This is a genomic window from Streptomyces sp. NPDC088554 (genome assembly GCF_044752945.1).
GTDB lineage: Bacteria > Actinomycetota > Actinomycetes > Streptomycetales > Streptomycetaceae > Streptomyces.
Genome location: NZ_JBIVMF010000016.1, coordinates 1 through 54,951, shown reverse-complemented (window position 1 = coordinate 54,951; position 54,951 = coordinate 1). Strand labels below are relative to the sequence as shown.

56 protein-coding genes, 2 tRNA genes and 2 pseudogenes (1 of these 60 only partly in view) are annotated in these 54,951 nt (G+C 66.5%); 7 read left to right on the top strand and 53 right to left on the bottom strand.

Annotated features, from left to right (window positions below; translation table 11 throughout):
* The 35 genes from ACIP8W_RS19875 to ACIP8W_RS19705 form a co-directional block, all read right to left on the bottom strand.
* Positions 1-112 carry the beginning of a hypothetical protein gene (locus ACIP8W_RS19875; RefSeq protein WP_402203921.1) on the bottom strand. Its footprint begins 392 nt before the window's first position, so the window shows 112 of its 504 coding nt (coding positions 1-112); its start codon is at positions 110-112; the stop codon falls past the left edge of the window.
* A gap of 199 nt (positions 113-311) precedes the next feature.
* A complete protein-coding gene (locus tag ACIP8W_RS19870) occupies positions 312-545 on the bottom strand; it encodes a hypothetical protein (protein ID WP_402203919.1) in 234 nt (77 codons plus the stop codon).
* A gap of 69 nt (positions 546-614) precedes the next feature.
* Positions 615-962 carry a hypothetical protein gene (locus tag ACIP8W_RS19865; RefSeq protein ID WP_402203918.1) on the bottom strand — a complete coding sequence of 116 codons (348 nt, stop codon included), beginning with the start codon at positions 960-962 and terminating at the stop codon, positions 615-617.
* 156 nt (positions 963-1,118) lie between these two features.
* Positions 1,119-1,790, bottom strand: coding sequence for an RNA ligase family protein (locus ACIP8W_RS19860; protein WP_402204060.1), 672 nt, complete (start codon positions 1,788-1,790; stop codon positions 1,119-1,121).
* Positions 1,790-2,119, bottom strand: coding sequence for a hypothetical protein (locus ACIP8W_RS19855; RefSeq protein WP_402203916.1), 330 nt, complete (start codon positions 2,117-2,119; stop codon positions 1,790-1,792). Before ACIP8W_RS19855 ends, ACIP8W_RS19860 begins: the two co-directional genes overlap by 1 nt.
* A gap of 78 nt (positions 2,120-2,197) precedes the next feature.
* Positions 2,198-2,434, bottom strand: a complete 237-nt coding sequence (locus tag ACIP8W_RS19850; RefSeq protein ID WP_402203914.1) for a hypothetical protein — start codon at positions 2,432-2,434, stop codon at positions 2,198-2,200.
* Positions 2,431-3,234 carry a hypothetical protein gene (locus ACIP8W_RS19845; RefSeq protein WP_402203912.1) on the bottom strand — a complete coding sequence of 268 codons (804 nt, stop codon included), beginning with the start codon at positions 3,232-3,234 and terminating at the stop codon, positions 2,431-2,433. Before ACIP8W_RS19845 ends, ACIP8W_RS19850 begins: the two co-directional genes overlap by 4 nt.
* A 252-nt stretch (positions 3,235-3,486) precedes the next feature.
* Positions 3,487-4,221, bottom strand: coding sequence for a hypothetical protein (locus tag ACIP8W_RS19840; RefSeq protein WP_402203910.1), 735 nt, complete (start codon positions 4,219-4,221; stop codon positions 3,487-3,489).
* An 89-nt stretch (positions 4,222-4,310) separates the two neighbouring features.
* Positions 4,311-4,796, bottom strand: coding sequence for a hypothetical protein (locus ACIP8W_RS19835; protein WP_402203909.1), 486 nt, complete (start codon positions 4,794-4,796; stop codon positions 4,311-4,313).
* A gap of 327 nt (positions 4,797-5,123) precedes the next feature.
* Positions 5,124-5,768, bottom strand: a complete 645-nt coding sequence (locus tag ACIP8W_RS19830; protein ID WP_402203907.1) for an HNH endonuclease — start codon at positions 5,766-5,768, stop codon at positions 5,124-5,126.
* Positions 5,769-5,818: 50 nt separating this feature from the next.
* The gene (locus ACIP8W_RS19825; RefSeq protein WP_402203905.1) at positions 5,819-6,070 is read right to left on the bottom strand and encodes a hypothetical protein; all 252 of its coding nucleotides are present in this window, start codon (positions 6,068-6,070) and stop codon (positions 5,819-5,821) included.
* Between the two features lie 13 nt (positions 6,071-6,083).
* The gene (locus ACIP8W_RS19820; protein WP_402203903.1) at positions 6,084-6,689 is read right to left on the bottom strand and encodes a hypothetical protein; all 606 of its coding nucleotides are present in this window, start codon (positions 6,687-6,689) and stop codon (positions 6,084-6,086) included.
* 71 nt (positions 6,690-6,760) lie between these two features.
* Positions 6,761-7,066, bottom strand: a complete 306-nt coding sequence (locus ACIP8W_RS19815) for a hypothetical protein (RefSeq protein ID WP_402203901.1) — start codon at positions 7,064-7,066, stop codon at positions 6,761-6,763.
* Positions 7,066-7,962: a peptidoglycan-binding protein gene (locus tag ACIP8W_RS19810; RefSeq protein WP_402203899.1), complete on the bottom strand. Its 897-nt coding sequence runs from the start codon at positions 7,960-7,962 to the stop codon at positions 7,066-7,068. Before ACIP8W_RS19810 ends, ACIP8W_RS19815 begins: the two co-directional genes overlap by 1 nt.
* Positions 7,963-8,955: 993 nt before the next feature.
* Positions 8,956-10,002: a DUF5047 domain-containing protein gene (locus tag ACIP8W_RS19805; RefSeq protein ID WP_402203897.1), complete on the bottom strand. Its 1,047-nt coding sequence runs from the start codon at positions 10,000-10,002 to the stop codon at positions 8,956-8,958.
* Between the two features lie 65 nt (positions 10,003-10,067).
* On the bottom strand, positions 10,068-12,308 hold the full coding sequence (locus tag ACIP8W_RS19800) for a hypothetical protein (RefSeq protein WP_402203895.1): 2,241 nt from the start codon (positions 12,306-12,308) through the stop codon (positions 10,068-10,070).
* Positions 12,309-12,466: 158 nt separating this feature from the next.
* Entirely contained in the window at positions 12,467-17,665 is a 5,199-nt protein-coding gene (locus ACIP8W_RS19795; protein WP_402203893.1) for a peptidoglycan DD-metalloendopeptidase family protein, read from the bottom strand.
* Between the two features lie 401 nt (positions 17,666-18,066).
* Positions 18,067-18,387: a hypothetical protein gene (locus tag ACIP8W_RS19790; RefSeq protein WP_402203891.1), complete on the bottom strand. Its 321-nt coding sequence runs from the start codon at positions 18,385-18,387 to the stop codon at positions 18,067-18,069.
* Positions 18,388-18,490: 103 nt separating this feature from the next.
* Entirely contained in the window at positions 18,491-19,081 is a 591-nt protein-coding gene (locus ACIP8W_RS19785; protein ID WP_402203889.1) for a phage tail protein, read from the bottom strand.
* Positions 19,082-19,144: 63 nt separating this feature from the next.
* The gene (locus ACIP8W_RS19780; RefSeq protein ID WP_402203887.1) at positions 19,145-19,510 is read right to left on the bottom strand and encodes a hypothetical protein; all 366 of its coding nucleotides are present in this window, start codon (positions 19,508-19,510) and stop codon (positions 19,145-19,147) included.
* Positions 19,503-19,868: an HK97 gp10 family phage protein gene (locus tag ACIP8W_RS19775; RefSeq protein WP_402203885.1), complete on the bottom strand. Its 366-nt coding sequence runs from the start codon at positions 19,866-19,868 to the stop codon at positions 19,503-19,505. The genes ACIP8W_RS19780 and ACIP8W_RS19775 overlap by 8 nt, the downstream gene beginning before the upstream one ends.
* Positions 19,868-20,206, bottom strand: a complete 339-nt coding sequence (locus tag ACIP8W_RS19770) for a hypothetical protein (protein ID WP_402203883.1) — start codon at positions 20,204-20,206, stop codon at positions 19,868-19,870. The genes ACIP8W_RS19775 and ACIP8W_RS19770 overlap by 1 nt, the downstream gene beginning before the upstream one ends.
* 17 nt (positions 20,207-20,223) lie before the next feature.
* On the bottom strand, positions 20,224-20,610 hold the full coding sequence (locus tag ACIP8W_RS19765) for a hypothetical protein (protein WP_402203881.1): 387 nt from the start codon (positions 20,608-20,610) through the stop codon (positions 20,224-20,226).
* Positions 20,591-20,818 carry a hypothetical protein gene (locus tag ACIP8W_RS19760; RefSeq protein ID WP_402203879.1) on the bottom strand — a complete coding sequence of 76 codons (228 nt, stop codon included), beginning with the start codon at positions 20,816-20,818 and terminating at the stop codon, positions 20,591-20,593. The genes ACIP8W_RS19765 and ACIP8W_RS19760 overlap by 20 nt, the downstream gene beginning before the upstream one ends.
* A gap of 23 nt (positions 20,819-20,841) precedes the next feature.
* Entirely contained in the window at positions 20,842-21,864 is a 1,023-nt protein-coding gene (locus tag ACIP8W_RS19755; protein ID WP_402203877.1) for a major capsid protein, read from the bottom strand.
* Positions 21,865-21,877: 13 nt separating this feature from the next.
* Positions 21,878-22,273, bottom strand: coding sequence for a head decoration protein (locus ACIP8W_RS19750; RefSeq protein ID WP_402203875.1), 396 nt, complete (start codon positions 22,271-22,273; stop codon positions 21,878-21,880).
* A gap of 21 nt (positions 22,274-22,294) precedes the next feature.
* Entirely contained in the window at positions 22,295-22,921 is a 627-nt protein-coding gene (locus ACIP8W_RS19745) for a hypothetical protein (protein WP_402203874.1), read from the bottom strand.
* Between the two features lie 42 nt (positions 22,922-22,963).
* Positions 22,964-23,773 carry a hypothetical protein gene (locus tag ACIP8W_RS19740; RefSeq protein WP_402203872.1) on the bottom strand — a complete coding sequence of 270 codons (810 nt, stop codon included), beginning with the start codon at positions 23,771-23,773 and terminating at the stop codon, positions 22,964-22,966.
* Entirely contained in the window at positions 23,754-25,247 is a 1,494-nt protein-coding gene (locus ACIP8W_RS19735; protein WP_402203870.1) for a phage portal protein, read from the bottom strand. Before ACIP8W_RS19735 ends, ACIP8W_RS19740 begins: the two co-directional genes overlap by 20 nt.
* Before the next feature lie 12 nt (positions 25,248-25,259).
* Positions 25,260-26,972 (bottom strand): terminase, encoded by a 1,713-nt coding sequence (locus tag ACIP8W_RS19730; protein ID WP_402203868.1) that lies wholly within the window; start codon positions 26,970-26,972, stop codon positions 25,260-25,262.
* A 19-nt stretch (positions 26,973-26,991) separates the two neighbouring features.
* Positions 26,992-27,456, bottom strand: coding sequence for a hypothetical protein (locus tag ACIP8W_RS19725; RefSeq protein ID WP_402203866.1), 465 nt, complete (start codon positions 27,454-27,456; stop codon positions 26,992-26,994).
* Complete coding sequence (locus tag ACIP8W_RS19720) at positions 27,456-27,731, bottom strand: hypothetical protein (RefSeq protein ID WP_402203864.1); 276 nt, start codon at positions 27,729-27,731, stop codon at positions 27,456-27,458. The genes ACIP8W_RS19725 and ACIP8W_RS19720 overlap by 1 nt, the downstream gene beginning before the upstream one ends.
* 45 nt (positions 27,732-27,776) lie before the next feature.
* Positions 27,777-28,379, bottom strand: a complete 603-nt coding sequence (locus ACIP8W_RS19715) for a DNA primase (RefSeq protein ID WP_402203863.1) — start codon at positions 28,377-28,379, stop codon at positions 27,777-27,779.
* Between the two features lie 265 nt (positions 28,380-28,644).
* A complete protein-coding gene (locus ACIP8W_RS19710) occupies positions 28,645-28,968 on the bottom strand; it encodes an HNH endonuclease (protein WP_402203861.1) in 324 nt (107 codons plus the stop codon).
* A gap of 531 nt (positions 28,969-29,499) precedes the next feature.
* Positions 29,500-29,721, bottom strand: a complete 222-nt coding sequence (locus ACIP8W_RS19705; RefSeq protein WP_402203859.1) for a hypothetical protein — start codon at positions 29,719-29,721, stop codon at positions 29,500-29,502.
* 408 nt (positions 29,722-30,129) lie between these two features.
* On the opposite strand from ACIP8W_RS19705, the gene ACIP8W_RS19700 reads away from it, so the two are divergent.
* Positions 30,130-30,732 (top strand): DUF4352 domain-containing protein, encoded by a 603-nt coding sequence (locus tag ACIP8W_RS19700; RefSeq protein ID WP_402203857.1) that lies wholly within the window; start codon positions 30,130-30,132, stop codon positions 30,730-30,732.
* Between the two features lie 64 nt (positions 30,733-30,796).
* Here the strand turns inward: ACIP8W_RS19700 and ACIP8W_RS19695 are convergent.
* The 8 genes and pseudogenes from ACIP8W_RS19695 to ACIP8W_RS19660 all read right to left on the bottom strand — a co-directional run bounded on the left by ACIP8W_RS19695 (position 30,797) and on the right by ACIP8W_RS19660 (position 36,983).
* A tRNA-Pro gene (locus ACIP8W_RS19695) sits at positions 30,797-30,874 on the bottom strand.
* A gap of 465 nt (positions 30,875-31,339) precedes the next feature.
* Positions 31,340-31,414: transfer RNA gene (locus ACIP8W_RS19690), tRNA-Arg, on the bottom strand.
* An 814-nt stretch (positions 31,415-32,228) separates the two neighbouring features.
* Positions 32,229-33,983, bottom strand: a complete 1,755-nt coding sequence (locus ACIP8W_RS19685) for a recombinase family protein (RefSeq protein ID WP_402203856.1) — start codon at positions 33,981-33,983, stop codon at positions 32,229-32,231.
* Between the two features lie 15 nt (positions 33,984-33,998).
* Positions 33,999-34,107: pseudogene (locus tag ACIP8W_RS19680) on the bottom strand (LLM class F420-dependent oxidoreductase); the annotation flags it as partial.
* A gap of 33 nt (positions 34,108-34,140) precedes the next feature.
* On the bottom strand, positions 34,141-34,719 hold the full coding sequence (locus ACIP8W_RS19675) for a DUF6099 family protein (protein ID WP_401955982.1): 579 nt from the start codon (positions 34,717-34,719) through the stop codon (positions 34,141-34,143).
* Positions 34,720-34,863: 144 nt separating this feature from the next.
* Positions 34,864-35,190 carry a nucleotide pyrophosphohydrolase gene (locus ACIP8W_RS19670; RefSeq protein WP_401955983.1) on the bottom strand — a complete coding sequence of 109 codons (327 nt, stop codon included), beginning with the start codon at positions 35,188-35,190 and terminating at the stop codon, positions 34,864-34,866.
* 20 nt (positions 35,191-35,210) lie between these two features.
* Positions 35,211-36,377 (bottom strand): ATP-binding protein, encoded by a 1,167-nt coding sequence (locus ACIP8W_RS19665; RefSeq protein ID WP_401955984.1) that lies wholly within the window; start codon positions 36,375-36,377, stop codon positions 35,211-35,213.
* A 216-nt stretch (positions 36,378-36,593) separates the two neighbouring features.
* The gene (locus ACIP8W_RS19660; protein ID WP_402203853.1) at positions 36,594-36,983 is read right to left on the bottom strand and encodes a cell division protein SepF; all 390 of its coding nucleotides are present in this window, start codon (positions 36,981-36,983) and stop codon (positions 36,594-36,596) included.
* A gap of 192 nt (positions 36,984-37,175) precedes the next feature.
* Between ACIP8W_RS19660 and ACIP8W_RS19655 the strand changes: the two genes are divergently transcribed.
* Entirely contained in the window at positions 37,176-38,078 is a 903-nt protein-coding gene (locus ACIP8W_RS19655) for an endo alpha-1,4 polygalactosaminidase (protein WP_402203851.1), read from the top strand.
* Positions 38,079-38,112: 34 nt separating this feature from the next.
* On the opposite strand, the gene ACIP8W_RS19650 is transcribed toward ACIP8W_RS19655, so the two are convergent.
* The 4 genes from ACIP8W_RS19650 to ACIP8W_RS19635 all read right to left on the bottom strand — a co-directional run bounded on the left by ACIP8W_RS19650 (position 38,113) and on the right by ACIP8W_RS19635 (position 41,971).
* The gene (locus tag ACIP8W_RS19650) at positions 38,113-39,243 is read right to left on the bottom strand and encodes a DUF5954 family protein (RefSeq protein ID WP_401955987.1); all 1,131 of its coding nucleotides are present in this window, start codon (positions 39,241-39,243) and stop codon (positions 38,113-38,115) included.
* Positions 39,244-39,390: 147 nt separating this feature from the next.
* Positions 39,391-39,819, bottom strand: coding sequence for a hypothetical protein (locus ACIP8W_RS19645; RefSeq protein ID WP_402203849.1), 429 nt, complete (start codon positions 39,817-39,819; stop codon positions 39,391-39,393).
* Positions 39,820-39,963: 144 nt separating this feature from the next.
* Entirely contained in the window at positions 39,964-40,695 is a 732-nt protein-coding gene (locus ACIP8W_RS19640) for an HAD family hydrolase (RefSeq protein ID WP_401955989.1), read from the bottom strand.
* Positions 40,696-40,867: 172 nt separating this feature from the next.
* Complete coding sequence (locus tag ACIP8W_RS19635) at positions 40,868-41,971, bottom strand: ScbA/BarX family gamma-butyrolactone biosynthesis protein (protein ID WP_401955990.1); 1,104 nt, start codon at positions 41,969-41,971, stop codon at positions 40,868-40,870.
* 104 nt (positions 41,972-42,075) lie between these two features.
* Between ACIP8W_RS19635 and ACIP8W_RS19630 the strand changes: the two genes are divergently transcribed.
* Entirely contained in the window at positions 42,076-42,756 is a 681-nt protein-coding gene (locus ACIP8W_RS19630; RefSeq protein ID WP_401955991.1) for a ScbR family autoregulator-binding transcription factor, read from the top strand.
* 282 nt (positions 42,757-43,038) lie between these two features.
* Here ACIP8W_RS19630 and ACIP8W_RS19625 read toward each other — a convergent pair whose 3' ends face one another.
* The 3 genes from ACIP8W_RS19625 to ACIP8W_RS19615 form a co-directional block, all read right to left on the bottom strand.
* Positions 43,039-44,718 carry a nickel/cobalt transporter gene (locus ACIP8W_RS19625; RefSeq protein WP_402203846.1) on the bottom strand — a complete coding sequence of 560 codons (1,680 nt, stop codon included), beginning with the start codon at positions 44,716-44,718 and terminating at the stop codon, positions 43,039-43,041.
* Positions 44,715-46,091 (bottom strand): tetratricopeptide repeat protein, encoded by a 1,377-nt coding sequence (locus tag ACIP8W_RS19620; protein WP_402203844.1) that lies wholly within the window; start codon positions 46,089-46,091, stop codon positions 44,715-44,717. Before ACIP8W_RS19620 ends, ACIP8W_RS19625 begins: the two co-directional genes overlap by 4 nt.
* 103 nt (positions 46,092-46,194) lie before the next feature.
* Positions 46,195-47,772, bottom strand: a complete 1,578-nt coding sequence (locus tag ACIP8W_RS19615; protein ID WP_401955994.1) for a DUF4331 domain-containing protein — start codon at positions 47,770-47,772, stop codon at positions 46,195-46,197.
* 885 nt (positions 47,773-48,657) lie between these two features.
* Between ACIP8W_RS19615 and ACIP8W_RS19610 the strand changes: the two are divergent.
* Positions 48,658-49,183 (top strand): annotated as a pseudogene (locus ACIP8W_RS19610) (transposase); the annotation flags it as partial.
* A 180-nt stretch (positions 49,184-49,363) separates the two neighbouring features.
* Here the strand turns inward: ACIP8W_RS19610 and ACIP8W_RS19605 are convergent.
* The 3 genes from ACIP8W_RS19605 to ACIP8W_RS19595 all read right to left on the bottom strand — a co-directional run bounded on the left by ACIP8W_RS19605 (position 49,364) and on the right by ACIP8W_RS19595 (position 51,951).
* Complete coding sequence (locus tag ACIP8W_RS19605; RefSeq protein ID WP_402203842.1) at positions 49,364-49,990, bottom strand: enolase C-terminal domain-like protein; 627 nt, start codon at positions 49,988-49,990, stop codon at positions 49,364-49,366.
* A gap of 397 nt (positions 49,991-50,387) precedes the next feature.
* Positions 50,388-50,903: a GNAT family N-acetyltransferase gene (locus ACIP8W_RS19600; protein ID WP_401955996.1), complete on the bottom strand. Its 516-nt coding sequence runs from the start codon at positions 50,901-50,903 to the stop codon at positions 50,388-50,390.
* Between the two features lie 58 nt (positions 50,904-50,961).
* Positions 50,962-51,951: a LacI family DNA-binding transcriptional regulator gene (locus tag ACIP8W_RS19595; protein ID WP_401956006.1), complete on the bottom strand. Its 990-nt coding sequence runs from the start codon at positions 51,949-51,951 to the stop codon at positions 50,962-50,964.
* Between the two features lie 174 nt (positions 51,952-52,125).
* Between ACIP8W_RS19595 and iolC the strand changes: the two genes are divergently transcribed.
* From iolC to iolB, 3 genes are read left to right on the top strand one after another with little or no spacing between them, the layout of a single operon-like run.
* Positions 52,126-53,097, top strand: coding sequence for a 5-dehydro-2-deoxygluconokinase (gene iolC / locus ACIP8W_RS19590; protein WP_401955997.1), 972 nt, complete (start codon positions 52,126-52,128; stop codon positions 53,095-53,097).
* A gap of 1 nt (position 53,098) precedes the next feature.
* Complete coding sequence (locus ACIP8W_RS19585) at positions 53,099-53,959, top strand: aldolase (protein WP_402154467.1); 861 nt, start codon at positions 53,099-53,101, stop codon at positions 53,957-53,959.
* Positions 53,956-54,852, top strand: coding sequence for a 5-deoxy-glucuronate isomerase (gene iolB, locus ACIP8W_RS19580; RefSeq protein ID WP_401955998.1), 897 nt, complete (start codon positions 53,956-53,958; stop codon positions 54,850-54,852). Before ACIP8W_RS19585 ends, iolB begins: the two co-directional genes overlap by 4 nt.
* Positions 54,853-54,951 lie beyond the last annotated feature (99 nt).

Here is a 54,951-nt window from a genome sequence, read left to right as displayed (position 1 = left end):
ACGTCTCGTCGGCGTTGTAGTGCGCGGCGTCGCGAGAGCTGAAGTGACCAGGCTGGGAGTTCTTCAGGGAGTCGACGACTCGGAGTACGCCGTCCCAGAGTGCTTGCTTCACGTCGAGACCTCCGGGTCGATCAGATCGGCGGCGTCGCACGGACAGTTGGTGTCTCCGTGTCCGCGGTCCTCCCACGAGTGGGCCCGGATTCTTCGCGCGGCACGGCAAAGGGTCTCCCGCTGCACCTCCCTCAGCGCGCGGGAGAGAAGCTCCAGTTCCTCATCAGAGGTTGTGCGACTGACGAGTTCGGCCCACGCGCTCACGCAGCCTCCCCATCCTTGTAACCGTCCTGGTATCCCTCGTCGTACGACTCGGTGAAGCCCTCGTCCTCAATGGACGCCAGCAGCTCCCGCACGTCGTCCTCATTCATGACGACGGTCGCGATCGTCTCGCCCCGGGCGTTGCGGGTTTCGAGGTCGTACTCGGTCCCGCGCCGGCGGATGGTGACGGTGGAGCCGTCGGCAGTGTGGATGGTGTGGCCTCCACGGATCATGTGTGCTCTCCTCTGCGGTGTGGTTACACGCACTCAGCCCCCGGCGCCGTGGCAACCGGGGGCTGAAGGTCAGTACTGCGTGCGGGGAAGACAGTGGGCGACGATGCGTCCGTCCGCGTAATGCACGAATGCGTCCGGGGCATCGCCCATCCACTTGATGTAGACGGTGGCGGTCTCTACCGGCTCGCCATAGATGCTCGGGACGTCGTCACCGTCCTCGTCGCTCCACTGCGCCGACCACCGGCTTCCGCAGCACGAGCAGTCATCGTCACCGTCGAAGTAGAGGCCGACATTCTCGGCTCCCTCGTTGGCCTCTTCGGCGCTGGCTGCTTCGACGATCACGTACTCACTGATGCCGCGCGCCTCGTCGAAGTCGAAGCCACCGCCGGAATTGTTCTGATTGAAGGTGAAGAACATGTGTGCCTCCCAATTGGGCTCCTACGCACTCAGCCCCCGGGACCGAAGTCACCGGGGGCTAGGTGTGCAAGTCGACTTGCGCTACTCAGTTCGGCGGACACCACGGGCGGCAGATGCGGCCGTGGATGTAGCAGTAGTCCGGGTCGCGCTCGTCGTTCACGCTGTGGACTCCCACTTCCCCGCGTCCTGGTTGTCGAGGGTGACCTTGAAGACGTTGCGGGTCTGGGAGTGGAAGACGCAGATGCCTTCGGGGTTCGTGAAGCCGGGGGACGCGACGGATCCGTAGTCGCCCAGGTCCGTCAGTGCCTGGCAGATGGCGGCCTCCGCGAAAGTCCCGGAGTACAACACCGGAACGGCGCCGATCTGACCCGCGAGCGCGGAGGTACACGCACGCGTCGACATCGAGTCGAGTCCGTCCTCCCCCGTCGCGAACCACCGCGCGGTGTTGAAGAGGCTGAACCGCTTCTCCTCCATCCCGTACCCGCGCTGGATCCCCTGCCCCCACCACTCTCCGAAGTGCAGCCCCTCCCCCAGGATGCGAACGAGGCCCGCAGCGTTGTCGTAGACCCAGCCGGCGAAGCCGTAGTTGTCGGTCGTCTTGCCGGGAGTAATGATGCGCTTCCGGGACTGCGCGGTGACGGCCCACTGGACGCCGTCGACATCCACCACGTGGAGGCTGCCGTCACCGGGAACGGTGCTGATCGGATCGGCTTCCCAGTCAGCAACCGGCGTCAGATGAACCGCACTGTTCGTGCCGTCCAGCTTCTCCGTCACAACGATGTCCCGGAACAGGCGCTTCGTCTTCGGCCACTCGGTGAACTCGTGCATCACGCAGCCACCGCCTTCTTCTTCAGCGCCCGGACCTTGCGGACGAGCCGCTCCATGTCGTCACGCGCGATGTCCTGCCCGGTAGCCCACGAACGAGCCTCGCGGACGAACTCCGCCACGTTGTCTATGCGCCGCAGCCCGTCGACCGACGAACGGTTCTCCCACGGAGACGGACACGAGCAGCCGGAGTCGGTATCCCAGAGGAGCGCGCCGTCCTCGTCGCGCTGCCACACCACCAGCATGCTGAACTCGTAGCTTAGGGGCGCGTCCAGAGATCCCACGATGGTCAGCCCGAACCTCTCAGGGCTGGAATACACGTCCTCGTACATGCTCTCTCCTCAGCGGTTGGGCGTACGTCGAAGCGGGGGCGCCCGTTGTGGACGCCCCCGTTCAGTGAGTGACTCGTGCTACTTGCGGCCGAAGGCCCGTCGGAGGCGGCCGGTCAGCATGTTCAGGCCGATGACGAACAGAAGCGCCGTGCCGAAACCGACGGCCGGCACAGCGGCTACGACGGAGTGGACGGCCCCCAGCACGAGCATGAGGAGCCACGCCTCCAGAGGAAGGGCGGCCAAGGCGCCCGCGCATCCCGCCACGGCGTCGCGACGGGCCTTCTCCTTGCGCATCTCGTCGAGGGTCTGCATCACGCGGCCCGCCTCTCTGTACCGGTCTGCTGCTCTCCGCCCCGTGCCACGGCTCGGCCCACCACGCCCCGCTTGCCGCCCTTCTCCCAGTCGTAGACGGAGCGAAGGGCAAGGAAGGCGTCGAACACTTGCGCATCGCACTGCACGGGAACGAGTTGCCAGCCGTCTGGACGGACGTGGAGCACGGCTCCGCCGGTCATCTCGGGGACCGGGATCGACTCCCCTGTCTCCTCCAGGATGATCCGGTCAGCGTGCCGGTAGGCCGCAAGCTGGAGTGCCACCGAGTCGTAGACCGATTTCGATGTCTTCCAGTCGAGGACGGCTACCTCACCGTCGATGCGGGCGATGGCGTCGAAGCTGCCAGCGTACTGATGCTCGTCGCTCCAGACCGTCTCCTCCAGGTAGAGGAACTCCGGCTGGACCTCCTGAAGGAACTCGTCGAACCACTTCACGTGCGGCTTGATGTCCGGGCGGATGTGCCGCAGGTTGATGACGTCGCCGCGCGCCTGGCGCTCGAAGATGTCGTGGGCCGACGAACCCAGGTCGCTCGCGGCCTTGCTCTTCCTCCGGTGCGCGTTCTTCAGGTAGTCGATGGCGCCCGCGGGGTCCCTCTTGATGAGCTGACTGACGAGATCCCAGTTGGTGACGGCCGCCTCCGCCGCTTCCTTCGCGGCCCAGAACGTCAGGAAGTCCTTCGGGAGCATCCCCACGATGCTCGTCACACCCGGGACCTTGATCCCGGCGTCGTCCGGATCGATGTAGAGACGGCTCCCGCCGCGTGTCAGAGTCTTGACTCCGCCCATGTGCCCTCCGCCAAGTCGTTGCTGCTGCTGCTGACTTAGTTATGTGGGGGTAGCGGGCTGATGTGACGCGGGAGTTCAAGATCTTCGGGCGTCTTCCCCTCCGACGTGCCTCGTTCAAAATGACAAACTAACCCCCTATTTCACTTCTCTCTAACGCGCGTTAAGGAGAAAGGAAAATAGGGGGTTAGTTTGTCATTTTGAACGAGGTTCGTCGGGGCGGAGGAGGCTGCGGGCTGACGTACGGAGGCACGATCAGCCGTCTGACCTGTGCTTACGCGTGTGCCGACGAAGGGTGGTGATGGTCTTCTGAAGGGCTGCTAGCTCCTCGTCCAGTTTGGCGCGCTGCCCGTCCGTCATGTCGTCATCGATCACGTCTGTACGCAGTTGCCCGATTAGGCTGGCTGCTGCGGACGAGAGTCGGAGGTGGTCTGCGGTGGCCCTCACGATCTCGCCAGCGGTGGGGAGTTCATCGATGCTCTTCGCAGTCGCACCCTTGCGTGGAGGTGATGAGGCTGCGGACGTGGAGACCCTAGTGGCCTGAACGATGGCGGCCGTCGTCTTCCTTGTGTCCTGAAGACGCTCCAGAGGACTGGTGGTGAGCAACCCCAGCGCCTTCAACTCACGTGACGTCAGGTGCCGTCTCAACGTGTTGCCAATGTGCCACCTGACTGCGCCCTTCAGCCGTTCCAGCGTGTCACCCTGTACGCCGCTTTGCCGGTACAGCTCTGCCACAGCCTGACGGTATTCGTGACTTGCCCCGCCCATATCGTTGTGCTGAGCCCGCAGGGCCAGGCAGACCATAGCCAGCGACTTGGCCAGGATCGTCGACTTGTGTTCGATGGCCGCGTATTCGCGGACATAGGCCGCCCCCCGGGCCTGAAGTGCGGTCTCCGACTCCTGCCGCAGCGCTTCTAGTTGCACCGTCGGCAGCTCGTCGACGTCGAGGAGCGGCGCGTCCGCAGTCTTGCGAACGACGTCTTTACCCATCACTAAGCCTCTCATCGACGTGGGGGGTTGCAGGGGTAGAGTAGCGCTAGTCACTGTGGCTTTCTAGCTCTACCCCTGCGATTGCACCACTACACAGGCTCGAACGGTTGCCCACAGACTCCGCAGATAACTGGCCCCTGCGCTGCCACCCTGCCAAACATCATCACGCGTCTGGCCGGCTCGCACTTGCAGGCCAGACTAATGCGCTCGGTCCGTTGATGCTTGGACGAGGTTGGGCTGACGAGATGCGGCAGTGCCAGGGGGATGGCGGTCTCAAGTGCCTTCAGGTCTGCCGTATGGCGCTGCTTGGCATCCTCCGATAACGCAGTGACGTAGAAGCCGCTGCTGGACCCCCTCTTGTCGTCAGGGCCCCAGTGAAGACCCACCTCCTCAGCAGCGACGAGGTACCGCTGATTGTGGTAGCCACCTCGCATCGTCGTGTCAGGCGTCTGTCGCACCCAGCAGAGCACGTGCGCTGCCTCATGCAGCACTGTGGATACCACCGCTTCAGGGCCATTGGCGAGCGTGGCGGCGCTCATGACCAGACCGGTGACCACGCCGTCTTCGTCCAGCAACAGACGGTCCCATCCGTGGTCGGGGGAAGACTTTCCAGGGCTGACGCTGATGCGTGCGTCAGGCAGGTCAGGTAGCTCTGTTCGTAGGTGCTCCCAGACTGCGTGGAGTGCGTGCAGTAGGGGGCCGGGTGAGGTCGGCATGGGGCGGAAAGTACTCCGGCTGTGCAGTACGGTCCAACTCCGACGCTAGTCGACTTGCGCAAGTGAAACGCAAAAAGGCCCCATCCTCCCTGGTCACAGGAAGATGGGGCCTGATGGCGTGCTGTAAAGCTTTACCTAGCGATTGGTTTGATCTAAGTTCCGTGGCATATGCACGAGTGAGTCAGCCTATGGGGCAGATGGCTCACCGAGCAGTAGCGGGGCCAGGTCGGGGAACCGCTCTGCCAGCCACTCCCAGGGGTCGCGCGAGTGCTTGCCTCCGACGCCCCGGTTGCACTCGATGCATGAGGGGACGATGTTGTCTAGCGAGTGCTCGCCTCCGCGGGAGAGGGGCATGACGTGCTCGATCTCCTCGTAGGGTCCGCCGCAGAAGGCGCAGGCGTAGAGGTCGTCCTCAGCCCATGAGGCTAGGAGTTCGTCGTGGGTGAAGGGTGTGATGGTTGCGGAGGCTTTACGGGCACGACGTCGGTGGCGCGCCTGACGTTGGATGGCACGGTACGCGTCAGGGTTCTCCTCATACCAGCGACGGTTGTTCTCAGCCTTCCGTTCCCGGTTCTCCTCTCGCCATCTCCGACCTGCCTCCGCATTGCGCCCGGGGTTCTCTTCCCGCCAGCGACGGTCAACTAGCGAGTTACATTGGCGACAGTAGGTTTGACGTCCATCCAGCGTCTTTCCGTGCTTGCTGAACGCCGCATACTCCTTCACCACGAAGCACTTTCCACACGCCTTCGCCGCCACCCCCTTCTCCCGCATCGACCTGTTGAACCGCATCCGGGTCTTCTTGTCCGCGAGTGGACTCGTCAAGGTCTCCATACGCCGAAAGCCCCCGGCTCCGAGGAGACCGGGGGCTGATGAAGCGGGTCCTACTCGCCGTCGACCGGCGTCACTCGGGACCGGGTGCTCTCGCCGGCGAGTATCGGAAGCACCACGGCTCCGACGGCTCCGATGATCTGCGCGACGTCGGCGTCCGCCAGGGCAGGGATCAGGAGTCCAGCGGCCAGGACTGCCGACACGAGTGCCGCACGCAGCCTGACGGGCTCCTGTGCCGCGAAGATCTGGAGGCGGACGTAGAGGCGGAGAGTGAGGTCGTTGACGTACTTAGTGAGTCGGTTCATGGGTGCCTTTCGGTCAGAGGGATCGGGCATAGTGTTGGCGGGACTCGATGGTGTAGATGCGCTCCACCACGAGTTCCACTTTCCCGAGGAAGGTGTCTACGTCGCTGGCGTTGCGGATGCTGAAGTCCGCGTCATGGCCGGTCAGCGCACCCTCTGACTGGTGGTCAAGATGGGGCACGCTGGGGCGTTCGATGTGAATGAGGTGGAAGCCTGCGCGGCGCAGGCTATCCGCCTCATTGGGGTACCTGACGTCTGTGATGACCGCCGGGAAGCCGTATTCGTTGGCGGCACGAACCTTCGCCATCGCGGCCCGGAGCCAGAAGTCCTCATCGATCGCGCGGATGGAGGCGCCCAGCTCCTGGAGGATGCGGCGGACTTCGGGATAGGTGTCCTTCGCGGCCTCCCATCCGAAGAGCTTGACTGCCTCCGAGATGCGGAGATCGCAGTCGCCCCAGTCCCCGCGCGTCTCCTCCGCCTGGATGATCGGGTCCAGCTTCAGTGCCGCTTCCTTCAGCGGATCCGCGAAGCCCACCCTGCGGTACCCGCGGTTGTCGACGAGCCACTGACCCGCGGTGTCCTTGCCGACCCGCGCGCGGCCGATAATGCCTACGTTGCCCATGTGCTCTCCCCTACCGAGTGCTTCGCGTGACTTGGTTATGTGGGGGTAGAGCAAAGATGTGACGTCATCCGTCAGGATTGTTCGCCAGGACGCGGGTGACCGGTCATCAGGTAGTGCTCCGCGTCGTGTCCTGCCTGCCACTCCCGCACTCGCGCGACACCCTCCCAGACGTCGTTAACGTCGTCACGCACGTCGTCAATACGGCTGTTCAGTACGGCTCCCAGGGCGTCCAGGGCATCGCGGGTGGCTGCCCCCTCCGCCTCCACGGCGCCGCGTGTGCGGCGCAGGACGGAGAGGATCGCGGGAACGGCCGCGACCACCGCAGCGCCCAGTACGGACACTGCGGTGATCAGCGCGATGAGGACGTCAGTGCCCATCAGGTGATGACCTTGAAGCCACGCGCCTTACCTAGACGCTCCAGCGACGCCTTGCCCGGAATGCCGTCTGCACCCGAACTGCTGTAGCCATAGCTGCGCTGAAGGGCAGCGTAGGCGGATACGGTCAAAGTGCCGAACGATCCGTCGACATACTTCGTAGAGAGTAGCCCTTCCGCCTGGAGCGCCTTCTCCACGATGAGGACGTCAGCCTTGTGGGTCGTCCCACCCTGCTTGAGACCTGGGTCATGACGAGCTGCCGCGATAACTCGACTCAGGCTGACGGCAGGAAGCGCTGGCGTGGGCTTCGATGGGGCAGGCGTCGACGTCACCGGAGCAGCCGCGAACATGGCGGACTGGCTGATGTTACCGGGATCCCAGTGGTCATTGCCGGGGGCGTTCGAGTGGCCGTAGTGCCCGCCCTGCGTCTGCCACGTTACGCGCGAGCGACTCGCGTTGTCCGAGTAGGACACAGCCAGCCGGCCCGCGGGCCAGACGTCGGGAACGCCCCATGATCGGATCGCACGCATGAGAGCGCGGTAGTTGGGACCGGGCTTCCACGTCGAGGTGAAGGGCTGAGCCGCGCGCCCGAGCACCTCGATCTGTATGCAGACCTTCCCAGTCCGGTTGGTGCGGAGGCTGCCGTCGTTCTTCAGAGCCCGCGCCGACTGGTTGAGCGGGCCGTACTGCCCCAGCCGGTCGGTGGTCGGGTCGTAGAGGATGTGCGGCTCGCTCGCCACCTTCGTCAGGTATGTGGCCACTGCGTCGAACGACTTGCCTCCTGTCCCGCTCTCCGCGGTGTGCCAGACAGCGCGCCCCGGGGCCGACGGCGTGTCCATGGCGCCTCCGATGGAGCCGCTTCCCAGACGCTCCGCTTCCTTGATCCATATCTCTGTCACTGCGGATCCCCCTTCAGGGCATAAAGAAAGCCCCGACGCTGCGGGGCGGAATGACGTGTGTTCCGGATTCGTCTAGTCGCCGGCGGGGCTAAATTGGATGCCGTCTAGCGAGACCCACGCAGGATCCTGCGTCGTTCCGACGCCTCCCCCGGACTCCACGTTGTATCGGATAGCACCGTTGGTGGATACCTCGATTCGAGCGGTGTACCTCGTCACCCCGCTCGCTGTCGTTCTGTTGGACGCGCATATGAAATACCGGACAGCCGCAGGGGCAACACCTGACGGGATTGCAGCGAACTGCGTTATATCTCCGGTGTCGTCAAGCGATCCGGAGTTCTTCCTCCACCGCCCGCGCAGTTCGATTCCACCGCCCGCCTTTCGACGCCATCCGGGGCTACCACTGTACGCAGAATAACCTGTTGAGAACGTCAGAGGATTCCACGGTCCGTCAGACAGCAGGAGCCAGCCGCCTGACGCTTGATACGCCTCCCACCGATCCTCGGCTAGAAGGTACGTGATCATCCCCGGAACAGGCTTGAGGGATCCGATCAAAGTAGCGGATCGAGAGTTGGCATTGGCGAAACGCATGACGGTCAACGGAACAATGCCGTTGACCAGTGAAGCCATAGATGTTTCGATGTTTGGCGCGTCAGAAAGGACCGGGAACGGTACCGATTGACTGTAGCTGTCATTTTTGGGCACGCTGAAGCCTCCGTAAATAAGGGGAAGGGGGTCAGGGTGATAGGGCGCCTAAGACCAGCCAATTACCAGTAGGGCTGGTCAGGATGGCGACCACGTCGTTAACCGCAGGCGCGGTATAGGACTTCATCCGGCGCACCTTGGCCATGGGCCCCCGAGACGTCGCGACATCTACTGTCCCGTCCGCCCCCACGGCCGTCACAGCGGCCATCATCCAGGCTGGAGCATCCTGCGCCACCGCCCGAGAAGCCGCCGTCCTGACGGCCTCCTGTAGTGCCTGAGCTGCGTGTCTCGTCACGCCTCCTCCTCTTTGCCGCCCCGAAGCGTCAGGGAGGCCGCTCCTTCTGCGGTAAGAGGGATTACCACGGTCTGAGCGATAGACAATTCCTTGCGGTCTCCGTAGACAATACGCAAGCAATCGCCGGCCTCCATCGCCGGATTGGGACTAGCCTCGATAGCGGTCTGAACGTTGGGCGCTATAGCGTCGAATAGCATTCCGTCAGCCGCCACCTGACAGGCTCCGGGAGTCAAGAGAAGTCCAGATGTATAGAATTTAGGCACCTTCCCGTACGGCCCGCCCCACCTCGTTGGGCTGGCTGGCGCATTATCGTAGGCAACAGCGCTGACGGGCGCCATGTAGTGGGCGGTACTTTCGCCAGTGGCCACAACAGCGTTGTAAACGGACGTCCGTGACATCGTTCGAGCGGATGACATTAGTGTTCCGCCGTCCCCGTCAGCTATGTCCCACGCAACAGCTTCTGATGACACTGCTGGGAGGTCACGGATCACGAACCGGTCCAAGGCGTCGACATAGATCTCCGCATTCATTGCGGTGGCGAGACGCGTCACAGCGTCCCAACGGTCTGTCTGTGCATCCCAAATAACAACGGCACATGTTGGGTTACGTGATCCGACCGTTTCATTGGCGATGATCGCGGAAGGCAGCGTGAGGCGGATCAAATAAGTGATTGCTTCAACGCAGGTATTGTATCCGCGGGTTGTCATTGGCACCATGAACCGGTCGTCCTGAAGGGAAGCTTCCGACGACTTCCCGCTCAGAACCACCGGGCCGAAATGCGTGTCACCTGACGGCTCATCAATCCGAAATGTTCCGCAAGGGATCATCTCGGGAGGGCTGTTGCCCGTAACGATTCCACGGGAAACGACGAGGGTTTGACCGTAAACGGCCAGAGGATCTGAGGCGTTCCACGGGAGGTACTTTACGTCGGGCACCGTCAAAGAAATCGACCGGCGAACCTTCGATCCCCGATCCAGGGTCACCGTCCCATCCTGAATCGGAATGTCCTCGGCAACCCGCTGACCGCCGTAATACGCGTCCACCTTGGTGACGACTCGATGCGACGTCGTGAGAGCCCGCCGGAACGCTGCGGATACGGAGTGAGCCATTAGCCGCCCCCGGTGTATACGTCGAGCCACGACTCCGCATCTGCGAACACGGCGAACCAGTCGGTGTGTTCGGACAGCACGGTTGCCCACGTGCGATCGGCACTTCCGGCGATAGCGCCGACTGGCCTGTCCACCTCTGTCAGCGGGACGTCCCATTCGCGGTCGCCATATCCTGCGTACCTGACGGCGCGCTTGGTCGTGACGTCGCCCACCTGGACATAGACATCATCCTCACCCCACTCACGCGGACACTGGAGCAGCAACGTACTACCCGTCTCGAAAAGCCAGTCCAGTTGGCGTCGGTCTTCATCCGTCCCCGTGACGAGGGTCAGCGTGCCAGTCTTCGACGATCGGATGTCGGTGATAACGATGGGGCGTGCCCGGCTCCGCACTGGGTAGACACCCTGACGTGCCATGCGCTGCCAGTCGGGCAGTGTGGCCACTGCCACAGATGCGCTCCGGGCCGGCGAGAGGGGATCCTTCAGCACCATGTGTGTGGGGGGTGGATCGTCCAGGATCAGTATCTCGGCGGTGGTGAACGATACGTAGCTGGTACTGCCGCCTCCCACCCAGGTCTTCAGGTAGTACTGGACAGGAACCCCAAGTGGCGCCTCGTAGTCCTCCACTACCGCCAGATCACCAGTGATGAGATTCTCGCTGGTGTCGCCAGTTGATGTGCGGATAGGCATCATGGATCCGTCCGAAGACAGCATCCGCCACAGGCTCCAATAGGCGTGCCCCAGCATCGTCAGACCCTGCACCGTGAGCCGGTAGGCGTACTGTCCGGCAATGGGGTCAGCCACCACGGCAAAGCCGCCCTCGTGCACACTGACCTCGTCGATACGAAACAGAGTTCCAACCACCGCCTCCAGGAACCGGAACCCGACGCGGAGCGTGGCAGCGTTGGAGGGGGCAACACCGCTAGCCACCATCCCGTTTCTCCAGCCTGCTCCGGAGGTGATCGTCCACAACGCGCCGTTGGCCGTGATCAACGTGCCGTCAGCCGTGTACCACCGGAGGATCACCTCCACCCGACGTTGGCCGGCGCCCGCCGGGTGGTAAACATACGGCCGCATAGCGTAAACTTGACGCGGTGTGACGGGTATGCCAGTCACCACCATCAGTGTGGGATCCGAGGATCCATCCGCAGTAACCGCCAGCGAGGTCCCACCAGCCCACCACGCCGTCGTGTCACGAGCGATCGTGCATCCCTGCTCCACCATCCAGTCATCCGCGGTGGTCTCGAAACCCTGCGCGCTGTAGCTCAGCATGTTGCCTGGAAGAAGCGGCGCCGCCCGCAGGAGAACCTGGTCAACCAGCCACACCTGACCTGCTACTGATGCCTGCGGACGGAGAACAACACGAGCGGAAGCCGAACCCGGTGGCGCCGTTCCGAGGACGGAACAGCGATGCCACGTCGACGCTACTGGAGTCCAGGGTTGAGACGCCTCCGCTCCGCTGATCACCGTTCCCGCATCGGTGTACCACCAGATCTCTGCACGATAGCTGAGCCCGGGGGCAGGGGCCTTCACGTAGGCGAACGAGAAGTACTCGACACCTGGCGTCACCGCGACTGGTGACACAGTTCGAGCCTGCACATCCCCCGGCGCTGTAGCAGTCATCTGTATGGACATCCAACCCTCCACCTTGTCAGCGGAAGAATGTGCCAGTGTGCAATTGGCTTGGCTCTGCCACCCACTGATGTCCACCTCCACTGACTGCGTGGCATATGGCAGAAGGTTGCTGTCGATCAGTGCGGGCGGACCAAATGACACGACGTCAGTGCACACCGTCGCCCCCGCAGTGAGTCCAGTGACAGTCACCGTGACGGACGCGTACGCTGCCCCAGCAGGTGCTGAGGTGATGAACAGCGGAGCAGGAGTCAGCCACAGCGTGCTGTTCGGGAGCGGGCCCAAATTGCTGACTGAGCTGGAGAGGGCCGTACCGCCAGTGACGGCCGCATACCAGTCAACCGTCACCATCGCGGTTCGTCCCGCAGCCGCTACCACATTCACGAAGTAGGCGTACGCCATGTATACCGTGCCTGCGATCACTGGCACACGGGCTACCGTTGTAGCGCGCACGGCGCCCGCAGCCGTGGCGGTCAGGCCAAGGCTGCGGGCGCCTGCGTAGAACCGGGTGGCCCATGAGAGCGTTGTGTTTGCTCCCGCAGTCCACCCGCTGATGTCCGTTTCCATCGAGGCCGTGTTGGCGGGCAGCAAGTTAGAGGCGACGCTCATTCGTTGACACCCCCACTGTCGCCGGTTCCATCGCCGTCACCGACCCCACCGTTGGCACCTTCGGCCGGCCCACCGCCTATCGGGGAGGGCGTATCGGGAGGGTCCACAGGATCCCCCGCGTGATATACGGGACCCTCGTACTCGTCGTCGCTCATTGGTTATCGCCCTCCAGTGGTGAGTCCGCCAGCCAGCGCCATATCGTGGATATCGAGTTCCGTTCGGACGATGTCCGTGATTTCACGGTCACCGACGTACACGCGCACGTCGGCGTGAAGATGCGCACCTCCACCGTTCCGCGACGCGGAGATGTCGCGCACACTGGCGGTCTGTGTGCGCGCCATGGAGGCCGACTCCGTGGAGGAGTAGACCTGAGCGGGATGAAGGAAACGAACCAGTTCGGGGCCGTTCTCGCCCACCCACGCCATCTCCCCCAGTGCGGGGAATCCGCCGGAGGCGTAACCGCCAGGACGGTTGTACGCGGCAGGGAGGGAGCCGTACTGCTTGAGCGCGTACCGCATCGACGAGTAGATGTTCGCCATCGGATTCGTCGACACCCCGTACTGCTTCGGCCCGGTGTTCTTGTACTTGCCGGCGAAGGCTTCGAAGGTGGGCCGGATGACCTGCATGAGGCCCACCGACGGGTGACCGTTCAGCCAGTTGACATCCCACTTGTTGACTGCGTTCGGGTTACCCCCGGACTCCTGCTGCATTCGTCGGAGTGTGGTGTCCGTGTAGCTCTTCGGCTGGCCAACCTGAGAGAGAGCCTGCTGTACGATGCCCCGCCACTGGCCAACACCGGCCGACGGCTTGTACGACGTCGAACCGCCGTTGATGAAGCCCGTCGGGTCCACCGGGTTGCCATTGACCCTCGCCTCCAAGTGGAGGTGCGGGCCAGTGGTGTTGCCTGTTGCACCCACCTGGCCGATGGTCTGCCCCTGCGAGACAGCGGCGCCGACCTTCGTCAGGATCTTGGACATGTGCGCGTAGAGGGATGCGACGCCCCCGCCGTGATTGATCATCACGTGGTTGCCGTACGGTCCACCTCCCTGCGCCATCGACACCTTGCCAGCGGCCACCGCCTTGATTGCCGTGCCAACGGCTGCGGGGAAGTCGAGGCCAGTGTGTTTGCCACTGCTCCACATCGATCCGGACTTGCCGAAAGGAGTTCCAAAGGCAGCGTCGACGGGCTTGATCCATGAGCCACCGCCGGCGCCCCCACCAAATCCGATGAGGGAGAGAGCGTTGTCCTTCATGTCGGAGAGCATCTTGACAGGGAGCTTGGCCATCTCTCGGGCCCACGGGTTTTCCGAGATCCCCTTAAGCTGACCCTTCACAAAACCAGTCGCCTTGTCAAATACCTTCGTCGGGTTGAGGAAGTCTGCAGCTCCGGACATGAACTCTCCGACCGCGTTTGTCTTATCCTTCAGCCATCCGACGATCCCCCCGCTGGCGAATGCAGGCATTCCAGCAGAGATAGCGTTCTGTACTCCGCTAACGCCGCCCGCCCGGGCCGCTGCATTCCAGGCGTTGATGCGGTCAGCGCCCACGGCTCGCGTCCACTCCGGGCGCATCACTGCCTCTCCACCACCGACGGCAATGATACGATCGTCACGTCCCGGCGAATATCCGGACATGATGCCGCCAGTGAGGTATCCGTCAATGTCCAACGGCTTCAACGGGTCGGTTCCCGTAACCTTCGAGACAGCATTCCACAGCGGGACAATTGCCTTGTTATACACGTGGTCGATGACAAATTTTACGGGCTTCTTCGCGATGCCCTCGATCTTGTCCCACGCTTTTTTGATGGAATCCTTGCCGGAATTAAAAGACTCGGATACCGATCTAACGGCACTCTTGATCTTTTCAAACGCCGGCTTGATGGCTTTGTCGTACAACCATCCCGCCTTGTCGCCAATCCATCCGAGCGCTCGGGAAATCACGTTATCCCACACCCATTTGAGGACCGTGCCCAGCTCCCGGAATCGGTCCCCGGACCACCTCATTGCGGGTTTGATAGCCTTGTCGTACAGCCATTTTGCCTTGTCTCCGATCCATCCGAAGACTGGGCTGAGCACTTTTTCCCACAGCCACTTTCCGACTGCACCGGCCGCCTTAAATGCTAGGTAGATGGGTGTTAGTACTGCCACTACCAGGATCGTGAACAGGATCTGAGCGGCCTTCCCGATGAACTCGAAACTCGGCCTGAGCGCCTTGTCCCACAGCCACACCGCCAAATCGCCAGCAGCCTTTAGAGCCGTCCAGATGCCCTCCAGGGCTGGTTTAAGTCCGTTATCCCAAATCCATACTGCGGCCTTCTTGATAGCTCCAGCCGACGTATCCACCGCCTCCCGGAACCCGTCCCAGTTGTTGTAGGCGTAGACAAGTCCGGCGACCAGCAGGGCGACAACAAGGACGATAGCCCGAATAACTGGAACAATCCCCGTCGCGTTGATGGCCACGGCCCATCCGGACGTCACCAGTGTCGCGCCCGCGACGCCAATTTGATATACGGCCATCGCCCCAGCGAACAAGGCCATACCAAGACCGATCGCTTTCTGAGCGAAGTAGATTCCCCAGAGAACTTGCACAAATCCAGGAGCATTCGTCGACAACCACGAGATCGTCTCGAATAGCGGACCGACAACGACGAACAAAGCCTCCGACAAAGGGGCCAGAGCTTTGGACGTATCCAAAGCCGCGCCCAAAATGTCACCCAGGAATTCCGCGAGACCGGGACTCGCATCCTTCACATACGCCAAGAATTTTTCGAAATCCGGACTACCTTTTAGGCTAGTCCCCCATTTCGCAAATCGACCCGTGATGCGATCAGAGTGACGGGCGATTCCGTCCATGTGCGGGAGGAAGGCGTCGATAATCCCGGCAATGCCCTGGATGGTGTTTCCGAAAGCTACACCGAATCCTTCTACGGCAGGCTGTACGGATTCCGCCAAATCCTTCTTGAAGGATACCCAAAAAGGCGTCTTCATCTGGGCTGACGACTTGTTCATCAGCGTATCGATACCGCGCGCGGCACCCTCCACAAGGGGAGTCAGACCAGGAAGAGATCGCTTTGCGCTGTCCACTCCGCGGGTAAAAAGCGGAAGCACTTCCGGCTGAAGCTCAGCCGACCAATCCAGGAATGCGTCCTTCAGACCCCTGGGGCCAGCGAACGCGTCGTACAAATCTCGCGCTTCCGGGGAAAGTTTCGCGAGAGCCTTTCGGTACTCATCCTGCTTGCTGATCGACTTCGACGTAGTGTCGATACTGGAGAGCCGTGCTGACTCCACACCACGCTCAGCCGCCGCGATGGATTCGGCGGCGGACACCTGCGCGTTGGCCGCATTCTCTACCGCGTCAGCCAGGCCCCGTTGGGCCTCTACAACACTTCGGGCGGCATCCCGCTGAGTGCGAGCGGCCTTCTGCTGAGCGTCAGCGACGTCGCGAGCGCGCTCCAGTACGGAATGCTGCGCGTCCGCCACCGCCAGGACGCGTTCCTGGACTTCCCGCTGAGCGTCGCCCACAGCCTCCGTACGGTCGCGAACGTTCTTCTGTGCATCGGCCAGGCGCTGCTGAGCGGCCCTGACAGCGTCCGAGCCCTCCACTCCCGCCGTCTGCTGAGCAGCGGCCGACTTCTGGAGATCCTCGTAACTCTTCTGCTGCTCCTTAGAGGACTGCTCCGCCTTGTCGGCAGCGAGTTGGGCTCGCTCAATCTGAAGATCCGATGACCGCGGATCGTTGAGGACTCGGTGAAGTTCCATCTGCGCCTCAGTGACGCGGAGTGTGGCCTCCCGCTGATCCAGCGCTCCGCCAGCGAGCTGGTCTTCAAGATCCCTCAACTGCCGTGCAGCTTCCGCACGAGCGTCAATCAGACCCAACTGGGCCTGAAGTGCGGCCCGGTTGGCGTCGGTGAGAGACTCCTGTGCCCGCTCCACACCTCGGTGGGAGTCCGCTAGGGCTTCCTCTGCCCGTGTGACGGTGCGGTGTGAGTCCGCGAGAGACTGCTGTGCTCGCTTGATGGTTTCAGCGGCCTGCGTTCGCTGATCGGCAGCACGGTCCACAGCGTCCGCTACGGACCGTTCCGCATGTTCCACACTGCGATTGGCCTGCTCTACAGAGCGGGCAGCGTTGCGATGGGCGGAGGCCAACGACGCCTGTGCCCCAGCCATCTGGAGTGCACGTTGTGCGGCCTGTACAGCCGTCCGCGCGCCGTCCTCGGTGGACCGGTTAGCGTCATCCTCAGCGGCCGTCTTGGCCTTCATCGCGTCGGCAATGTTTTTGATAGCTGGCACAGCGACCAGAACCAGGGAACCCACACCAGCCGCCGCAGACACTGTCATTGCGGCAACAGCGCCAAGACCTGCGGCCAGCACCGGTCCGATAGGTATTGCCGTCAGAACCGCAGCCTGAATCGCCAGGTGAAGCAGTGCGTTCGTCGCCTGGCTTGTGTCCGCAACGGCCTTGATACGGAAGACCTTGGTGTCATCCGCCATGCGCTGGAGGGCCGCAAGCTGTGCGGCTGCTGCGGCAGCGTCGACACGGACGTCGATGTCGATGTTTTTCAGCGAGAGGACCGCGAGGCGCTCTTGCAGGTGATTAATCTTCGCCAGAGCTTCACCTGCGTCGATGTCAATGCCGACGCGAGCATCCGCCAAGTCCACCAATTCGCCGCGGATCTCCTGCACTTCACGGCGCGCGGGCGACGTGTCAGCGTCTACGTTGATGTCTGGGATCGACGCCTGAGCCTCCGCCACGATGGCGCGCAGCTTGGCACCAAATCCGCCGTCTACCTCCACGGCGACGGTCTTTCGACCGCCCACCGCAGCAATCTCCGCCCTAATTTCCGCCAGTGCTGCGCGAGCGGTGACAGTGTCAGCACGAACAGCGACGTTGGGGTGTTGCGCTCCCAGTTCCCTGAGCTTGACCTCCAGCCGTGTGATCTCCGCTTCCGCGTCCTGTGCAGAGACGTTAATTCCGATCCTCTTGTTGGAGAGGGTCTCCAACTTGGCCCGGATGCGTGCCAGTTCGGCATCTACGCCGGTATCGCTCAGCCCCACGTCCAGCTTGGGCATGGCCCGGAATGCGGCCTGAAGTTTCCGCCGCAGACTGTTCGCAAACGCGCCACCAGCGTTGTCACCCTGTCGTCCAGCCGCGCGCACACCCGCCTGACCACCCTTGACGATGGCCTCCGGGATAGAGATGACAATGTTGTCGCTGATCGCCTTTCCCATCCGCTCCCCAGCCTCTTTACCGACACGGTCGGCAACCGGGAGCACGATGGACTTCAGCTTGGTGTAAAAATTCGGGATCAGCGGTACGACGTCGACACCGACTGTCGCGACGATATCCAGGTCCGCCATTTACGCCTCCTGCGTCTGATTTCTCAGCCGCGGATCGAGCGCGCGGCGCTGCGCGTCCGTCATCCCCCGTCGGGAGCTGGACGCGTGTGGCACTCCGGGCCTCGGAGTTGGCTTGAATTCAGGCGGTTTCGCGCCCGTGGCTGCAATGGCGACGGCGCGACTGAGAACCAACTCGTCCTTGATGCTGGCTAGAAGCATCTCGACACCACTCCACGCAGCCAGATCAGCCCTATGCCCGTCCCCGGCTGCCTGTTGAGCGTCAGCCGGTATATCGTTTCGCAGGGCGGTTTTGGTCGCTGATTCTGGGGGGAGGTTTTCTATCAGGATTCGCAATCTCCTGATAGACAATTTCCCTCGGTATAGGTCGAGTAGATCGATCCCCCGGAACGCAAGGTCTGCCTCTAGCGCTTCCGCGTAGACTTCCGTGACGTGGAGCGTCCACCAGACTTTCCCGGGGCCTCCCCAGCAGACTCCATGGCTGCGGAAGTGAATTCACCGATCTCGTCAAAGGTGGCGTCCAGCTCGATGAATGTCTCCACGTCGTCCTCGTGCAGCGCACCCGCCGCCCACGTATCGAAATCCGCATGTCGCAGGGCTCGCAGGTGGGACGGTCGCCACTGGCCGATCGGCTTTACCCGCAGGTCAATGCCAACGAGGGAGGCCATGGTATGCGTCTCGGTGGCCTCGTTCTCCTGGTCCGCAGCGGGAGTGGTCTCAGTCATGCCCTCGGGTCTCCTAAGTCAGTGAGTGCGCGGGTCGTCGAGCATAAGAAAGCGACGCCCCGGACCCACGCGGTACAGGGCGTCGATGGAATGCGGAATTAGGTCAGCCCGCGTCGGGGAAGAATTCCGAGACGTCGATGCCGCCATACTTGATGCTGCGCTTCACGGCCGCAGAGGTCGCGCCCTTGAAGAACTTGAACGTCATCTGCACCGGCATGACGTCGGCTGTCTGCGGCTGCTCATCGCCTCGTTCGGTGACAAGGCCGTTCGGCATGTAGAGCCGCATCCTCTTCGAGCCGTCCGTGGTGTCGAAGATGAATGCGTACCGGAGGTCCGCCGGCTTATCCGGGAGATCATAGGAGGCGACGTCAACCGTCGGCTCCAGGGACTCCAGCGGGACATTGTCGTAGAGGGCTCTTACGAACGGGTTCAGGCCCTCCAGGAAGGTGACCTGAGCGCTCTTCACGCTCTTCGTCATCATCGTCCGAATGGGCTCCAGAGAGCCCGCCGCTTCAACGTCCTTGGTCTCGTCCTCGCGCTTGAAGAGACCGCCCTCAGCCGTAATCCAGCCAAGGTTCACCCACGCGGCAGTGGGGTCCGTGAAGTCGGTGGGGCTCACCGTGTTGAGGGGCGCCGCGTAGACGAGGTAGTCAGTTGCGCCGAACGTCAGATCGGCATTGCGGGTATCCGCCATGATTCCTCCAGGGCATACGAAAGGCCGAATTCCCGAAGGAGTTCGGCGTGGGGTCAGTTTGGTTTATGCAGCCCGGAGGCTCACGGTGTACATGGCGCCACGTCGGTGGATCGCCTCGTTGGCACACGGCAGGCGCGACGGACCGGAGTCACACCGCACACTGCGGATGATGGCTCCTGGTACGGGACCGGAGAGAAAGAGGAGAGAGTCCCTCACGCTGCCCGACAGCGTGCGCGCCTCGTCGGCCGTGGCCGCGAAGACGTCGACGGCTACGCGAGGATGCTGAGAGAACCTCTCGTCCGCTCCGCCGATCCGCTCCACGCGGATCACGGGCAATTGCCGCTCCAGATCATCAGGCGTCTCGGCCGCTGAGAACACCCCATGCCTGGCCTCCAGCCACGGGGCCAGCACAGTTTCGATGTCAGCCATTGAACGCCGCCTGCGCCTTCATGACGTCCACTGTCGTGTGGAACACGGAGTACCTGGGGGTCCGCGAGTTCCCGTACTCCACAATGCCAGCGTGCGGGGCGGTGTTCACCACGCGCGCCCCGGTGCGAAGTATCGGCTTTCCTCGGAAGGGGACGTTCTTGACGTGCGGGGTCACCACAAACGATGAGCGGTACAGCCCCGCGTGGTCGTCCTGTCCGGGCTGGCCGACGGGCGAGCGAGACCGGGCGATCTCGGCGAACCTATCAGCGGCGACGATGCACGGTCGCTGAAGCTTTCCGCCGCTGAGGAGACGCCCCATGCCCATGTACTTACCTGTGATCTTGGATCGGTACGCCATCAGCCGGTCACCTCCTTCACCGACGCCTCCACGCGACGCAGGGACGTCAGAGGCAGCACGAGCGGACGCCCGATGACCTCCCACGTCTCCTTACCGTCGACGCTGACGATGCGGTCGGAAGAGCGGACGTCGGTGCCGATCGGGGCCACGAAGACGCGCCTCGTCGTTACGGTCTCGCTCGCGTTGTGATCCTCCGAGGATGATCCCACCGTGACGGCGTACGGGCTCATGACCGCGCAGTTGTCGACAGGGATGCGCACGCGCGGGCCGGGCACCCACGACCCCGTGGAGTCGCGTACCCGCTCCCCCACGCGCTCGATGTACCACGTCTCCGACATGAGGGATCTAATCAGGCTCATATCGGCCGCCAGACAGACACGGGGCGACTGTCCGTATCATCGGGTCCAATGTCGAGCATGCCCGCACCGGACGCCAGGCCGACCGCTCGTCGCAGTCGGCGTCGCTCATCGTCGGACATGGCCCGTCCGATCTGGCCAGCGAAGTACGAGATCAGCATCCCGCCCGCTTGCTCGGAGCTGACCCCGGTGACGTTCACCAGAACCCGGGCGGCGACGGTCAGGGCGAGAGATGCGATGCCCGGCTGTGGGGGATCCGAGACCCGGTCCCCCACCTCCCCGCGGATGGTGTCGGTGGTCATCAGGTCGATGACGTCGAACTCGTCGGCGGTGTAAATGCGGCCCGTCAGCGATTCTAGCTGCGGCTTACTGAGAAGTCCCACCACCGCCCGCCTTCCGTCGGGACGTGGCCCGGTTGGCGGGCGCCTTCGGGGCTGGGTCTGCAAGTCGACTTGCGCTCGTCGGCGCCTCCGCCCACGCCTTCGGGTTGGTGATGAGCGACTGTGCCCACTCCGGGACCTCGTCCGCGGGGCCGAACACGTGGGCGCTCCCGCTCTCGTCCGTCACATGGACGGTGGCTTTCAGGGTTGCCATGTGCTAGTGCCTCGCGTTTCTGATCAGAGGACGTCGGCCACGAACGTCAGGTCGGGAGCCGCAGCCACCGGAAGGACGATCGCCGTCGCGCGGGTCCACACGGTCTGGGGGTCCTCGCTCTTGTAGCCCCCAACCGCCACACCTGCGCCATCGCCGGCCAGGCCGTACCGCGGGTCGTTAGCCTCCACCGGGACACCCCACAGCGTCCGCCCCAGCGCCTCACCCTGAGCAGGCATGAGCGCAAGCTTGTCCTCGGGGGTAACACGGGTGGCGGCACCGCCGACGGAGACCTTCGCGTCGTAGATGACAACCGGCGGGATGTCGAAGTCACCCAGGATGTTGTTCAGGTCGTCGCGGGTGAGGACGGTCGGAGCCGTCGACGAACCACGGTAGGCGAGTTCCCGGATCTGCTTGTTGCGCCGCAGGAAGTTGTAGATCTTCCGGGACATCAGCGTCGCGGCGGGGAGTTCGCCGTTCGTGTCGGTATAGACGTCCAGCCACGCCTGGAAGTAGTCGTAGGCGAGCGACGTCTCCGTGGAGCTGAATGGGATCGCAGCCGTGACGGAGTGGCTCGCCTTACGGCCGAAGTCGACTCCGGCGGAGACGTTGTTCTCCGCGATGGTCACCGACGCATTGAAGATGGCGTCACCGCGAGCCAGCTCGGTTCGAGCCGCGATGGCAGACACGAGCTTGATGGAGTCAGCCTCCATGGCGTCGCGGATCTCTGCGGCCTGCGTGTCCACATTCCGCATGCGGATCTGCTCGTACTCACCGACCGGCATCTTCCGGCTGATGGGCGGCAGTTCGCCGCTCACCCGCGCGGCGCCGGCCCGGGATCCGATGTCCGACTCAGCGTCGTACGCCCGGTAGACAGCCGCCTCCACGAGGCCGCCGCCGCCCCGGTTGAAGCGGTAGCTGAGATCGTTCACGGTGTCGTTCGGGAGCCAGGCGTTCAGGCTGAACTGGTTCTCTTCGCGATCCCGGAGAGCCGCACGGGCGTACCCCGTCAGCTCCGCGGGGGTCGCGTACTCAGTGAAAAGCTGCATGTGTCAGGGCCTCTCAGACGAAGATGATGCGGCCGGCGACGTCGGTCTTCCCGGCAGCGTCGACGGAGATGGGGAGCTTCGCCTCACGGATGAAGCAGTGGACGAGCATCGAGCCGACGACCTTCGTCGAAGCCACGCGCCGGGCGTTGACGTCCTGCGCGGTGAAGAGGAAGCCAACGAGGGCCTGCCTGCCATCACTCGCAGCGTCGTCGTAAGGGCCGTAGAGCCCGGTCGCGGTGATCTTTCCCAGCGGTACGCCGCTCTTGATGTAGCCGTCCGGGTAGTGGGTGCCGGCGGTGAACTTGCTGACGTCCAGGGTGGCGCTGACAGGCGCGTCGGTGCCGTGGGCGGACCCCAGCCAGTCGCGACGGTCCTGCGTGAAGCTCTCAGTCTTCAGGCTGAGATCCATGTGTCCTCCAAGAGGGAATGGTCAGGTCTTGTTGTGCTTCTGCCGGTAGCGCTCCGCACCGGAGCTGACCGACGTGGCGCCGTTGACGTCGGAGCCGCGGGCGCCGCCCGCGCGAGGTGCGGAGGCAGGAACCGCAGGGGCGAACGTCGCGAGCAGTTCGTCCGCGTCCGCCTCCAGTTCCTCCTTCGTGGATCCCTGGAGTCGCGCGGCCTGCGCGGAGGTGAGCGCCTTCGACATGGCGACTTCGAGGAGCAGCGCCTTGCGCACAGCGGCGTCAGCCTCCGCACGGGCGGTAGCTGCCGCCTGCTCCGCAGTCGTCTTCTCTGCGGTGATGCGCTCGTTCTCCGTCAGCTCCGCCGCCTGGCGCTTCTTCAGCTCCTCGTCGGCAGCGCGCAGCCGCTCCAGCTCCGCAGCGTCGGGGCCGGACTTCGACGCCGCCTCGTGCTTGCGGGCGTGGTGCTTCCAGTACGCCACCTGATGCTCGGGCGTCATGTCGGCCGTCGGAGTGTTGTCCGGGTAGCCGTGCTCGTTGACAGCAGCAGCACCGCCACCGCCTCCCCCGCCGGCGCCCGGGTCGTCCTCGTGGAGGGCCCAGGGCTGCGCGGAGAAGGTCAGGAGGTTGCGGCGCGCGAGAGTGCGACGAGGCATGTTGTGTTTCCCCTGTCGGGAGTCGTCGGCCCGTGGCGGGCGTCAGGTCGGAAGGTTGATGTCGTCAGGGCCGGTGAAGCGCTGCCCCGCATAGCCGAGGACCGGGCCCAGTTCCCCATGGTCGTTGGCGATGATGATCTTTCGGTAGTCGACCGCACGGCCTCCGCGGTCGCTCTTGCCCAGCGCCTCTTCCACAAGATCGTGAATGCGCTCCAACTTGTCTTCGTCGATGACCTGGCCCGGGTCCTCATCTGCGGTCACGAGCTTCACCAGGCAGTCACAGCCCGGGTGGATCGGCGCCAGGCCCCGCTTCAGGTATCGCTGTGTCGACGCAATCATGCAAAGGGCGCAGTCGTATTCGCCCTGCAACTCGCGCACGGTGTATGCGAAGCGAGGCATCTCATCGCCCACCTCGCGCACGGTGTGCGTCTTGGCTAGCTGAAGATCCGTCTTGGCGATCGTCTCCAGCCGGTGCCCGCCCTGCTTCAGAGCGACGTCGAACGAGACGCCACGGTCCAGCGCGGCCCACACCTCTTTGAACGGCCTCTCGTACACAGTCGCCGGATCGACGTCACGCAGCGCCCGCCCGGTGACCCTGTCGAAGTCCAGATCGACCCGCGGTCGGCGGGCGTCCACCTCCGCGTAGAGCTGCTCCAGGTACGTCGCCGTGAGCGCCGCCACCTTGCGCTCACCGGCAAGAATCACAGGGAGCGCAGTGCGCTGGAAGCGCCGCACGTCGGAGCCGCGCCAGGATCCGAGTCCGGTCCACGCCCGGCTCGTGCGCCCGAGGACGCTCGTCCACACTGCGCCAACGGCCGTTCCGTACTGCCGGTCAAGCCGCGACAGGGTCATCCGCGCTCCGTCCAATCACGGTCCGGGTGTCACGGGGCTGAAGCTGCGTGGGCTGCGGTTGCTCGGCGTCGGGCGTGGCGTTGAGGGCATCGGCCGCACGGTCGATCTCCATTCGGGAGATCTGCGACGGGGTGTACCCCATATCCTCCATGCGCTGACGCCACGGTACGCCAGCCGCCTGCTTCTTCACAGCAGCGTCGGCCAGCTCGGAAACAGTGCGGGACTCGGGATCGCGCCACACGGTTTCCAGGTCCCATGCTTCGGCCTTCTTCGTGTCTCCGAGGACACGGAAGGCAAGCCGCATGACACCCTCCCAGCCCTCACCCAGCTCGTCCTGACGATCTTCCACCTTCGCAACGAGACCAGTCTCCGCGGCCTTCAGAGCGTCGCCGGAGACGTTGACCACGGCTCCGATGATGTAGTGCGGAGGCGTTCGGGAGATGGCGGCCAGGTCCTGTACCGCGGACTCCACCGACCGTACGTAGGGAATGAGGTCCGTCGCGCTGAACTCCCCGAACTTCACTTCGGGGTTGTCGGTCGTCCACAGCTTTCGGATATCCAACTGAAACGGCTGGATCTTCGCCCCGGTGACAGGGTCCTCGTCGACCTCCAGACCTGCGGCCCAACGCTGTCTGAATGCACCGTACTTCATCGCCCCAATCAGCATGATCAGTGACAGGTTGATGCGGTTCTGGATACGAAGTACGTCCTCGTGCTCCGCAAAGCCTGCAAGACTCCGCTGACGCCTGTTGATGAAGGGGACGAGCGGGACGACACCCAGACTGTTTACGCTCTCCCCATCGGTCGCGTTCGGAAGCTGGAAGGCATCCCACGCCTTAAGCGACGCGGACCGTCCGCCGAAGGTCGGGGCGTCAGTCTTGGTCACGAAGTCGTGTTCACTGCCCGGTAGCCAGAGCTTCGCTCGGGTGTTGCCGGTCCAGTCGTCTCGCCACATCTTGAGGCCGGCAGCCAACTCGCGCCGGTTACCCTGAGCATGCTCAACAGCCACCTGGCGGGGCGTCTCGTGGGTGAGCTGAGGACGGCCGTTATCGCCACGCTCTACCAGGACGAAAGCTCTTCGCTGCGCGGCGGCGCCATAGTGGACAAGACCAGAGTCGGCCTTCATGTGGTTCTCGCGCCAGATGCGTTGAGCATCCTCGTCTGCCTTGGCTCGCTCGCCTCCGCTGCTGCCAAAGCGGAACCCTTCGACTCCGAGACGTTCCACCGGCGAGTCAAGGACGAGGGACACCCAGTTGGTTCGCGCATCCTTCATCCACTCCGCCACTTCGCGCGGGTCAAGGCCCGGTACGGACGGAAGTGGGACCTTGCCCTCTGCGTACTTGCGCAGGGTGTCAAGGCCGGGCTCGGTCTCACCGTCCTCGTCAATGCTGTCCTGGCGCTCGTCCAGCAGCTTCTTCCCCAGCCGCTGAAGCCACCATCCGGGAGACTCCACCTGCGTCGCATCAATAGGCACTAGCGGACCTCCTTAGAAGGCAACGAGTCGGGACGAGCGCTTCTTGCGCTTCGTGATTCCTGCGGCAACGGCGTCGGCACGGGCCTCATACGCGAGGGTCGCGGCCATGGCAGCGTCGATCTTCTTCGGGGACTTCGGGTGCTCCTTGCCGATGCCCAGCCGGTTACGGCCCATCGGCCGACGCTTGGCGTTCAGCACGTGTCTGGAGAGGGCAGCGCCCTTGCGGGCGTGATCGCTTTCAGCGTCGTCGACCCGGTCCGTCCCACACCACGTGAGGCCCTGATCCTCCACGGCCTCCACGAAGCGATTGAGCGCCTGCTCCATGGCCGTCGGTCGGTTGGTCCACCACTCCATCGGACGGGCCTGTGTGGCGCGTACCTGGAGTGCCTCGCCGTGGTCGCGGGTCCAGGCATCTACGTAGTCCTGCCAGTGCGGCGGGTCGCAGTAGAAGCCGGCGACGTCGTAGCGCTCGAAGGCGCGGGCCACTGCGGAGTCGACGGCCTCTCGGTCGACCTGCCAGCCGTCGCCCTCGGGGCCCTCGGGCCGCTCCCACACTCCGAGGAGCTGTAGGTGGCCGTCCGTCACGCGACAGGCAACGAGGGCCGTGGCGTCGTCGCGAATGGATCCGTCGAAGCCTAGTGTGATCAGATCACCGGAGTCGATCTCCTCGTCTCGTCGGCAGAGCCGCCAGGCGTCGGAATCCATCCACGCATCAGAGCTGCTCTGCTGAGAGTTGAGGAAGTAACGTTTGCCGTCCGCAGCGTCGTTGCGGAGGTCGTAGAAGTCGTCGACGAGGCTGTCCTCGTCGATCCACTCCATCGCGTCGCTGTAGGCGTCACGGAGGGCGGCGCGGAGAAGGTCCTCGTTCTTCAGGTCCTTGCAGACGCCGTACCGGTGGTCGTACAGGAGTCGTGATCGGCCGCGCTTCTTGCGACCCTCGCGGATCGCTTCGGCTTCCTCGTAGGTCCGCTCAGCCACCGAGTCCTGCCCAGGGGCGAACATCGTCGTGGTCTCCAAGTACCACGTGCCGGCGCCCTTCTTACGCTTGCGTAGGTTCCGGGTGACGGTCGCATACATGCGCCGCAGCTCGGGAGTGTTGTAGAGGTGGGTCTCGTCGAACACGACGAAGGTCTCTTTACCGCCGTCCTTCGACGACGACGAGGCGGTAGACGGTGTGACCTCCCCGCCCTGCGGAAGGTTGATCTTCGTCAGGCCCGGGTCGATGCCCGGAATGGCCGACAGAGGCGACGCCTCGTCGGTCAGGTTGAAGTAGATGGTGTCGTAGACGTTGCCGGTCTGTCCCTCCTCCGTCGCCATGATGCGGAGGTAGGGGACCTTGACCGGCCGCCCCATGGGCTCGCCTGGCTCGTAGACGTACTCAAAGCCGAAGCCCCACGGGTCGCGGTAGACCTCTCCACCCTCCGCCCAGCCGGCGAAGCGGGCGGGACCGAGCGCCTCGAAGAGTCCGATGCGGGCACCAAGTCCGCTCTTGTCGCAGCCCTTCGGGCGGGAGAAGAACGCGGAGTCGTAGAGGAGCTTGCCCTCGTCGTCGTCCAGGGCGTAGCAGTCGACGACGAAGCCCGTGTACTCGTCGCCGTGGCGGACGGGCTCGCCCTGGACGTCGCCAGGTCCGTGGACGACGAAGTACTCCATCCACGCGACCGCCAGCCATCCGAGGGAGCGGGAGCGGTCGTGGCCGGGGGCGCGTACCGTGACGTGCGGCATCGGCACCCCCTCTCGTCGGTCAGCCGGTCAGCCTCGCTCGTCGGGAGTTGATGTCGGAGACCGTGCCGGGGGCCTGTGCGGGCGCCTGACGAGTTGGCGTCGGGTCGTCGACCTTGAGCTTCAGCCGGGCCCTGTCCTCCGGCGTGGCGCCGAATTTGGCGGCCCTGAGGCGCACTTCAGACGCGAAGTCCCATCGGCCCGCGGACCACATCTTGTGGTGCATCAGAGCAGTGTCGATAAGGAAGTCCCAGTCGGTGTCTACGAAGGTCTGAGCCATCGGCGACGTGCGCCAGGACTCCCACCACGCAACGGTGCGCGGGTGCCACTCGATGATCTCGCCAGTCTTCTCATCGATGCCCAGGACACCGCCAGGGAGGTCGGGGCCGCGGAGTTCGTCGTCAGGGGTGAGGGTCGTCTCTGGCTCCGTGGCGTTGCGTCTGCGGCGCTTCGATGGGTCCTTGGGTGCGGGTCCACGGCCGGCCATCAGTCACGCTCCGGCCAGTGCCAAGTACCGCCACTGCGTGCGGACTCCGACTGGAAGACTCCAGCGTTGAAGAACATCCCGGTGGGGTTCAGCACGGCCAGGCTCACGCGGCAGCGTTGATCTTCGTCACAGCTCTCGATGTCTGCTTGTGCAACGTCGTTGCCTTCGAGCGGAGTTACCTCCGTGACGATGGCAGCGCGGCACTGAGAAGCGTGCTCACCACCGGGCGTGCCGTAACTGACGTAGTGGACGATTCGTCCGATGGACGGCTTCACAGGGACCTCCCAGGTATGAACGGCTCCTGCCGCCCATGTCGGAGGCTAGCGAGCCGTCAGGTTGGTAACCACCGCGGAGAGGTCCGCGAGGATCGACGGAGACAAGCCATGTCGGCGCCCCGTCATTGCGATGTACCGGCCGGTCCCGTAGATCTCCACGGCCGTACCGTCGGGGCGTCGGATGCGTCGTCCCTGTCGGACGGTCGCGCGGCCCCAGATGTGCAGTCCGTCGCCGGACGGGGACACCTCTACGTAGGTGGTGCCCGCGTCGCGCACGATGGCCGCTGCCCACGGCGCCAGGCGGCCCGTGAGCGGGTTCAAGCAGTGATCCAGGTCCAGACAGACGATGTCGTCCTCGTCGCTCAGGACGAAGCCCAGACCGACGCCGGCCGTCGAAGCGGTGGCGTCCCGGTGCATGCTCCACGTCCGCAGGTCCGTGCTGCTGGCTGCCGTGCCGGCGACCGTCAGCGGGACCTTCGTGGACGAGCGTCGGATCCACCTGTCGCGGGTCGTCAGCTCACGGGGCACTGCGTTCTTCTTCGCCGCTCGGTGCGACGCCACACGGCAGCGCGTGGAGCAGAAGCGGGCCCGGTGCGAGTGCCTCGCTCCGAGATGCTCCGGGCACCACTCGCAGGTTCGTGTGTTCATGAGGTCCATCCTACCGGGCATGTAACGGTAAAACCAGCCCTGACCTGGGACTTTCTAGTGTCGCCTCAGACCGGATCGCTATACTCCCGCCTGCCGAATCAAGGGTCGGATCAGTCCACGGGGTCGGCGTTCGTCCGCCCAGCGGGCGCACAGAGGCGCCGTTCCCCAAGTCCCCAGACCCGTACAGACCGCGACGCCCAGCACCTCTTCGGTCTTCTGATCTTTGGGGCCGAGATTACCCCCCTGGGGTACAGCGTAATGATCATCAGGCGGCGGGCGACCACTCCAGTTGATCACTCTTCGACGAGTTGCAAAGGAAGTGCGCTGCCCTGATGTTGGCCATCGTGTGTCCGCCACCCTTGGCGATCGGTACCACATGATCAAGTGTGGGCGCAAGCGGAGAAGGTGCAACAGATGATCGGTCTATGGCTTCGCCACACAGATGACAACGCCAATCATCACGCTGGAACACGCGTGCTCGATAGATGGGCTCTCGCTCCACCGCACGCTCACGGGCGCGCCTGACGTCACCCTTGGTGCGGTCGTAGCACGCTCGGGAGCAGTGAGAAGCCACCGAACCACCGCGCATGCGCACTACATACTGGACTCCGCAGCGCATGCACGTGGTGCCCGCCCACACGGCACTTCCGCGTGTGCCTCGCGCTGCTCGCTTGGTACGTCGCTGAGCAAGCGATCTGCGCGAGGGAGCAGGCTTAGCCTGACCTCGATATGCCGCGCTCTTACACCCGTTCGAGCAGTACTTGGCATCCCTACGTGCGGTCCGCCATGTGCACCCGCACATCACACAGGTGCGCTCCACGCTGTTCCATCCCGGGTTTGCCTTCCGCTCCTCCGCGATACGGTCTTTCACACGGGCGTAGTACTCAGCACGTCGGCCGTCAGCAGCACGCTTCTTCGAGTACGCCCGTCTTTCGCACAGAGGCTTGCAGTACTTCCGCCTGCGCGGGGCGCTGAACTCCACACCGCAGGGCTTGTACTCACACGTCAAGTCGTACGCCATGTCTGCTCCAAGGAATGGCGAAGGGCCCCGACGCCTTGGAACGTCAGGGCCCTCCTGTCCGCGGGGATCAGCCGCGGATGTCTTTGTGTGGTTGTGGTGCTAGCCGGCCGTAAAGCCGATGGCCTTGTTCTCCTCGCGCACGTGGTCCCCCTTGACCTCGACTGAGGAAGGGATCAGGACGAGCGTCACAGTGGTCGCCTCGTCTGCGCCCGTCTGGATCTTCGGAACCCGGGCCAGCAGACCAACGTCAACGCCGTTCACACGAACGTTCGTCGGGATGACTGCCGACCCGGGCTCGTGGTCCGTCTCCACGATCTCCACTCGCGCACCCGGAACATGAGTCACTCGTCCTCCAACGCAGGGTGTATCGGCTTCGGGCGGTGCACGCTCACCCGCGCCAGGGCTGCGGCTGTGCCCCCCTCGCTGCTGCTCTTGTGCGTGTGGTGCCAGCCGCACAGGAGTTGGAGGTTCACGTCCCTGTGATCGTCGCCGGGGACGATGTGGTCCACGTCAGTGCCGGGCAACTCGCATCGTCGGCCGTCGCTGTAGAGCGCCGTGCAGAGTCCACCGTCACGACGGATGATCCGCCGTCGGATGGTCGGCCAGTTCTTCGGGAGGCGCTGACGTCGCGCACTGCCGTCCCACGCCATTCCGCCACCTCCACCGGGGCTTGTGTCCTACGCTGAGGCTCTTGCGCGGCAGGGGGCCGCTGAAGAATCAGGGGGGATCATGAGATCGTTCGTACACCGTGCTGCCTTTTTCGCGGCGCCGGCCATCGCTGTCAGCGTGCTCGTCACGGGGTGCTCGTCAGAGCCGGAAGCGGCTAAACCAGTGGCTACCGAAGCGGCCGTAGAGAAGGCCGTAGAGCCTGCTGAGGCGCCCGAGAAGCCATCACCCTCCGCCTCTGCCGGACCGCCGCTGAAAGTCGGTCAGACGGGCACGTACGACGTCGTGGAGACCGATGAGTACGGGGAGAACCCGACCAAGGCGACCACGATGCAGGTGACCGTCAAGGGCGCCAGGTACGTGACGCCCGCGGACGTCGACACGACCAACGAGCCGGAGCTTGGCCAGTACGTTCTTCTCACACTCACGCTGAAGAACATCGGCTCGAAGCCAGCCGACTTCGCCGCGTATGGCGTCACCACGTGGGAGAACGACGACATGGCCTCGCAGGACGCGACTACGTTGGAGACCGTCGACGGACCGGATCTGGACACGACGTACAAGCCGGGGCAGTCCGTCACGGGCTCGCTCATCCTCGACGTCGGCGCGAAGGGCGGGATCATCGCCTACGACAGCGGCCTGTTCCGGGTGGAGCTGCCGAAGTAGGCGGCCCCGGAAAGTGCTCAGCCCCACTCACGGGAACATTCCTCCGTGGCGGGGCTGATCTGTGTGGTCGGGATAGCAGGATTCGAACCTGCGGCCCTCCGCTCCCAAAGCGGATGCGCTGTCCAAGCTGCGCCATATCCCGTCGGAGCCCCTACCAAGTTGAGCTACTGCGGCATGTACTGTCCGGGTCCCGCCGTCGGACAGCGTTGCTCCGGCCCGGACAGGCCACCGACCACGCCCTCTGTGATGCCTACAGATGCTTCACAGCCGATCTAAAGTGGGCCGTATGGATGACCTCTTACACGAGCTTGCCGAAGTACAGGAGCTGTCAGTTCTCGTCGACGAGACGGACGGCTTCGCACGGCGGCGGGAGTTCCTTCTGCGTCGCGCGGCCGCCGTGGATCGACTCTCCCTGATGCCACCTGGAACAGGGTCAGCAGCCACGGACGCCGTCGCGAGCATGGCAGTGGCAGAAGACGCCACTACGTGCGCGAAAGCGCTTCTGATGTACGACATCGAGAACGGCACCGGGCGCGGCCCGCTGGAGGCCACTGACCAGCAGTGGACCACGCGACTGCGCGGGTACGTACGCCAGGAGTTCGCTGCGTGGTCCCAGGAGGACTCGAACCCCCGCCCTCCGCATCCGTAGTGCGGCGCTCTATCCGGACTGAGCTACGGGACCGTGCACGGGGCGAGCGAGGAGCCGCGCCATTCGCCGGCCACCGTCGCACTCGCTCCGTGAGTTCATGGGTTGATCGTTCCTCGGTGCCGCGAACACGTCGGCCCGTACCGGGCCAGCCGGACACATCCGTCGACCGGGCAGGGCGGCGCGTAGGCCGCGGGTCGGACCGTCTGGCGCCGGTAGCGCGCGATGGCGTGCCCAGGGCACCAGGGACCGACTACGGCGTCCTGAGCGCACTCAGGGTCGCGGCAGGAGGGTCTGATCAGGTCTGGCACGGTCACGGTGGCGCCCCTTCGTCGATGAGGGGCTCGTCCACCCCGCCCCTTAGTTATGTGGGGGTAGCCGGGAGTTGTGACGCGTCGCGTACAAGAATCTGACGTCGCTCAACCCGCCTGCCACGCGGGAGGAGAGTTCCGCGGAGGCAGGGAGCGACGTCAGCGGGGGAAGCGATGAGATCGTCTTCTCCCTACCTTAGTTACGTGGGGTGGGTGACGCGCGGCGGATGTGACGCGTCTTCCCCCTCCGACGAACCTCGTTCAAAATGACAAACTAACCCTATATTTTCCTTTCTCCTTAACGCGCGTTAGAGAGAAGTGAAGTAGGGGGTTAGTTTGTCATTTTGAACGAGGTGCGGCCGATCTGGCGACCGTGCGTAGTCATTGGAGAGTGAATCCTCACCTATGGTAGTTATCCATAGGCACCTGTGGATAACTACCATCAGCGGGGGAGGAGGTGGAGGTCGACGAGTGGCGGCCAGCGTCCGCCGACGCCCCCGCCGGGCCGGTAAGCCGACGGGAGCATCGTTATCGTTTAGTTACTTGAGCGTCTCGTGATTGCTAGCGGGCGCAGCCCACTCGATCTCGATCCGGTCCTCAGCGCGCTCTCGGTGACTTCCCCTCTTCGTCGTGGCAGGGGTGACGAGGATGTGGTCCACGAAGAGGCTCAGGAACGATCGCCGCTCCGATACGTCCCACCGGTTCCACACCCCGTTAGGGGCGAATGGGTCCCCCTCCGAGTTGGCGAACCATTCGTCCACCGGCAGACGCGCCTGCGTGGTCGCCTTGGCCGTGAGTTCGCGGACACGTGTGTCGCATCGCTCCTCGTGAGCGGCGTACTTGGCCATGGTGTCCGCGAACGCCTTCCGCGCAGTTGGCCCCACGTAGGCCCCGCGGTCCTCGGAAAGCTCCCTGATGCTCTGCTGGACGTGCTCAAGCTGCGCCTCCTGCTCTACCAGCTCCGCAGCCGCTTCCGGATCCGTACCTTGCACAGCGAAGCGCTCCGCGGCAACCGCAAGCCATTCGACGTCCTGCGGGTTCGACGGATCGAGCGCCCCAAGACGGGCCCACGTCCGTTCTGACACGATCGCGTCGACCGCTGCCATCTGGATACTCAGCACGTGCCGGGGAACGTCTCTGACGGCGCGTTGGAGGTTGCACTTGTAGGCGCCGGGGTGGCGTGCCACGGTTAGCCCCGAACGGCACGGTCCGCAGAGCAGCAGGTTCCACGACCCCAGAAGGGTCTGAGCGCCTGTCCGGTCGGTCCGACGCTCCGGCTTACGTCCGTCCAGCACCTGCTGGAGCTTGTACCAGTCGTGAACGGTCATGAAACCCTTGTGGGGACGGACGGGTTCGCCGTCGTCGTCGCGGAGGATCGTGCGGTGACGGCTCTTCGGGTCACGGGGGCCTATGGCGAAGCCGGCCAACCGAGGGTCTCGCAGGATTCGGTTCACGACCGTGGGAGACCACACATAATCGGCCCTGTCGTCCTCTCCGGACTTGCGAGACTTGGTAGCGGCCTCACGTCGGGCGGCCCCTTCCTTTTCCTCCAGAGAACCCAAAGCCGTCAGCACCCCGCTCTTTGTCATTTTAAGCGCGATGGCGTGCGTCTTGACTCCTTCCTCGGCTTGTCGAATCAGCTCCCGAACCGCATCCGCAGGCGTCGACTTTGGGCCGATGGGTTCAACACTTTCCTCGCCCGGAGAGAGAACGCGGATGGTCAGACCGTCGACGCTCACCGATTCGGCCTTGAATCCGAAGGGCACTGGCCCGCTGGAGTGGCTACCCTTTGTCCGAAGCTTCGCGAACGCGTCGCGGATGAACTTGCTCTTGTTCTTGCTCTCCTGATGTGCCAGACCGGCGATGAGAGCGAAGAACGCCACGCCGAAAGGGTTGTCGTCGCTCGTATTGATGAACGGCTCCTGGGTGCTGACGAGCGCAACACCGTACTTCGCCAACTCCTGCTGGATCCGCAGCGCTTCAGCGGCCCCCTGCCGCGTCAGGCGTGACAGCATGTAGATCACTACGACGTCGAACTTCCGAGCGCGCGCGTCCGCCATAAGTCGCTCGAACCCGGGCCTGACGACGTTTGGGTCGTACCCGGAGAGCCCGACATCCGAGTAGTCGATGTCGACGTGGCGCCAGTTGTCTTGGGAGTTGATGTACGCGACGCTCTTGTCGCGCTGCATCCGTGGCGACGCCTGGCTGTCCAGTTCGCTCTTGTGGCTCTGCCGCTCGTACGATACTGCCCTGACCATGTCGTGGTCCCTGTCCCCCAGGGCGATTAGCTCCATGGGTAGTTAAGGTACCGGTTCTGAAGAAGGCGTCGAACCCCAGGTCCTCGGTGGCCTTGGCCACGGTCAGCAGTTTCTCGTAGCTCGCCCCTTGCTGGGGCTCGGTGAAGATTCGAAGATCCATGGGATCCATCCTGCACCTTCGCCCCGAGGCGATTCACACCACCGGCGAGTCCGCCGGACCACCGAGCCCTCGAACGCCCTCGGGAAGTCCGCCGCTCCGCTCCCACTCCCACCCCACCCCGGTCTCCCACTCCCGCTCCCGGTCTCTCTCCCGTTCCCGCTCGCGCTCCTGCTCCCGGGTGGCGAGTCGGTGCAGCATCCCGCCCACCCGGTCGTTCGACTCGTCGGCCGCGTCGATCGCCTCCATGCACTGCCAGTACAACGCCTCCTCGTCCGTGCCACACGCCACCGCGACCAGCGCGATCCCCACCTCGCCCAGCAGCGCCCCGAGCGCGGCCAGCGCCGCACCGATATCCGGCACCCCTGCCAGCCGCGCCGCCCGTATCCCACCCACGCCCAGTGCGGGCGGGTCCGACACCGCGCAGCCACGCCCGCCCGCCTCGACCAGCTGCCGCGCCTCCCCCCTCAGCTCCCGCGGCCCCCGCAACACGAGATGACCGCCGATCGCCTGCGCGAGGGCCTGTGCCTGCCATGCCTCCGCGATCACGTCCAGCGCGCCCGCACTCCCCGCCAGTGCATGGCGGCTCACCCCGATGAGCCGTTCCGCATTCATCCGCCGCCCCCATTCCTCCCGCTGTCCTGCCCGCTCACGCCACTACCCAGAGTGAGGGAACAGCGACAGAAAGGCCAGAGCATTGCGGAAATCTGTGGACAGCAGACCCGTTGTGCATAACTCCGTCACTCCGCAGAGTGACGATCAGGCCGAAGGCGGGCCGTCCACGGGCCTCTTGGGCGGGAAGCGGACCTCATTCCGCTCCATCTTGGCGGCGAGCGCCGCCAGCGGATCGACGTCCAACGCCTCGCAGAACTGGAGCAGATACGCGAGCACATCCGCCACCTCGTCGGTCACCCGGTGGGCCGACTCCGGATCCTCCATCACCCGCGCCGACTGCTCGGGGGTCAGCCACTGGAAGATCTCCAGCAGCTCCGACGCCTCGACACTCAGCGCCGCCGCCAGATTCTTGGGTGTGTGGTACTGCTCCCAGTCGCGGGCCGCCGCGAACTCGGTCAGTCTGCGCCGCAATTCGGTTACTCCATGATCCGTCACGGATCCAGGTCTACCACCGTCACACCGGCCGCCCCGCGCGCGTACGAGGCGTCGCCGACCGTACCCACCAGTCTGAGCCTGCCCTCCGCGCAGACCTCCGCCGCCAGCGAGAGCAGTTCCCGCGCCTGCCGCCGGTCGAGGCTCCGGTCGAATCCGTCGGCCAGTACCGTGAGCGACCGCAGCGCCGGGGGCACCTCGACGGGCTGGTCGGACAAGTCGCCCAGGGCCGGACCGCCCTCCCCGGTGAGCAGGACGAGCGCCAGCGCCAGATAGCGCAGCTCGCCCTCGCCGAGCCGGTCGACGGGGGTGGCGGCCCTGGCTCCCGAGACGTCCCTGGCCAGCAGCGCCCGTACCGTACCGTCGGCGAGTCTCTCGACGGACAGCTCCGTCACCGGGCCCGCGCAGCCGGCGCGCGCGGCGGCGGCGAGGCGGCCGGGGAGAGCGCCCGACCGGTCGCGGGCGAGGTCGAGCACCGCCGCCAGATTCCCGCAGTCCCGGTTCAGCCCGCCCGGTCCCACGGCCACCGGCCGCCGCATCAGCCAGGGCTGCGGGTCGCAGACGAAGACGGACCGCAGCCCCAGCACGGCCTGTTCGGCGGCGGCCAGCACCCGTAACTGCCCCGCCGTCACCCCCGCGACCCGCAGCGGCAGCAGCGCCGTGCCCAGCCGGTCGTCCGGCAATGGCGCGCGGGTCACCGGCACCGCGCCCCCCGTGTGCCACGCGGCCTGCACCGAAGGGCGCCCGGGGTCGCGCAGAGCCGTGGTCAGCAGGGTCTGGCCACCGGCGGTCAGGCGTTCGCCGACGATACGGAGCTCCGGCTCGGCCTGGACGGCCAGATCGAGCCGTACGGGACCGGCCGGACCGTCCACCGTGCAGCCGATCCGGAACCCCCGCCTCCCCTGCGCGTCGGCCGCCGCCCGTTCCGGAACGCACGCCGCCGCGTCGGGGAACGCCTCGCCGAGCGAGGCACCGGCCCCGAGCCGCGCGAGCGACTCGTACGCCCTCAGCGCCGTCGACTTCCCGCTGCCGCTCGCCCCGGTGAAGAGCGTCAGCGGGCCCAGCGGAAAGGCCGCCCCTCGGTGCGAGGTGAAGGCGGACAGCCGCAGCTCGGTGACGCCGGGACGCGCGGGGGCCGGTGCCGGACGCGGACGGGAAGCTTCCATGGCCGGACCGTATGCGGCCCCCGCGCTGACGAACCGTTCCTCCGGAGGGACCTTCCCACCTTCGGGGGACGCGCCCGAACACAGAAGCCGGACAGCCGAAATCAGAACAGCTGGATCAGAACAGCCGGATCAGAACCGACCGATCGGAACCGACCGATCGGAACCAGCTGGATCAGAACCGGTTGGATCAAAAACCGTCAGATCCGAACAGCCGGATCAGGGCAGCGTGTCCGCCGCCACCCCCTCGACCTCCGTGCCCACCGGGGCCAGCAGGAAGACGTTCTTGTCGACCCGGTGCATCCCGCTGCCCAGGCCGAACACGACACCGCTGCTGAAGTCGAGGATGCGCTTGGCGACATCCGGCTCGGCCCCGGTCAGATCGAGCAGCACCGGAATCCGGGCGAGCAGATGGTCGGCGACCTCGCGCGCGTCCGCGAACACCTGGACCCGCAGCACGATGAAACGGCGGTTCTCCGCCGCGTACTCCCTCGGAACGGTCCGATGGTCGACCCGCGAGGGCCATTCGTTGCGGCCACGCAGCGGAACGACCTGGGCCAGACCCTCCCACTGCTCATCGGTGGCGTCGTACCTGTCGTACCTGCTCACCGGACCACCCCGCCCGCACGCTGTGTATACATCCATCTATTCTCTCGCTTCTCACCCGTTCGGCCCATCAGCGACACGGCACCGCCCTCGGATCGGCCGGATCCCCTCTCCGGCACGGCTCTTCGTCGTGGCTCTCCGCCCGGTGCGAGACTGACAAGATCCGTCGCGCTGATCCGAGAACGAGGCGTCGCCTTGCCATTCACCCCCACCGCCCCTCCCTCCCTCGCCTCCTTCGCCTCCTTCGCCTCCTTCGCCTCCTTCGCCGCCCGAATATCGGTGGCACCCCTGCTGGTTGCCCTGTCGCTCGCGCTCACCGGTTGCACCGACGCCGGAACCACCACCAGAGCGACCACCGCAACAGCCACCGCCGACCGCGCGGCCCGGCCACCCCGGGCGAACGAGCCCTTCGACTACCAGCTCGGCGGCGCCTACGACCCGCCCGAGGGCGTACGTACGGTCATCAGGGACCGTACGGCCGACCCGGCGCCCGGTGCGTACAACATCTGTTACGTCAACGCCTATCAGGCCCAGCCGGACGCCGTGGAGTGGTGGCAGAAGAACCACCCGAACCTGCTGCTGCGTCATGCGGACGGCACGACCGTCATCGACGAGGACTGGGACGAACCGCTGCTGGACATCTCCACCGCCGGGCGCCGCGCCCAACTGGCGGAGCTGGTGGGCGCGTGGATCGACGGCTGCGCGGACGACGGGTTCGACGCCGTGGAGGCGGACAACCTGGACTCGTATCTGCGCGCGGACGGGCTCCTCGACCGGAAGCAGGCGACCGCCTTCGCCCGACTGCTGGCCGAGCGCGCCCATGCGGCCGGGCTCGCGATCGGCCAGAAGAACGCGGCGGAGATGACCGGTCTCCGGGACCGCATCGGGTTCGACTTCGCCGTCTCCGAGGAATGCGGACGCTATGACGAGTGCGATCGGTACGCCGACGCCTATGACGACCGGGTGCTGGTGATCGAATACCGCCGGGCGGATTTCACGGCCGTCTGCGCACAGTGGGGCGAGCGGCTGGCAATTGTCCTGCGGGACCTCGATGTGGTGCCCGCAGGACAGCGGGGACATATCAACGAGCGCTGCTGAAAGACGCGTTCACCCTGACCCTCGGGATCTCCGGCTATTTCGACGACCGGCGCTCCGCGTGCGTCTTCTCCCTGCGCGCCTCCTCTTCATCGAAGAGATCCTTCAACTTCCTCGCGCTCTCGTCGAGTTCGACGGACGCGTCCGAGTCCTCGTCGTCCTCGGCGGCCAGCCCCTGATCGATCCACTCCTGGTGCTGCGCCATCACCGGGAGCTGCGGATCGGGGTCGCAGGGACGCGGCCCCTCGGGCCCGTCCGGGCCGATCCGTACCAGACGTTCGATGCGTACGACCCTGAAGTGGAGCCCCTCGACCTCCAGTTCGTCGGCCCGCTCGGCGTCGAGCCGGTCCGCCGCGGCGGAGTACGGCGCTCTCTCCTCCTCGTCGAGACCACCCCTCCAGGGGATCATCACCCGCAGCACCATGGCCAGCGAGTCCCGGGCGCCCTGCGGTGTGGTGCGGGTGGCGGTGGAGTTCGGCCGCCAGTGTCCGTGCACCTTCTTGGCCGTCATATAGGTCGCGGGCAGCAACACACCGCCGGGGTGCGAGTACAGGGCGTGTTGTGCGTCCTCGCGGATGCCGTCGGGCACGACGCCCGACATCGGTACCATCGCGAGGAGTTCGACCTTGAGGATGCCTTCGGACATGCCCGTGGGGATGGCCGGGTCGAAGACGAATCCGTCCGCCGGGTCCGGGGCGCGGTACGACTCGCCGGCCGTCATCGGATCCGGGTCGGTCGGGCGCGGGGGTTCGGGGCCCTCGGGTCCCGAGCGTACGAAACACTCCGCCCGCGCGATCCGGTAGCGGACGCCGAGCACGGTCATCCCGTCGGTCTTCTCCCACTCCGTACGTTCCGCCGCCCGCATGCACTCGTCCCGCGCGGCCGTGTCACCGGCCCGCCCCAGCTCCTGCGCCAGTTCACGGAACCGCGAGCCCATGGTGTCGCGCGCGTCCTGCGGGGTCCGTGCGGAGAAGGCGGCGATCAACTCCCAGCCGCCCGCCTCGCGTTCGCGCACCACTCCGAAGAGCGGACCGCCCGCCGAGAGGATGTCCGGATACCTCTCGCGCGCCTGCCACGCCGCCACATCCGCCACTGCCTCGACCGGCCCGTCCGGTCCCGACACCCGGATCGTGCGGTACGCGGGCACGTTGTCACCAAGCTCAGCCATGCGGACCAGCATGCCCACGCGGAGCGCACCCGGGGCGAATACACGGAAACAACAGCCGACCGCGTGACATGAGGCCGCACCCACACCTACGTACGGAACGCGGCCCCGCCATCGCTTTCGATCAATCGGACGCCCGTACGGGCGTGCCTACGGCTTCCTGCGCGGCCACCGGGGAAGCCTCGGCAGCCGCGGCCCTCGGCGCGCGGATCTCGGCGGGAGTACGGGACCGGCGCCCCGGTACGGCACCGGGCCGTCGCCGCCCGGCGCGTCCGTACCACCGTCCGCCGGGGGACGCAGGCCCGCCTTGTCGTACCGGGCGGCGGCGATGACCTCGACGAGCTGCTCCTCGGTGAAGGTCTCGGAGCCGCTCACATGGGGGACGAATCCGACGAGCACACCGTCCTCGACGACCTCGGCCCGCAGCCCCATCACAGGGTCCGTGTCCCAGATCGCCTCGCCGCCGTCGAGGAGCACGATCTGCACCCCGCACTGGTAGACGCCCAGATGCGCCAGGTGGGCCGGCACGCCCCGGGAGCGCAGCGCCGATACGAGACGGCCGGCGCGTTCCTCGTCCATCCGATGGCCATCTCCCTGTGCGGCGACACACGACGCGGCATACGACGCGGCATGCGGTGCCACATGGAGTGCGACATGCGATGCGTCACGCGAGGCAACACACGGTACGACATGCGGCTTCCGGTCGGATATGCCCTCAAGGGTTCATGGTAGGCCGATTTCCCCACCCGGCCCACCCGGTGCGACCCGCGAGACCTGGGCCGGGACCCGGGCGCCCGCCCAGTCCCGTACCTCCGGTTCGTCCAGTGAGCGGACCCAGAGGTCCACCAGCGCCACGGTCCGCTCGTCCGGCCAGGGGCCGACGCCCATGACCCGCATTCCGGCCCGCTCGGCGGCCTGGATCCCGACGTGCGAGTCCTCGACCGCCAGGGTGTCGGCCGGCGCGGCGCCGCAGAGCCGGGCGGCGGTGAGATAGACGTCCGGGTGCGGCTTGGGCCGGATCCCCTCTCGCGGGACCACGATATGGCCGAAGCGGGAGAGCAGCCCGGCGGTGTCGAGGCAGGCTTCGACGACCTCCATCGGACAGTTGCTGGCGACGGCCAGCGGCGCGAACGTCGCCGCCTCCTCGACGAGCCGGCGGGCGCCGGGCATCGTCAGGGGCTGTTCGGCGACCAGCGTGTGGAAGTGGGCGAGCAGCCGGCCGGTCAGCTCCTCGCCCAGTTCGGGGCGTCCGGCCTCCTCGGCCATGAGCTGCCCGCATTCCGTGTAGTGCAGCCCCTTGGCCCGCTCCGCGAATCCCGGAGCGGGGAGGAATCCGTACTCGCGCAATGCGCGAATACGCGCGTCCTGCCAGTGGCATTCGGTGTCCATGAGTGTGCCGTCACAGTCGAAGACGATGGCGGCGGGGGTCCAGGAAAGGATGCGTTGTGCTGTCATCCGATTGTTTCCGTTCGGGGAAAGCCTTTATCGCGGCAGCACTGACCGCCGCATCGGTGCGAAACACCGCAGGCATGCGTGACTTCGGGCGACCGCCCAGAACATAACGATCGCTACGCTAGGGAGAGTCACTCGGAGCAGTCAAGCGAACGCGATAAGTGTCCCTATGTGTTTATTGGTAGCGCAGCACTCCGAACGCCTTCTGTTCACCATCCTGGAGAAAGCGGAAAACGCAGGTCGCATGGTGCGGAACGCAGATCACACGGGCCGCCGGAAGGTATTCGATGAACCGCGCGGTTTTCAGCCGACCGGCGGTAGGGCGCAGCAGCCTTCCGCCGCTTTCCACGGCGGCGGCCTGACGGGCGGCCTCAAGGACGATCATGCCCGGCAGATGGTCGGTGGCGTGGTCGAAGAAGTACGGATGCCTCATGTCGGCGGGTTCCACCAGGAGGGTGGCGCCGTCCGCCGCGATCACGACGTCATGGGCGCCGCTCACCCCCAGCGCCCGCGCGTCGGGCCGGACCGTCCCGCCGCCGGGCGCTCCGGGGTCCCCGACGGGGGCGGCGCGCCCCTTCCGTACCGCGTCGTACCGCTCGGGGCCGAGAAAGCGCGCGCCTCCGCCGGACCGGGCGAAGGGCGTGCCGTCGGCCAGATAGGTCACTCCCAGCCGCAATCCGGTGACCTCGCCGTCCGCGCCCCGGCGCACTCCGCCGACCCGTACGCGGCAGGTGACCTGGGTGGCGCCGGAAGCCGGCCGGGGTTCGGCGGCGGGGTCGATCTCGAAGAAGAGTTCGGTGATGACCATGCGCACGTCCCTCGGTACCGCGAAATACCGCAGGGGGAGATAGATGCCGAGCTGACGCAGCGTCTCGACGACCATCAGCGGGCTGTGCAGATCGACACCGCCCCGGGGGAAGGTGGGATGCGACCGGGGCCAGGACGCGGCGGCCTCGTACGTACCGTTCCCGGCCGGGCGTACGTCGGTGAGCAGCACCTCGGCGACGGAGTCCCGGTGCACCAGCTCGCGGGCGACGGTGCGCGACCAGGACAGCGACTTGGCGAACAGCCCGGACGGCGCGCCGGACAGCGGCTCGGACGACGAGCATGGCTGCGCACCGGACAGCGGCGCGGACGGCGGGCGGGGCTGCGTGCCGGGCAGCGGCGCGCCGAGCGGTCCCGGCAAGGGTCCGGACGGCGGGCTCGGCAGCGGTCCGGGGTCATCGGGGAGGCGCTCTCCCCGGTCGTCGACTGATGCGCCGCCCACCGATGTACTCATGGGACAAGCACATCGTAATTCTTCGGGGGCCGCACCCCAGCCCCGGCCGCCAAACCCGCTACATTGCGTGCTGTCATTTAACGGAACGGCAATCCGAGGTACATATGCAGGTTCGGGCGGCGCAGGTTCGGGCGAAAACGACGCGCAGGTTTCTTCTGGAGTCGGCGGCACGTCTGTTCGATGAACGGGGCTATGCCGGTACCAGTATCAGCGATATCAGCGCGCGGTCCGGACGGACCAGCGGTGCCATCTACTTCCACTTCGCGAGCAAGGAGAATCTCGCACTGGCCATTGTCGAGGAGCATTTCGCGACCTGGCCCACGCTGATCGGCCGGTACGGATCGGTCGATCTTCCCGCACTCGAAAAGCTGGTCGCACTGAGTTTCGATGTGGCGCGGGCTTTCCGTGACGATGTCGTCATCCGGGCCGGGGCCAGGCTCTGGGCGGAGCGCGCCGCCATCGACGCCACGCTCCCGCGCCCCTTCGTGGGCTGGCTGGAGACGGTCACCGGGCTGCTCGAAGAGGCCCGCAGCGAGGGGGAACTCGCGGCGGGCGTCCCGCCGGAGGTGGCCGCGTACGGCCTGGTGTGCGCGTTCTTCGGACTGCACACCGTCTCCGACGCCCTGGAGGGGCGCAGCCAGATCGAGGAGGGGCTGCACGATCTGTGGTTACTGCATCTGACCGCGCTCCAGCCGGTCCCCGCGCCCGAGGCCCTGCTCGTACGGGCACGCGCACACTGCGACCGGGTGCCCTGCGTACCGACGGCGGTCGCGCTTCCTCTCTAGCCAAGGCTAAAGCCGATCGGCTGGACACAGTGGAACAGGAGAGGATCACACCCAGTACCGCTTGAGCTGCGCCATGGTGGCGTTGACCTCTTCGAGAAGGATCACCAGCCGCGGATCGGCGCGCGCCACGGCTCGTGTTCGAGAACCTCGTCGTCCAGTCGCTCCGCGAGGCGAATCCGGCGCCGGCCTGCCTGTGCGACGCGGACCATGGGGGAGGAACGTGGCTGACACGGACGTGATCACACCTGGACAGCGCGAACATAGGCGAGCCAGTTCACCAACTCACCATGGACCCGCCGCAGCCCTGAGTGTCAGTCCGATGCCGACGAGCAGTACGAGGGCCGAGGTGGCCACGGGGCCGGTCCGGGCCAGCTGCCGGAGGAGGGCCGGGCGGCGGGCCGTGCCCGTGCGCACGGTGCGGTCGATGCGGTCGCGCAGTCGTACGAGGATGAGGCCGGCGAGCGTGAGTGTGGCTGCCATACCGAGTCCGTAGCCCAGCACCAGGAGGATGCCGAAGGCCGTGCGGCCCAGGGCGACGGCGCCCAGCAGGACGACCAGGGCGGAGGGGCTGGGGACGAGCCCGCCCGCGATGCCCATGCCGATCAGTCCGCCGCGTGTCACCGCGGCAGGATCCGGGTGGCTGTGCGGCTCGTGACGGTGCGTTGTATGGCTGTGCGGCTTCGTGAGTACGGCCAGTGCCGGGCCTTGACCGTGTGACAGGTCTGTCCGCTCTGCCCGATCTGTCTGCGGGCGGAGTCCGGCATCGCCGTGGTGATGATGCCCGTGCCCGTGCCCGTGCTCATGGTGGTGGCTGTGTCCGTGCTCATGGTGGTGGCTGTGTCCGTGCTCATGGTGGTGGCTGTGTCCGTGACCATGGTGGTGATGGTGTCCGGGGGTGGGCCGGTTCAGTAGTGCGGCCCGCAGCAGCCACAGGCCGATGCCGGTGACGAGGAGGCCACTGGCCACTCCCAGCCAGGTCAGTACGGTCTCGCCGGCGAGCGTGGTGGCGACGGGCAGGGCAAGACCCAGGACCAGAACTCCGGCCGTATGGGTGAGAGTGACGGTGGCGCCGACCGTGACCGCGTCCCTGGGCGTTCCTCGCCGGCCGGCGAGATAGGCCGCCATGATGGTCTTCCCGTGGCCCGGCAGTGCCGCGTGCGAGGCGCCCAGGATCACGGCAAGGAGCAGCGCCAGGAGCCCCACGGGCACGGTGAGTTCGCGGCTGCCGACGAGAGAGTCGAACACCCCGGAGACCCGGTCCAGGGCCGTGCTGAGGGGCCCGGCACCGGGCAGGACGGCCGACACGCCCGGCGTCTCACCCACGTCGCCCGGCGTGGTGCGCAGTGCGGCGGACCGCTGATCGAGCGGGTCGGCCAGCGGGTCCGTGGGGTAGTGGCGCAGTTCGTCGGTGGCCGAACGGGCGGGCACATCGGAGTGGGTGAGGGTGACACCGACGCTGCGGGCGGTGATCTCCTGCCAGCCGATCCGGCTGGTGTCGTATCCGGTGCGCACGGTGATGTCCGACGGGCCGCGCAGGTCGGCCGCCGAGGTGAGCGCGCAGGTGAGCCGGCTCGTGGTGAGTCCGGCCTCGCCCGGGTGGTAGGTGAACGAACTGCCCGACGGAGTCCATTTCAGTCGGTGGCCGCCGGTCTCCACCCGCAGCCGGCCGGCCGCGGTGGCGCACTCCTGCCGTGCGTGGGCGCGGGCTTCCGCCGCGTCGACGGTGCCGTCGCCGTCCCGGTCGACGCGTACGCGCTCCTGCGCGGCGGCGATCTCGGCCCGGTCGACGACGAGAGTCGCGTCGATACGGTCCGGACGCAAGGTGAGACCTGTGTGATGGTTGACGGTGAAGTTGCCCAGGGGGTGCGCGGTGGCCACCGCGGCGGAGGCGGCGGCCAGGGCGGCCGTAAGGACGCAGAGTGCGGCGGCACGGTGGATCCCGGGGAACCGGTAGCTGTTCATGAGGCGGAGTCGATTCGCTGGAGAGCGCGGAGAGCGGTCCGTGCGGCGGGTGCGTGCAGGGGATGGAAGTGCGGGTCCATGGCGAGGGCGGTTTCCAGGTCCCGGCGGGCCGCCGTCAGGTCGCCGAGCGACTGTTCGATCATGGCGCGGTGGTAGTGGGAGAGCGCGCTGCGGGTACCGAGGGCCAGGGCCCGGTTCGCGTACGGCAGCGCCCGCGTGTCCTGTCCCGCTCGGTGCAGCGCCCAGGCGTAGGCGTCCTGTACGGCGATGAAGGGCCGGTTCTCCACCGCGGTACGGCCCATGCCGACGGCGCGCCGGGCATCGCCGTGATCGGCCTCGAAGAGGATGGCGTCCACATCGGCCGGGGTCGTCGCGGCCACCCGCAGCCGCTCCTGTGCGCGCAGGAGCGCGTACTGCTCCTGGGCGGCGGCTGTGTGGCCGAGGGACTGCTGGAGTTCGCCGAGGCCCAGGACGTACTGGGGCAGCGGGGTGATCGCCACTGCCGCCGTATAGTCCGCGACGGCGCGACGGCTGTCGCCGAGCGCGCTGTGGGCGCGGGCCCGTGCCTCCAGCAGCTGAGGATCGCGGGGGTTGGCGCGCAGACCGTACTCCGCCTCCCGCAACCCGGTGCGCGCGTCCCCCGATTCCACTGCCAGGGTGGCGAGATGGGCGTGGGTGAACGCCTGGTCCCCCGGTGTCGGGGCGTCGTTGAGCGCGCGTTCCATGAGGGCGCGGGCGCGGACGATGTCGCCGCGCAGTTCCCAGGTGTACGAGGCGCGGGCGAGCGAGGCGGTGTCGGGCCGCAGGTCGATCATGCGCTGGACGTCCTGGTAGGACGCTTCGTACTGGCCGAGCTGGGTGTGGGCGTCGGCGAGCACCCCGTACGCCCCGGATCCCGCGGGGTTGGTGGCGACGGCCCGGCGGCCCCAGTCCAGAGCCGCCGCGAAGTCGTGCCGCGCGGCGGCCAGTGCGCCCATCCCGGTCTGAGCGGCGTAGTTGTCGCGGGGCTGGACTTTCAGTGAGGTCCGCAGTGCGGACTCGGCCTTGTCGTAGGTGGCCGGGTCGGCGGTGGTACGGGCCTGTTGTACGTAGGCCATGCCCAGGGAGGCCCAGCCCGGGGCGTCTTCGGGAAGCCGGCGCAGCCGCTCCCGCATCGCTTCGGGCGACCCTGGCCGTACGCCCGCCGCCGCTTCGCCCCCGGCCGGAGCGGCGTCCCGTCCGGCCAGCCCGACCGCGCCCACCGCGAAGAACGTCGCGCCCAGGGCCAGCGCGACCACCCCACCGCGCAGCCGTCTTCGGCCTCTGCCGTCGGGCCGCGCGTGGGGCGGCAGGTGACGAGGCCGGGGGCTGGGGTGGCTGGCCGGCTGAGACACGGTCCTCCTCCGAGAGATGACGGTTACGGGTGACGTCTGCCCGGGGGCAGGGCGGGGTCTTCCCGTAAGGGAGAACCCCGCCCGGCCCCCGGGTCCGGGAGGGTCAGGTGGTGGTGGCCCGGCGGCGCCAGACGCGGAACCCGCCCGCGCCGAGCAGCAGCGCGCCCACTCCGCCGATCGCCGCGGCGCTGTTGGGGTGGAGCGCCGAGGACCGCTGTGCCGCCCCCGTCCGGGGCGAGTTCACGGCCTTGGTGTGAGGCAGCGCCAGATACGGGAAACCGCGTCCGAAGCCGACGTCGTTGGCGTTGACCTTGTCGCCATCCTTGAGGGCGGGGACGAGCACACCGGTCTGGGCAGCGCCTTCGACCGCCTGCAGGGAGATGTCGATGACGTCGTCGGTCAGCCGTCGGCCGTTGGGGAATCCGGCCAGGTCGCCGGCGAGCACGCCGAGCCGCTGGGGCTTTGCCGTCGGCGGCACCGTCATGTTGAGCCGGAGTTCCTCGGCCGGGACGATCTGCCGAGGGTTCGCGTCCTGGTTGAGGCTGTGGGCGTTGAGGTCTGCCTTGATCGGGCCGCACGCCTTGCAGATGCCGGTCAGGTAGATCTCGGCGAGGTCGTCGCGCGGCGTCTTCGGCGCGGGGATCCCGTAGACCTGCTGGATGACCTTGGGCAGGATCGGGTCGTAGACCTTGTCGACGACCGGCTGCACGGTGCGGTCCTGGTCCGGGGAGAGCGCGTTGAAGGCGTCCTTGTACTGGAGTGGGACGACGACCTCGTTGACCAGCGGGTTGCCCAGCCGTGAGACCTGCCGCCAGCCGGGGTCGGCGGCCTTGTCCTTCGCGCGGCTGTCGGTGACGGCCGCCCCCTGGCGTTCGGTCGTGGACCAGATGCCGACGACCGGGTTGCGGGCCGGATTGCCGCGCAGGGCCAGGGCCTTCTTGGGGATCTGGAGCGCCACCGAGTTCACGTTGTAGCCGGCCAGGGTGTCCTGGCCGGTCTCGCTGAGGTTGCCGCCGTAGAGCAGGTCGAAGACCCGCAGGTCGGCGAAGAACGGGTCGTCGGCCTGTCCGGCGAACGCCTTCGCGCCGCCGGGCACGTCACGCACGGCCTGGTCCCGCAGGGCCTTGTAGTCCGGCATCGACGCGGGACCCACCCGCGACGGCGCGACCGGAGCGTCCTTCAGCAGGGTGCGGGTGCGCCCGTCCTCGGTCACGGTCAGGTCGTACACCTGACGGAAGTTGAGATTCGGGTCGTCGATCGTGCGCACGGGACCGGTGTTGTACAGGAACTGGTTGGCGGCGTCCCGGACGATATTGCGGAAGCACCAGGTGTACGTCACGTCCGGGCGTCCGTCACCCGTGTTGTCGATCTTGATGTGGTACCGCGCGTCATCGGCGAACGCGTAGAAGTTCGGGCCGCCGTTGGGCTCCTCGAACGGAATCCAGTTCGCGACGAGGGTCACCGTGTCGGACTTGTCCGGGCTGGTGAACGCGTAGACGTCCGTGTTGTCCGCCCGGGGATCACCGGCGATCAGCGGCGCCTCCCGGTGGCTGGAGGCCGAACTGACGCCCGGCGCCAGGGTCAGCGCGCCGAGCCCGGTGGCCAGCGCGCCCGTACCGAGCACGAGCAGGGAACGATCCAGGACACGGCGGGCACGCGGCCGTACCGAAGGGGGTTTCATGAAGTCCTCTCACTGCGAAGTTCCCGTGTCCGGATACGGCGGTGCCGTACATGGACACAAGGGGTTCGGATGGGGGAGGTAAGAAGTCGCCCGGCGGACAACGGAACGTGTCCTGGCGGCTTCCGCGAAGGCAGCCATGACCGGTCGAGCATCACCGCGCACCGGAGATTCGATGCGCGTAAACAGAGAAGCACGAAGATGCGCCGTAAAAGGCCGATGCGATTCCGCGCCGATTCCCTCTCCCTTCGGTGTTTCCGGGAAGAACCGCAGGTGAAGTGCACGAAACACCCGGGCGCGAGAGGTCGAGAACCATGCCCGACACGAAGGCGTGGACTAGGCCAACCGATACCACCCCACCCTATTGCACATCATTTGCACCAAGGGGGAAGACAGTCAGGTGGGCCATCCACTGCCGAATCGATTCCTCGAAATTACCGAGATGTCCCCGCCACCGTTACGAAGCCCCGAAACTCTTCGCCGGTTACCAACTGCCCGCCGGATACCCGGAGGTCGACCTGCAGTCGACGGAGGCCGCATCCCCGCTCCCTGGATGCGCCCCCAGCGCGCCGTGGCCGTATTACCCGAAACCCCCGAGGAGTTCCGGGCGGAACTTCCACACCCGAAGGGCCCCTCCTCCTGACGGGTAAACGGCGAGTCGAACCGCGAACAGGATCCGATAAAGGAATTTTCCATACTTAATCAAATGGTCGAATTGCGCGAAAAATGGCATGCGTTTCTATGGGAGCCGCCAAGCACCCCATGCCCCCGGATCCGGAACATCGATTCAGGGACGCCTTCCCCGCCCCTCACCTGTGACGAATTCGGCGCGGAGGGCAGTACGGATTGCTCTGAAAGCGCGTTCAGGGCACCATTCACTCAAATGGGGAAGTCGCCGAGCTGACCGGCATGATCGACCTGGCCGACTACCCGGACGGCACCCGGGTCATCGTCCGGCGCGAACGCCCGCACCCCGGCGCCCAGCTCTCACTGTTCGACCTGGACGAAGGCATGCGCCACCAGGTCTTCCTCACAGACACCCCCTACGGGCAGGGCTCCGTGCACCATCTGAAGGTCCGCCATCACGCACACGCCCGCGTCGAAGACCGCATCCGCAGCGGCAAGTCCACCGGCTTCGGCCGTCCCCTCCCGCCCCTTCCACATCAACGCGGCCTGACTCGAACTGGCACCGACCGGCGCCGACCTGCCCGCCTGGACTCAAACACTTCTACTGGAAGGCGAGTTGGCCACCGCAGAGCCGAAGAAGCTCCGCTACCGGCTCCTGCACACCGCCGCCCGCATCACCCGCGGAGGCCGCCGCCGCTGCCGACGAATCTCCGCCACCTGGCCCTGGCGAAACGAGCTGGCCAACGCATTCACCCGCCTTGCGGACCTGCCCAGGCCAGCCACCTGAACCCCAACAGTCCCTGCCCACCCACGACCCGAGAAACCCTGGAGCACCCGACCCGCGCGTCGGGCCCCGGTCATGCCCGACGGCGACAAGCAACCGAACCCACCACCACATCCCGCTCAGATCGACTCAGCCACTCGAAGCGAAACAGCGAGGCTAGTGCTGTGACCGGCACATCCCGGTTCACCAGCGCGGCAGCGTTAGGTCGTACGCCGGGTCGACACGGCGCATATAGCCGGTGTCGTCCCGGCGCTCGCGTCCCGCTTCGAGGAACGTGCGGTGCCGGGCGGCCGGCGCGTCCTGGTCCGGCTCCACACCGAGCCCGGGGCCGGTCGGCACGGGCACACCGCCGTCGACGAACTCCAGCACCCCGGGGACCACGATGTCGTCCTGGCCGTTCCACGGGTAGTGGGTGTCGCAGGCGTAGGTGAGGTTCGGGACGACCGCCGCGACATGGGTCATGGCGGCCAGGCCGATGCCCAGGTGGAAGTTGGAGTGCGTGGACACACCGATCCCGAACGTCTCGCAGACGGCGGCGAGTTCACGGGTCCGTCGCAGTCCGCCCCTGTAGTGGCGGCCCGAGAGGACCACACCGACCGCGCCCTGTTCGATCCCCGGGCGCAGTGTCTCGAAGGAGATCACGCACATGTTGGCGGCCAGTGGCATCGGGGCCGGCTCCGCGACCTCCGCCATCCCCGCGATGGTGCCGGTCGGGTCCTCCAGATACTCCAGCACGCCGTCCAGCTCCCGGGCGACGAAGAGCGAAGTCTCCGTGGAACAGGCGATGTTGGGGTTGAGCCGCAGCGGCATGCCGGGGGAACGCCTCGGCGAGCGCGCGGATCGCGGCGATCTCCTCGTCGGGCGGGAAGACACCACCCTTGGGCTTGATCGACCGGAAGCCGTACAGGTCGATCAAGCGCCGCGCCTGCGCGACCACACCGGCCGGGCCGAGCGCCGACCGGACCCACGCCCGCTCCATCGCGGTCAGCGGCCCCCGGGGCCCGCCGCGCGCGGTGTCGATGGCCCGGGTGACGGCGATGGTCGCGAGCTGGAGCACACAGCGCGTAGCGCCAGCGGCTCGTGCACACCATCGGCGTTGAGCAGCGGCGGGGCGCTGAACGCGATGGACGTGATGACAAGGTCACGGATATGCGTACCGGATGATCCCTTATCCCTCGGTGGCGCCGACGGTGATCCCGCCCCCGGTTCAGAGCCGCTCGAACGGCTCCGCGTAACGGAACCGGCCGCGCAGGGCCGAGTCGTACGCGGTCAGCGGGCGGATCTGGAAGTACTCGCCCCAGGCGGGGTCCGGCGACGTGATCCCGTACTCCGTACTCGTACGGAACCCGAACCTCCCGTAGTACGCCGGGCTGCCGAGCAGCGCCACCAGCGGCTCCCCCAGCGCGTCCGCCGCCCCCAGCACGGAATGCATCAGCGCCAGGCCGACGCCCGCGCGCTGCCGCTCCGGCGCCACACCGATCGGGCCGAGGCCCACCGCCGCCACCTCGCCGACGCTCCCCCGCGTACACACCACATGCCCGATCACCGCACCGCCCCCGTCCGTCGCCACCAGCGACAGTCCGGGCAGCCAGCCGTCGCACTCGCGCAGCGCGTCGAGGAGGGGGACCTCCACCGGGACGGCGGTGTCCGGGACGGCGAAGGCGGCCGCGGTGACGGCGCGGACGGCGGACACATCGGCGGGGGTCTCACGTCGGATGAGCATCGCCCCAGCCTGCCGCGGTGCGCGCCGACGCCGCAAAAGGATTCCGCCGCCCGCGCCGCTAGTCGGCGCGGGCGGGGGGCGCCGCGCTCGTGCCCCGTACCACCAGTCTCGGTTCCAGTACGGCTTCGCGGGGCGGGAGGGTGGCGTCGGCCAGGCGCTCCACGGCGAAGCGGACCGCGTGTTCGGCCAGCCGGACCGGGTCCTGGCGGACCGTGGAGAGGTCGATGTGGGAGAGGTGGGAGAGGTGACTGTCGTCGTACCCGACGACCGACACCTCGCGGGGTACGTGGACACCGGCCCGGTCCAGGGTGTGCATCAGGCCCATGGCGCAGCGGTCGTTGCTCGCGAAGACAGCGGTGGGGAGGCGGTCCCCGGCCAGGAGGAGGCGGCCCGCCGCGCTGCCGGATTCCTCGGTGTGGGCGCCGGGGAGCACCCGGGCGCTGCCGGCGAGGCCGTGGGCGCGCATGGCGGCGCGGAAGGCGCGGCGGCGTTCGGCGGCGCCCGGGTCCTTGCCGCCGTCGATGTGGACGATATGGCGGTGGCCCAACTCGGCGAGGTGGGAGACCACTTGGCTGACGCCCCGGCTCTCGGAAGTGTGCACACTGTCGACCTCGGCGCCCCGGGCCCGGCGGCCGACGACCACCACGGCGCTGCGGCGGCCCAGCTCTTCGATGCGGGCATTGGGTGCCTTGGGACCGAGGAGGAGCAGGGCCTCGCAGCGGTGGCTGAGCAGTGCCTCGACGGCCTTGTTCTCGTCGCGGCCGGGGGCGCTGGCGGACAACAGGACGTCGTAGCCGAGGCGTTCGGCCTCGGGGTAGATGCCTTCGACCAGGTCGGCCTGGAAGGTCTGATGCACCGTCAGAACGACGCCGATGGTACGGCTGCGGCCGCGGGCCAGCAGCCGGGCCGCGCTGTCGGGGCGGTAGCCCAGTTCGTCGGCGGCGCGCAGCACCCGGCGGCGGGTCTCCTCGCCGGCGCCGGGCTGGTTGCGGAACACCAGCGACACCAGGGCACGGGAGACCCCGACGCGTTTCGCGACGTCCGCCATGGTCGGGCGCCTGCCGGACCGCTCCTCCACGGGGTCCCTCTCCTTCGGATCGTCGGAGTGAACCTAGCGGAAACCCGCCCGTCACCATCTATTGACAGGACATATAGACATCGAGCATCGTACTGGCAACTAGAGCGCGCTAGTAGAGCGTGTCAGTGCTGGAGGTCCCCACACATGGCAGTCCTGGACGTCCTGACCATGGGACGGGTCGGGGTGGACATCTATCCGCTGCAATCAGGCGTCGGCCTGGCGGATGTCACCTCGTTCGGCAAGTACCTGGGCGGTAGCCCCACCAATGTCGCCGTCGCGGCGGCGCGCTACGGCAGAACCTCCTCGGTGATCACCAAAACCGGGGACGACCCGTTCGGCCGGTTCGTACGACAGGCCCTCACGGGCTACGGGGTGAGCAGCGAACACGTCGGTACGTCCGGCATCGCACCGACCCCCGTGACGTTCTGCGAGATCTTCCCGCCGGACGACTTCCCCCTCTACTTCTACCGGCTGCCCAAGGCTCCCGACCTGGACATCCGTCCCGAGGAGCTGGATCTCGACGCCATCGCGTCGGCCCGGATCTTCTGGATGTCGGGTACGGGCCTGTGCGCCGAGCCCAGCCGGTCGGCGACGCTCGCGGCGCTGGCCCACCGGGCGAAGGCCGGGATCACCGTCTTCGACCTCGACTGGCGGCCGATGTTCTGGGAGGGCGCCGAGGGCAAGGGGGCCGCCGAGGCGCGCGCCTTCTACCGCGAGGCGCTCGCGCACACCACGGTCGCCGTCGGCAACCGCGAGGAGTGCGAGGTCGCCACCGGTGAGACCGAGCCGTACGCCGCCGCCCGCGCGCTGCTGGCGCTCGGGGTCGAGACCGCCGTCGTCAAGCAGGGCCCCAAGGGCGTGCTGGCCATGGACCGGTCCGGCAACACGGTCGAGGTGCCGCCCGTATCCGTCGACGTCGTCAACGGGCTCGGCGCGGGTGACGCCTTCGGCGGCGCCCTGTGCCACGGGCTGCTCGCCGGCTGGGAGCTGGAGCGGGTGATGCGCTTCGCCAATGCCGCGGGCGCGATCGTCGCGGGTGAGCTGGCCTGTTCGGACGCCATGCCCGACGAGGCCCGGGTCGAAGCGAAGCTCGCAGAGGAGATCGAGGGTGTCTGACATGGTCCGGCGGATCGTGACGGCCCGGGTCAGCAATCCCGGTGCCATCGCCGAAGCCGCTGCCCGACGGGTCAGAGCCGTCTCGCCGCTCGGTGAGCACGGCCGGGCGATGATCATCGCCGCCGACCACCCCGCGCGCGGTGCCAACACCGTGGGCGGCGACCCCTCCGCGATGGCCGACCGCACCGCGCTGCTGGAACGGATGTGCGTCGCCCTGGAGCGCCCCGGTGTGACCGGTGTGCTGGCCACCGCGGACATCCTGGAGGACCTGCTGCTGCTCGGCGTCCTCGACGGCAAGAGCGTCTTCGGCTCGATGAACCGCGGCGGGCTCGCCGGGTCCGTCTTCGAGATCGACGACCGCTTCACCGGCTACGACGCCGAGGCCATCGCGGCCATGGGCTTCGACGGCGGCAAGACGCTCACCCGGATCTGCCTGGACGACCCGGCCACCCCCTCCGTACTGGAGCAGACCGCCCGCGCGGTGGACGAGCTGAACGACCACGAGCTGATCGCCCTGGTCGAGCCGTTCCTCTCGCACTGGGTGGACGGGAAGATCCGCAACGACCTCTCGCCCGATGCGGTGATCAAGTCGATCACCATCGCCTCCGGGCTCGGCCGCCGGTCCGCGTACACCTGGCTGAAGCTGCCGGTCGTGGACGACATGGAGCGCGTCCTCGCCTCCTCGACCCTGCCCGTCCTGCTGCTCGGCGGCGAGGTCAAGGACGCCGAGGCCGCGTTCAGCGCGTGGCACAAGGCGCTCTCCCTGCCGACCGTGCAAGGACTGGTCGTCGGCCGGTCCCTCCTCTATCCCTCCGACGGCGATGTCGCCGGAGCCGTCGACCGAGCGGTGAGCCTGCTGTGAATACCCAAGACAACACACTGCATCTGCCCGCGCGCAGTACCGCACAGGGCCCGTACTCCACACTGATCACCCCCGAGTCCGCCCGGTGGGGCTACTCCGGACTGCGCGTGGTCGAACTCGCCCCGGGCGAGCAGGTCAGCCTCTCCACCGACGACAGCGAGTACCTGGTCCTGCCGCTCGCGGGTTCCTGTACGGTCGCGGTCGACGGCACCACCTTCCTGCTGGCGGGCCGCGACGGCGTCTTCGCCTCGGTCACCGACTTCGCGTACCTCCCGCGGGACGCCGAGGCCGTGATCCGCAGCGAGCACGGCGGACGTTTCGCCCTCCCCTCGGCCCGCTGCGAGCGCCGACTGACCGCGCGGTACGGCCCCGCCGACGGCGTCCCCGCCGAGCTGCGCGGCGCCGGGAACTGCTCGCGCCAGGTCAACAACTACTGCCTGCCGCACACCTTCGAGGCCGACCAACTGCTCGTCTGCGAGGTCCTCACCCCCGGCGGCAACTGGTCCTCGTACCCGCCCCACAAGCACGACGAGGTCAGGAAGGACGCCGACGGGACCCCCGTCGAGAGCGAGCTCGAGGAGATCTACTACTTCGAGGTCGCCGAGGGCCCCGCCGGCCCCGGCTTCGCCTACCAGCGGGTGTACGGAACGGCCGACCGCCCCCTCGACGTCCTCGCCGAGGTGCGCACCGGCGACACCGTGCTGATCCCGCACGGCTGGCACGGTCCCTCGGTCGCGGCCCCCGGCTACGACCTGTATTACCTGAATGTAATGGCCGGACCCGGTCAGGACCGGGCCTGGCTGATCTGCGACGACCCGGCACACGGCTGGGTGCGCACCACCTGGGACTCCCAGGAGACCGACCCCCGGCTGCCCTTCGGGAAGGACCAGTGATGGAGACCGTACGGCTTACCACTGCGCAGGCCCTCGTGCGGTTCCTCGCGAACCAGTACAGCGAGCGCGACGGGCAGGAGCAGCGTCTGATTCCTGGTG

Bases quoted from the DNA above. Each gene is read 5' to 3' on its own strand.
- ACIP8W_RS19870 (WP_402203919.1), bottom strand. From the start codon at position 545: ATGATCCGTGGAGGCCACACCATCCACACTGCCGACGGCTCCACCGTC.
- ACIP8W_RS19865 (WP_402203918.1), bottom strand. From the start codon at position 962: ATGTTCTTCACCTTCAATCAGAACAATTCCGGCGGTGGCTTCGACTTC.
- ACIP8W_RS19860 (WP_402204060.1), bottom strand. From the start codon at position 1,790: ATGCACGAGTTCACCGAGTGGCCGAAGACGAAGCGCCTGTTCCGGGAC.
- ACIP8W_RS19855 (WP_402203916.1), bottom strand. From the start codon at position 2,119: ATGTACGAGGACGTGTATTCCAGCCCTGAGAGGTTCGGGCTGACCATC.
- ACIP8W_RS19845 (WP_402203912.1), bottom strand. From the start codon at position 3,234: ATGGGCGGAGTCAAGACTCTGACACGCGGCGGGAGCCGTCTCTACATC.
- ACIP8W_RS19840 (WP_402203910.1), bottom strand. From the start codon at position 4,221: ATGGGTAAAGACGTCGTTCGCAAGACTGCGGACGCGCCGCTCCTCGAC.
- ACIP8W_RS19830 (WP_402203907.1), bottom strand. From the start codon at position 5,768: ATGGAGACCTTGACGAGTCCACTCGCGGACAAGAAGACCCGGATGCGG.
- ACIP8W_RS19825 (WP_402203905.1), bottom strand. From the start codon at position 6,070: ATGAACCGACTCACTAAGTACGTCAACGACCTCACTCTCCGCCTCTAC.
- ACIP8W_RS19820 (WP_402203903.1), bottom strand. From the start codon at position 6,689: ATGGGCAACGTAGGCATTATCGGCCGCGCGCGGGTCGGCAAGGACACC.
- ACIP8W_RS19815 (WP_402203901.1), bottom strand. From the start codon at position 7,066: ATGGGCACTGACGTCCTCATCGCGCTGATCACCGCAGTGTCCGTACTG.
- ACIP8W_RS19800 (WP_402203895.1), bottom strand. From the start codon at position 12,308: ATGAGCGTCGCCTCTAACTTGCTGCCCGCCAACACGGCCTCGATGGAA.
- ACIP8W_RS19795 (WP_402203893.1), bottom strand. From the start codon at position 17,665: ATGGCGGACCTGGATATCGTCGCGACAGTCGGTGTCGACGTCGTACCG.
- ACIP8W_RS19790 (WP_402203891.1), bottom strand. From the start codon at position 18,387: ATGACTGAGACCACTCCCGCTGCGGACCAGGAGAACGAGGCCACCGAG.
- ACIP8W_RS19785 (WP_402203889.1), bottom strand. From the start codon at position 19,081: ATGGCGGATACCCGCAATGCCGATCTGACGTTCGGCGCAACTGACTAC.
- ACIP8W_RS19780 (WP_402203887.1), bottom strand. From the start codon at position 19,510: ATGGCTGACATCGAAACTGTGCTGGCCCCGTGGCTGGAGGCCAGGCAT.
- ACIP8W_RS19775 (WP_402203885.1), bottom strand. From the start codon at position 19,868: ATGGCGTACCGATCCAAGATCACAGGTAAGTACATGGGCATGGGGCGT.
- ACIP8W_RS19770 (WP_402203883.1), bottom strand. From the start codon at position 20,206: ATGTCGGAGACGTGGTACATCGAGCGCGTGGGGGAGCGGGTACGCGAC.
- ACIP8W_RS19760 (WP_402203879.1), bottom strand. From the start codon at position 20,818: ATGGCAACCCTGAAAGCCACCGTCCATGTGACGGACGAGAGCGGGAGC.
- ACIP8W_RS19755 (WP_402203877.1), bottom strand. From the start codon at position 21,864: ATGCAGCTTTTCACTGAGTACGCGACCCCCGCGGAGCTGACGGGGTAC.
- ACIP8W_RS19750 (WP_402203875.1), bottom strand. From the start codon at position 22,273: ATGGATCTCAGCCTGAAGACTGAGAGCTTCACGCAGGACCGTCGCGAC.
- ACIP8W_RS19745 (WP_402203874.1), bottom strand. From the start codon at position 22,921: ATGCCTCGTCGCACTCTCGCGCGCCGCAACCTCCTGACCTTCTCCGCG.
- ACIP8W_RS19740 (WP_402203872.1), bottom strand. From the start codon at position 23,773: ATGACCCTGTCGCGGCTTGACCGGCAGTACGGAACGGCCGTTGGCGCA.
- ACIP8W_RS19730 (WP_402203868.1), bottom strand. From the start codon at position 26,972: ATGCCGCACGTCACGGTACGCGCCCCCGGCCACGACCGCTCCCGCTCC.
- ACIP8W_RS19725 (WP_402203866.1), bottom strand. From the start codon at position 27,456: ATGGCCGGCCGTGGACCCGCACCCAAGGACCCATCGAAGCGCCGCAGA.
- ACIP8W_RS19715 (WP_402203863.1), bottom strand. From the start codon at position 28,379: ATGAACACACGAACCTGCGAGTGGTGCCCGGAGCATCTCGGAGCGAGG.
- ACIP8W_RS19710 (WP_402203861.1), bottom strand. From the start codon at position 28,968: ATGCGCGGTGGTTCGGTGGCTTCTCACTGCTCCCGAGCGTGCTACGAC.
- ACIP8W_RS19700 (WP_402203857.1), top strand. From the start codon at position 30,130: ATGAGATCGTTCGTACACCGTGCTGCCTTTTTCGCGGCGCCGGCCATC.
- ACIP8W_RS19685 (WP_402203856.1), bottom strand. From the start codon at position 33,983: ATGGAGCTAATCGCCCTGGGGGACAGGGACCACGACATGGTCAGGGCA.
- ACIP8W_RS19675 (WP_401955982.1), bottom strand. From the start codon at position 34,719: ATGAATGCGGAACGGCTCATCGGGGTGAGCCGCCATGCACTGGCGGGG.
- ACIP8W_RS19665 (WP_401955984.1), bottom strand. From the start codon at position 36,377: ATGGAAGCTTCCCGTCCGCGTCCGGCACCGGCCCCCGCGCGTCCCGGC.
- ACIP8W_RS19650 (WP_401955987.1), bottom strand. From the start codon at position 39,243: ATGGCTGAGCTTGGTGACAACGTGCCCGCGTACCGCACGATCCGGGTG.
- ACIP8W_RS19645 (WP_402203849.1), bottom strand. From the start codon at position 39,819: ATGGACGAGGAACGCGCCGGCCGTCTCGTATCGGCGCTGCGCTCCCGG.
- ACIP8W_RS19640 (WP_401955989.1), bottom strand. From the start codon at position 40,695: ATGACAGCACAACGCATCCTTTCCTGGACCCCCGCCGCCATCGTCTTC.
- ACIP8W_RS19635 (WP_401955990.1), bottom strand. From the start codon at position 41,971: ATGAGTACATCGGTGGGCGGCGCATCAGTCGACGACCGGGGAGAGCGC.
- ACIP8W_RS19630 (WP_401955991.1), top strand. From the start codon at position 42,076: ATGCAGGTTCGGGCGGCGCAGGTTCGGGCGAAAACGACGCGCAGGTTT.
- ACIP8W_RS19625 (WP_402203846.1), bottom strand. From the start codon at position 44,718: ATGAACAGCTACCGGTTCCCCGGGATCCACCGTGCCGCCGCACTCTGC.
- ACIP8W_RS19615 (WP_401955994.1), bottom strand. From the start codon at position 47,772: ATGAAACCCCCTTCGGTACGGCCGCGTGCCCGCCGTGTCCTGGATCGT.
- ACIP8W_RS19605 (WP_402203842.1), bottom strand. From the start codon at position 49,990: ATGCCGCTGCGGCTCAACCCCAACATCGCCTGTTCCACGGAGACTTCG.
- ACIP8W_RS19600 (WP_401955996.1), bottom strand. From the start codon at position 50,903: ATGCTCATCCGACGTGAGACCCCCGCCGATGTGTCCGCCGTCCGCGCC.
- ACIP8W_RS19595 (WP_401956006.1), bottom strand. From the start codon at position 51,951: ATGGCGGACGTCGCGAAACGCGTCGGGGTCTCCCGTGCCCTGGTGTCG.
- iolC (WP_401955997.1), top strand. From the start codon at position 52,126: ATGGCAGTCCTGGACGTCCTGACCATGGGACGGGTCGGGGTGGACATC.
- ACIP8W_RS19585 (WP_402154467.1), top strand. From the start codon at position 53,099: ATGGTCCGGCGGATCGTGACGGCCCGGGTCAGCAATCCCGGTGCCATC.